Source organism: Rhodanobacter terrae, assembly GCF_042657005.1.
Lineage (GTDB): Bacteria > Pseudomonadota > Gammaproteobacteria > Xanthomonadales > Rhodanobacteraceae > Rhodanobacter > Rhodanobacter terrae.
In genome coordinates, this window is the sequence record NZ_JBHSNG010000012.1 from 56368 (window position 1) to 114038 (window position 57671).

General features: G+C 65.8%; 45 protein-coding genes and 1 tRNA gene (2 of these 46 only partly in view). 15 read left to right on the forward strand and 31 right to left on the reverse strand.

All coding sequences use genetic code 11. The features are described 5' to 3' along the window. Nucleotides 1-387, forward strand: partial view of a sensor histidine kinase gene (locus tag ACFPPB_RS12405; RefSeq protein WP_377327499.1) — the 3' end only. It extends 1062 nt beyond the left edge of the window; the window shows 387 of its 1449 coding nt (coding positions 1063-1449); its start codon lies beyond the left edge, outside the window; it ends in the stop codon at nt 385-387. Nucleotides 388-632: 245 nt separating this feature from the next. Here ACFPPB_RS12405 and ACFPPB_RS12410 read toward each other — a convergent pair. The 18 genes from ACFPPB_RS12410 to ACFPPB_RS12495 all read right to left on the reverse strand — a co-directional run bounded on the left by ACFPPB_RS12410 (nt 633) and on the right by ACFPPB_RS12495 (nt 15949). Then, a tRNA-Lys gene (locus ACFPPB_RS12410) sits at nt 633-708 on the reverse strand. 65 nt (nt 709-773) lie between these two features. Next, nucleotides 774-1460 carry a 7-cyano-7-deazaguanine synthase QueC gene (queC, locus tag ACFPPB_RS12415; protein WP_377327501.1) on the reverse strand — a complete coding sequence of 229 codons (687 nt, stop codon included), beginning with the start codon at nt 1458-1460 and terminating at the stop codon, nt 774-776. 159 nt (nt 1461-1619) lie between these two features. Next, the gene (gene queE, locus ACFPPB_RS12420; RefSeq protein WP_377327503.1) at nt 1620-2312 is read right to left on the reverse strand and encodes a 7-carboxy-7-deazaguanine synthase QueE; all 693 of its coding nucleotides are present in this window, start codon (nt 2310-2312) and stop codon (nt 1620-1622) included. Nucleotides 2313-2319: 7 nt separating this feature from the next. Further along, nucleotides 2320-3129 carry a tol-pal system protein YbgF gene (ybgF, locus tag ACFPPB_RS12425; RefSeq protein WP_377327505.1) on the reverse strand — a complete coding sequence of 270 codons (810 nt, stop codon included), beginning with the start codon at nt 3127-3129 and terminating at the stop codon, nt 2320-2322. 41 nt (nt 3130-3170) lie between these two features. Next, a complete protein-coding gene (gene pal / locus ACFPPB_RS12430) occupies nt 3171-3677 on the reverse strand; it encodes a peptidoglycan-associated lipoprotein Pal (RefSeq protein ID WP_377327507.1) in 507 nt (168 codons plus the stop codon). Between the two features lie 249 nt (nt 3678-3926). Continuing rightward, nucleotides 3927-5243, reverse strand: coding sequence for a Tol-Pal system beta propeller repeat protein TolB (gene tolB, locus ACFPPB_RS12435; protein WP_377327509.1), 1317 nt, complete (start codon nt 5241-5243; stop codon nt 3927-3929). Nucleotides 5244-5251: 8 nt separating this feature from the next. After that, nucleotides 5252-6196 carry a cell envelope integrity protein TolA gene (tolA, locus tag ACFPPB_RS12440; RefSeq protein WP_377327511.1) on the reverse strand — a complete coding sequence of 315 codons (945 nt, stop codon included), beginning with the start codon at nt 6194-6196 and terminating at the stop codon, nt 5252-5254. Continuing rightward, complete coding sequence (tolR, locus tag ACFPPB_RS12445) at nt 6183-6635, reverse strand: protein TolR (RefSeq protein WP_072758340.1); 453 nt, start codon at nt 6633-6635, stop codon at nt 6183-6185. Before tolR ends, tolA begins: the two co-directional genes overlap by 14 nt. Nucleotides 6636-6649: 14 nt before the next feature. Beyond that, nucleotides 6650-7336 (reverse strand): protein TolQ, encoded by a 687-nt coding sequence (gene tolQ, locus ACFPPB_RS12450; protein WP_377327513.1) that lies wholly within the window; start codon nt 7334-7336, stop codon nt 6650-6652. A gap of 33 nt (nt 7337-7369) precedes the next feature. Next, nucleotides 7370-7792 (reverse strand): tol-pal system-associated acyl-CoA thioesterase, encoded by a 423-nt coding sequence (gene ybgC, locus ACFPPB_RS12455; RefSeq protein WP_377327515.1) that lies wholly within the window; start codon nt 7790-7792, stop codon nt 7370-7372. Further along, a complete protein-coding gene (ruvB, locus tag ACFPPB_RS12460; RefSeq protein WP_377327517.1) occupies nt 7785-8831 on the reverse strand; it encodes a Holliday junction branch migration DNA helicase RuvB in 1047 nt (348 codons plus the stop codon). Before ruvB ends, ybgC begins: the two co-directional genes overlap by 8 nt. A 131-nt stretch (nt 8832-8962) precedes the next feature. Beyond that, the gene (locus ACFPPB_RS12465; protein ID WP_377327519.1) at nt 8963-10861 is read right to left on the reverse strand and encodes a potassium transporter Kup; all 1899 of its coding nucleotides are present in this window, start codon (nt 10859-10861) and stop codon (nt 8963-8965) included. A 38-nt stretch (nt 10862-10899) separates the two neighbouring features. Further along, nucleotides 10900-11493: a Holliday junction branch migration protein RuvA gene (gene ruvA / locus ACFPPB_RS12470; RefSeq protein ID WP_377327521.1), complete on the reverse strand. Its 594-nt coding sequence runs from the start codon at nt 11491-11493 to the stop codon at nt 10900-10902. Then, nucleotides 11490-12011 (reverse strand): crossover junction endodeoxyribonuclease RuvC, encoded by a 522-nt coding sequence (gene ruvC, locus ACFPPB_RS12475; RefSeq protein ID WP_377327523.1) that lies wholly within the window; start codon nt 12009-12011, stop codon nt 11490-11492. Before ruvC ends, ruvA begins: the two co-directional genes overlap by 4 nt. A 36-nt stretch (nt 12012-12047) precedes the next feature. Continuing rightward, nucleotides 12048-12782 (reverse strand): YebC/PmpR family DNA-binding transcriptional regulator, encoded by a 735-nt coding sequence (locus ACFPPB_RS12480; RefSeq protein WP_377327525.1) that lies wholly within the window; start codon nt 12780-12782, stop codon nt 12048-12050. Between the two features lie 102 nt (nt 12783-12884). After that, on the reverse strand, nt 12885-13514 hold the full coding sequence (locus ACFPPB_RS12485; protein ID WP_377327527.1) for an esterase/lipase family protein: 630 nt from the start codon (nt 13512-13514) through the stop codon (nt 12885-12887). A gap of 40 nt (nt 13515-13554) precedes the next feature. Then, on the reverse strand, nt 13555-15327 hold the full coding sequence (gene aspS, locus ACFPPB_RS12490) for an aspartate--tRNA ligase (RefSeq protein ID WP_377327529.1): 1773 nt from the start codon (nt 15325-15327) through the stop codon (nt 13555-13557). Nucleotides 15328-15613: 286 nt separating this feature from the next. Beyond that, entirely contained in the window at nt 15614-15949 is a 336-nt protein-coding gene (locus ACFPPB_RS12495; RefSeq protein ID WP_377327531.1) for an FmdB family zinc ribbon protein, read from the reverse strand. Between the two features lie 271 nt (nt 15950-16220). On the opposite strand from ACFPPB_RS12495, the gene ACFPPB_RS12500 reads away from it, so the two are divergent. Continuing rightward, on the forward strand, nt 16221-18704 hold the full coding sequence (locus ACFPPB_RS12500) for a TonB-dependent receptor plug domain-containing protein (RefSeq protein ID WP_377327533.1): 2484 nt from the start codon (nt 16221-16223) through the stop codon (nt 18702-18704). Between the two features lie 58 nt (nt 18705-18762). Here the strand turns inward: ACFPPB_RS12500 and clpB are convergent, their stop codons facing one another. After that, nucleotides 18763-21360, reverse strand: a complete 2598-nt coding sequence (gene clpB / locus ACFPPB_RS12505) for an ATP-dependent chaperone ClpB (RefSeq protein WP_377327535.1) — start codon at nt 21358-21360, stop codon at nt 18763-18765. 172 nt (nt 21361-21532) lie between these two features. Here clpB and otsB point away from each other — a divergent pair, with 172 nt between their 5' ends. From otsB to otsA, 3 genes are read left to right on the forward strand one after another with little or no spacing between them, the layout of a single operon-like run. Further along, nucleotides 21533-22390: a trehalose-phosphatase gene (gene otsB / locus ACFPPB_RS12510; protein ID WP_377327537.1), complete on the forward strand. Its 858-nt coding sequence runs from the start codon at nt 21533-21535 to the stop codon at nt 22388-22390. Next, entirely contained in the window at nt 22335-24158 is a 1824-nt protein-coding gene (locus ACFPPB_RS12515; RefSeq protein ID WP_377327539.1) for a glycoside hydrolase family 15 protein, read from the forward strand. Before otsB ends, ACFPPB_RS12515 begins: the two co-directional genes overlap by 56 nt. After that, complete coding sequence (gene otsA / locus ACFPPB_RS12520) at nt 24158-25540, forward strand: alpha,alpha-trehalose-phosphate synthase (UDP-forming) (RefSeq protein ID WP_377327601.1); 1383 nt, start codon at nt 24158-24160, stop codon at nt 25538-25540. Before ACFPPB_RS12515 ends, otsA begins: the two co-directional genes overlap by 1 nt. 290 nt (nt 25541-25830) lie before the next feature. Here the strand turns inward: otsA and pgeF are convergent, their stop codons facing one another. After that, nucleotides 25831-26574: a peptidoglycan editing factor PgeF gene (gene pgeF, locus ACFPPB_RS12525; RefSeq protein ID WP_377327541.1), complete on the reverse strand. Its 744-nt coding sequence runs from the start codon at nt 26572-26574 to the stop codon at nt 25831-25833. A gap of 75 nt (nt 26575-26649) precedes the next feature. Next, a complete protein-coding gene (rluD, locus tag ACFPPB_RS12530; protein WP_377327543.1) occupies nt 26650-27624 on the reverse strand; it encodes a 23S rRNA pseudouridine(1911/1915/1917) synthase RluD in 975 nt (324 codons plus the stop codon). A gap of 104 nt (nt 27625-27728) precedes the next feature. Between rluD and ACFPPB_RS12535 the strand changes: the two genes are divergently transcribed. Continuing rightward, nucleotides 27729-28562: an outer membrane protein assembly factor BamD gene (locus tag ACFPPB_RS12535; protein WP_377327603.1), complete on the forward strand. Its 834-nt coding sequence runs from the start codon at nt 27729-27731 to the stop codon at nt 28560-28562. 264 nt (nt 28563-28826) lie between these two features. On the opposite strand, the gene ACFPPB_RS12540 is transcribed toward ACFPPB_RS12535, so the two are convergent. Continuing rightward, nucleotides 28827-30518 carry an NAD+ synthase gene (locus tag ACFPPB_RS12540; RefSeq protein ID WP_377327545.1) on the reverse strand — a complete coding sequence of 564 codons (1692 nt, stop codon included), beginning with the start codon at nt 30516-30518 and terminating at the stop codon, nt 28827-28829. 69 nt (nt 30519-30587) lie between these two features. After that, a complete protein-coding gene (locus ACFPPB_RS12545; RefSeq protein WP_377327547.1) occupies nt 30588-31199 on the reverse strand; it encodes a LysE/ArgO family amino acid transporter in 612 nt (203 codons plus the stop codon). A gap of 258 nt (nt 31200-31457) precedes the next feature. Between ACFPPB_RS12545 and ACFPPB_RS12550 the strand changes: the two genes are divergently transcribed. Continuing rightward, a complete protein-coding gene (locus tag ACFPPB_RS12550) occupies nt 31458-32363 on the forward strand; it encodes a LysR family transcriptional regulator ArgP (RefSeq protein WP_377327549.1) in 906 nt (301 codons plus the stop codon). 73 nt (nt 32364-32436) lie between these two features. On the opposite strand, the gene sucD is transcribed toward ACFPPB_RS12550, so the two are convergent. Both sucD and sucC read right to left on the reverse strand, forming a co-directional pair. Next, a complete protein-coding gene (gene sucD / locus ACFPPB_RS12555; protein WP_072758375.1) occupies nt 32437-33312 on the reverse strand; it encodes a succinate--CoA ligase subunit alpha in 876 nt (291 codons plus the stop codon). Between the two features lie 11 nt (nt 33313-33323). Then, nucleotides 33324-34799, reverse strand: a complete 1476-nt coding sequence (sucC, locus tag ACFPPB_RS12560; protein WP_377327551.1) for an ADP-forming succinate--CoA ligase subunit beta — start codon at nt 34797-34799, stop codon at nt 33324-33326. Here sucC and ACFPPB_RS12565 point away from each other — a divergent pair. Beyond that, a complete protein-coding gene (locus tag ACFPPB_RS12565) occupies nt 34777-36429 on the forward strand; it encodes a sensor histidine kinase (RefSeq protein ID WP_377327553.1) in 1653 nt (550 codons plus the stop codon). The genes sucC and ACFPPB_RS12565 overlap by 23 nt on opposite strands. Before the next feature lie 5 nt (nt 36430-36434). Here ACFPPB_RS12565 and ACFPPB_RS12570 read toward each other — a convergent pair whose 3' ends face one another. Beyond that, the gene (locus ACFPPB_RS12570) at nt 36435-37439 is read right to left on the reverse strand and encodes a LacI family DNA-binding transcriptional regulator (protein WP_377327555.1); all 1005 of its coding nucleotides are present in this window, start codon (nt 37437-37439) and stop codon (nt 36435-36437) included. Nucleotides 37440-37774: 335 nt separating this feature from the next. On the opposite strand from ACFPPB_RS12570, the gene pgmB reads away from it, so the two are divergent. The 7 genes from pgmB to ACFPPB_RS12605 all read left to right on the forward strand — a co-directional run bounded on the left by pgmB (nt 37775) and on the right by ACFPPB_RS12605 (nt 52265). Continuing rightward, nucleotides 37775-40891, forward strand: coding sequence for a beta-phosphoglucomutase (gene pgmB, locus ACFPPB_RS12575; RefSeq protein WP_377327557.1), 3117 nt, complete (start codon nt 37775-37777; stop codon nt 40889-40891). Next, complete coding sequence (locus ACFPPB_RS12580; protein ID WP_377327559.1) at nt 40888-43431, forward strand: TonB-dependent receptor; 2544 nt, start codon at nt 40888-40890, stop codon at nt 43429-43431. The genes pgmB and ACFPPB_RS12580 overlap by 4 nt, the downstream gene beginning before the upstream one ends. A 293-nt stretch (nt 43432-43724) precedes the next feature. Further along, nucleotides 43725-44990, forward strand: a complete 1266-nt coding sequence (locus ACFPPB_RS12585; protein WP_377327561.1) for an MFS transporter — start codon at nt 43725-43727, stop codon at nt 44988-44990. 94 nt (nt 44991-45084) lie between these two features. Continuing rightward, nucleotides 45085-47334 (forward strand): glycosyl hydrolase family 95 catalytic domain-containing protein, encoded by a 2250-nt coding sequence (locus tag ACFPPB_RS12590; RefSeq protein ID WP_377327605.1) that lies wholly within the window; start codon nt 45085-45087, stop codon nt 47332-47334. 72 nt (nt 47335-47406) lie between these two features. Further along, the gene (locus tag ACFPPB_RS12595; protein ID WP_377327563.1) at nt 47407-49683 is read left to right on the forward strand and encodes a glycoside hydrolase family 65 protein; all 2277 of its coding nucleotides are present in this window, start codon (nt 47407-47409) and stop codon (nt 49681-49683) included. Between the two features lie 37 nt (nt 49684-49720). Next, a complete protein-coding gene (locus ACFPPB_RS12600) occupies nt 49721-50800 on the forward strand; it encodes an alpha/beta hydrolase (RefSeq protein ID WP_377327565.1) in 1080 nt (359 codons plus the stop codon). Between the two features lie 64 nt (nt 50801-50864). Beyond that, entirely contained in the window at nt 50865-52265 is a 1401-nt protein-coding gene (locus tag ACFPPB_RS12605; protein ID WP_377327567.1) for a sigma-54-dependent transcriptional regulator, read from the forward strand. A gap of 99 nt (nt 52266-52364) precedes the next feature. Here the strand turns inward: ACFPPB_RS12605 and ACFPPB_RS12610 are convergent, their stop codons facing one another. The 5 genes from ACFPPB_RS12610 to ACFPPB_RS12630 form a co-directional block, all read right to left on the reverse strand. After that, nucleotides 52365-53609: an ABC transporter permease gene (locus tag ACFPPB_RS12610; protein ID WP_377327569.1), complete on the reverse strand. Its 1245-nt coding sequence runs from the start codon at nt 53607-53609 to the stop codon at nt 52365-52367. A 10-nt stretch (nt 53610-53619) separates the two neighbouring features. Then, entirely contained in the window at nt 53620-54951 is a 1332-nt protein-coding gene (locus ACFPPB_RS12615) for an ABC transporter permease (RefSeq protein ID WP_377327571.1), read from the reverse strand. A gap of 47 nt (nt 54952-54998) precedes the next feature. Further along, nucleotides 54999-56561, reverse strand: coding sequence for a response regulator (locus tag ACFPPB_RS12620; protein ID WP_377327573.1), 1563 nt, complete (start codon nt 56559-56561; stop codon nt 54999-55001). A gap of 88 nt (nt 56562-56649) precedes the next feature. Then, nucleotides 56650-57096 (reverse strand): response regulator, encoded by a 447-nt coding sequence (locus tag ACFPPB_RS12625; protein WP_377327575.1) that lies wholly within the window; start codon nt 57094-57096, stop codon nt 56650-56652. Continuing rightward, on the reverse strand, nt 57093-57671 hold the final stretch of the coding sequence (locus ACFPPB_RS12630; RefSeq protein WP_377327577.1) for a sensor histidine kinase. It continues 1212 nt past the right edge of the window; only the last 579 of its 1791 coding nucleotides appear in the window; its start codon lies beyond the right edge, outside the window; the stop codon is at nt 57093-57095. The genes ACFPPB_RS12625 and ACFPPB_RS12630 overlap by 4 nt, the downstream gene beginning before the upstream one ends.

The window sequence follows — 57671 nt, forward strand, 5'->3', positions numbered from 1 at the left end:
ACCCGTGATTTGCTGCAGCAGCTGATTGCCAATGCCATTGCGCACACCGGTTCGCCCGGGCGCGTGCTGATCGCGGCGCGACGTCGAGCCGGAGGGGTAGGAATCGAAGTGCGCGACAACGGGCCGGGCATCCCGACGATCCATCAGCAACGCATTTTCGAGGAATTCGTGCAGCTGCATGACGATAGCGAACGCCATGAAGGTTATGGACTGGGACTGGCCATCGCCGCGCGGCTGGCCAAGTTGCTGGGTACGCAGATCGGGCTGTGCTCCCGACCGGGGCACGGCAGCACATTCTGGTTCGAGTTGCCGCGTGCGGTCATGCACGACAGTGACAGCCGGACGGATACCCCGGCCACATCATCGGCGATGCACCCCGTCAGCTGATCCCGACGGCAGATCGCCAATCGCACGTCGTCCACGAAAGGGCTGCGTTTTGGTGCCAAGGCGATTGCGAAACGACCGCTTTCGCCGAAGTCGCGCCGGTATTGCCGCGAAGGATCCAGACATGGCCGCAGCGAGCAGAGCACGCGCCTGCTGAAACGCCGCACCGCGCTCAGCCAGATCGCATGCCGCCTTTCCCGACAATGCGTGAAGAACCAAAAAAAGCGCCCGGTGGGCGCTCTGGAAACTGGTGGGTCGTCCGGGATTCGAACCCGGGACCAATAGATTAAAAGTCTACTGCTCTACCAACTGAGCTAACGACCCATCATTGAAAAACTCAAGCGAACAATTTTACGGGCTGGGCGGCAACGGCACAAGCAACTCCGCGCTCAGGCATACCGCGTGGGATCGGGCAGACCGGCTTCGCGAAATCCTTGCGCACGCAATCGGCACGCATCGCAGTGACCGCAGGCACGGCCTGCGTCGTCTGCCTTGTAGCAGCTCACCGTGGCCGAGAAATCCACGCCAAGGCGCTGACCCTCGCGCGCAATGTCGGCCTTGCTCATGCGCATCAGCGGTGCGTGGATACGAAGGCCGGCACCTTCGACGCCGGCCTTTGTGGCCACGTTCGCCAACGTTTCGAACGCCTCGATGAAAGCGGGCCGGCAATCCGGATAGCCCGAGTAATCGACTGCATTGACGCCACACCAGATCTCGCTGGAACCAAGCACCTCGGCCCAGCCCAGCGCCAGCGACAACATGATCGTATTGCGCGCCGGAACATAGGTCACCGGTATGTCGCTGCTGTCCACGGTATCCAGCGGCACGTCGATGTCGGCGGTGAGCGCGGAGCCGCCGATGCTGCGCAGATCGATGCTCACCGTCTTGTGCTCGACCGCTCCCAGCATTTTCGAAACGCGGTCGGAGGCGGCCAGCTCTGAGTTATGACGTTGACCATAGGCCACACTCAGCGCGTGTACCTGATAGCCCTGCTCGCGAGCCAGCGCGATGGTGACAGCCGAGTCCATGCCGCCGGAGACGAGCACGACGGCTTTGCGGGGAGAATTGTGGGACATAGTTTGGATCCACGCGGTTACGGCCAGTCACCGGCCGGGAAGCGCCGCCGGCGACACAGGCCGAAGCGCATAAAGCAGGAGTGAGTGGAGAGGAGTGAGAAACGAGTAAGTGCGGGAAAGCCGACTCGTTTCTCACTCCTCTCCACTCGTTTCTTGCCCTCAATGCCCGGCTGCGTCATTCCACAGCAGCTTGTGCAACTGCATCTGAAAGCGCACCGGCAGCTTGTCGGCGATGATCCATTCGGCCAGTTCGCGCGGTTCCACCGCGCCGTGCACCGGCGAGAACAGCACCATGCAACGGCCCGCCAGTGCATGCTCGGCCAGCATCGTGCGCGCCCATTCGTAGTCGCCGCGGCTGGCGATCACGACCTTGATCTGGTCGTGCGGCAGCAGGTGTTCGAGATTCGACCACAGGTTGCGCTTGCTTTCACCCGAATCGGGTGCCTTCAAATCCATCACCTTGCGCACCCGCGGGTCGACCGCGGAGACGTCCAGCGCACCTGAGGTTTCCAGCGACACTTCGTAGCCGGCGTCGCACAGCTTCCGCAACAGGATCAGGCAGCGCTTCTGCGCCAGCGGCTCGCCGCCGGTCACGCACACGTGCCTCGCATCGTGCGAAGCCACTTCGGCCAGGATGTCGTCGATCGCGCGCCAGTCGCCGCCGTAAAACGAATACTCGGTATCGCACCACACGCAACGCAATGGGCAACCGGTAAGCCGCACGAATACCGTGCGCCAGCCGATCGCGTCGGCCTCGCCCTGGATCGAGTGGAAGATCTCGGTGATCCGCAAGCGCTCGCCGACAGCCGCAGCCGGCGTGGTGGACGCCATGGATGCATCGTCGCCGCTCATTGCCGTACTACTGCTGCAGGCGCTGCAGGCGTTCCTGGGCCAGGCTGGCTGCCTTGGAACCCGGATACTGGGTAGTCACTTTCTTCAGCGTGGCCTTGGCCGCATCGACCTGCTTGAGCTCGAGCTGGCTGTAGCCCACCTTGAGCAGCGCATCGGGCGCCTTGTCGCTCTGTGGAAACTGGCTGAGCAGCCGCTGGAACGACTCCTGTGCGACCTGATAGTTGGTGGTGACGTAGTAGGACTCGCCCAGCCAGTACCAGGCATTGGGCGCTAGCGCATGATTCGGATATTGCTGGAGAAAAGCGCGAAATTCCCGCGATGCCTCCACATAATTGCCGGCGCGAATCGCCTGGAATGCCGTGTCGTAGGCGGCCTGGGCACCGGCCGAATCGGTGGCGCCGCCAGCCGCCGGCGCGGCCTGATTATTGCCGGCAGTTGCGGGAGCTGCGGCGGTGCCTGCCGGGACAGCCGGACCGGCTGGAGCCGGACTAGCGGCCTGCGCGCCGGCCAGGCCCTGCGGACGGTTGCCTGCGGCGGCGCCTTCGATACGTCCCAGGCGGGCATCGAGATCGCCGTACTGCGCCTTGTTCTTGTCGTCGAGCGTTTGCAGCTGATGCTGCAACTCCTCGACTTTACCCTGCAGCTGTCGCACCTGTGCCTGCAAGTCCTGCATCTGGTTGACCATGCCGATACCGGACTGGTCCTTGTTCTGTGCCTGCTGTTCCAGCCGCGCGACACGATCGGCGAGGCTCAGCCGCGAGTCCTGCGCGAATGCCGGGAACGCGAACAGCATGGCGGACGCGATAGCGCCCGCCATGCTGAACCTGGCTGCAAAGCTGGTAGCCAGTCGCTTCATCATTACTGCGCCGTGTAGACGATCTCGACGCGACGGTTCTTGCTCCAGCAATCCTCGTTGTGCTCACGGCACACCGGCTTCTCTTTGCCGTAGCTGATCACTTCGAGCTGGCTGGCCGAACCACCGGCTGCCTGCAGCGCGCTGGAGACGGCATTGCCACGACGCTCGCCGAGGCCCAGGTTGTACTCGCGCGTGCCACGCTCGTCGGTATTGCCTTCGAGGCGGATGTGCGACATCGGACGATCCTGCAGGTACTTGGCGTGGCACGCCATGATCTGCTGGAATTCCGGCTTGATTTCGGTCTTGTCGAAATCGAAGTAAACGACGCGCTGACGCAGGCAGGCATCGGTATCGAGATCGGCAGGGGTGTACTTGCCGTTGGAGACAGGAGCCTGGGTCTGGGTGTTCTGCTCCATGGGCGGCTGCGGCTTGACTTCAGCCTTCTTGGAGCAAGCGGCCGCGCCTACGCAGAGCAGGGCAACCAGGGCGACGCGAACGGTCTTATTCATGGTGACGTTCCTTAAACGAGTTGAGTTCCGACGAACGATGACGATTGGGTTACGGGGCAGCTCACGCCGGTTAACCGGCTGTTATTTTGACACTTGAAAGCCCGACTGTGCGAGGTATTGCACAATCGGTCTGACTGGCCATGGCGCCGCAAAGCGTCACAGCCGGAAACCGAAACGCGCCGGGAAGGCGCTGTCCGGGCCCAGTCCCTGGGCATCGCGCTGCCGCACTTGCGTGCGGCAGCGTTGAAATCAACGTTGCCGGTACGGACCCCAAGCCGGCTCGCGCACATCGCCATCGGTAAGTACCAGGCGCTGGCGAACCAGACCATCGGCCGAGACGGCATACAGTACGCCGCGACGTCCTTCGGTAGCGGCGTACAGCAGCATGCTGGCATTTGGTGCAAAACTCGGGGATTCGTCGATCGGACCCGGCGAAAGGGGTCGCACCTGGTCACCCAGACTGCGATCCATGACGACTATACGATACACGTTCCCGTTGGCCTGCACCATCGCGATCTGCTTGCCGTCGTAGCTTACCGAAGCATTATAGTTGCTGTCGCCCTGGAAGGTGATCCGCTGGGCATCGCCGCCGCTGGCTGGAATCTGGTAGATCTGCGGTCGGCCGGAACGATCGGAAGTGAAGTAGATGCTCTGGCCGTCCGGCGCCCAGACCGGCTCGGTATCGATCGCCAGGTTGTTGGTCAGCCGGGTTTCCTTGTGGCTGGCCAGGTCGAGCACGTACAGTTCCAGATTGCCCACGTAGGACAGCGCCACGGCCAGCTTGCTGCCGTCCGGCGACCACGCCGGCGCGCCGTTGATGCCCTTTCTATGCGACTCGACCAGCTGGCGCGAACCGGTGGTGATGTCCTGCACGTAGATATTCGAGTTGCCGCTCTCGAACGAGACGTAGGCGATCTTCTTGCCGTCCGGCGACCACGCCGGCGACAGCAGCGACTCCTTGGAGCGAGCCACCACCTGCGGGTTGAAGCCGTCAGAATCGGCTACCAGCAGGGAATACGTCGTGTTGTTACCCAGGCCCACGGCAGTGATGTAGGCAATCCGGGTCCAGAACGCGCCGCGCACGCCAGTGATCTTTTGGTAGATCTGATCCGCAATCTGGTGCGCCACGCCGCGCAGATCGCCGGCCGGCACGGTGAAGGCCTGCGCCAGCAGGCTCTGCTGCTTGTTGACGTCCCACAATTCATACTCGATCCGCAGCATGCCGCCGCCGGCGTCGCTGATGCGGCCGACGGTGATGTAGTCCTGCTTGAGCAGCCGCCAGGTGGCGAACTTGATGTCCGCGCCCTTGGACGGGAACTCCACGATATCGCTCTTGGCCAGCGAGCGGAATTTGCCGGAACGATTGAAATCGTTGCGTATCACGTCGGCCACGTCGGTGGACAGCGGCGCCCCGCCCGCCTGGGCGAATGGCACTACCACGATGGGGGTTGCGGTCTTGACGCCGCCGACGATGTCGACATTCAACGACTGGGCCGCAGCGGGGCCGGCGAACAGCGCCGCCAGGGCCAGCAGGACGACGGCGAAGCTTGAGCTGAGTTTGCGCATGGGCTTGATCATTGCGGCCTGAAGGTGAAGGTGAGGTTGCGCTGGAACACGCTTTCGAAACCCTTGTACGGCAAGGTCTTGGTTCGCAGCACCGCGTTTTCGACCGAGCGCCGGCCGGCATCATCGTAGGGACAGCTGGGATCGACGGTGGCACTCATCACGTCACCACCGGGTGATTGGACGATGTGAACCTGGCACGGAACCGCGGGTATGTTATCCGGCCGCAGCCAGTTCGGCGTGACCGCATTCTGAATGGCGGCCGTGTATTCGTCGGCCAAGCTGCTGTTCTGGCTGTTGTTGCCGGTCTGGCGCTGCGCCGCGGCAGGCAGGTCGGGCAGGCCGTTATCCTGCGCGTTCTTGAGGTCTTCCATCTGCTGCTTGGCCTGTCTGGCCTTGCTGTCCAGCTTCTTGGTCTGGGCCGAGGCCGCGTCCATCTGGGCGAACAGCGCGTCGAGCTTTTTCTTCTCTTCCTCTTTCTTCTTGGCCGCCTGCGCGTCCAGCTCGGACTGACGCTGGCGATCCTTTTCTTCCTGCAGTTTCTTGGCGTCCTCGGCCTTCAGCGCGGCATCCTCGACCACGCGTTCCTGATCCACCACGTCGACATGCTCGGGCGGCGGCGGCAGCGTCTTGATCACCGGCGTGTCGGGCTGCGGCGGTGTGGGCGGCGGCACGGTCGGCGGTGGCGGCACGGTGTTTGGCACCGGCTTGGCCTTCACGGCTTTCGGCGGCGGGCTGCCGGTGGGCCCGATCAGAGTCGCTTCGATGATCGGCCCCTGCAGCTCCAGAGGTTTCGAGCAGGTGATCGGATTCATCCACGCCGGCAGGTGCAGCGCCTCGAAGGCGTTTTCGTAGCTTGAGCACGGCAGGATCGCGAGGAACAGAAACCCCACGATGCCGATGTGCAGGATGGCGGAAAGTACGACCGCCTTCGGCGTCGCCTTACTTTCGTCCATCGGACGTGCTCTTGCCTTGCTCAGGCTGCCCCATCAAGCCCACCTTGGCGACGCCGGCCTGCTGCAGGTCGGCCAGCACCTTGAACACACCGCCGTAGGCGCCGCGCTCGTCGCCGCCGACCAGCACGCTGACTTCGGGGTTCTGGCGCACGAATGCACCCACCTTGAGCTTGAGCGTGTTCTCGTCGACCAGCTCCTTCTTGGCTCCGCTCAGGGTCAGGTAGAGCTGGCCGTCCTGCAGCACCGAGACCAGCACCGGGTCCTTCTTCTGCTGCAGCGACTTGGCGTTGGCCTGCGGCAGCTGCACGTCGACGCTGGAATTCATCATCGGCGTGGTGACCATGAAGATGATCAGCAGCACCAGCATCACGTCGATGTACGGCACCACGTTGATTTCGGATTTGAGCTTGTAGCGCCGCTGGCGCCCGGAGGTTCGCATGGCTGCTGCTCCGCTCAGGCTGCGTCGTCGGTTTGGATCTGCCGCTGCAGCACGGAGGAGAACTCCTCCTGGAACACGTCGTAGCGCGAGGCGATCCGCTCGACCTTGGTGGCGTAGCGGTTGTATGCCCACTGCGCCGGAATCGCCGCGAACAAGCCCATCGCGGTGGCGATGAGGGCTTCGGAGATGTGCGGCGCGACCACCGCGATGGTGACGTCCTTCATCTCACCCAGGCCCTGGAACGCGCCCATGATGCCCCACACGGTGCCGAACAGGCCGACATACGGGCTGATCGAGCCGACGTTGGCGAGAAACTCCAGGTTGCGCTCGAGCAGGCCGATTTCGCGCGTGCCGGTTACCTGCATGGCGCGTTCGGAACTCTCCATCACGCTGCGCACGTCATGCGTCTTGCGCTGGCGCTGGCGGGCGAATTCGCGAAAGCCCGATTCGAAGATGTTCTCGATACCGCCGTTGTCGGCACCGCGGCCGCTGACCTCGCGGAACAGCTGGGCCAGGTCGCCGCCGGACCAGAAACGCTCCTCGAACGCCTCGGCATCTTCCATCGCCGCCTTGGTCTGCGTGTACTTGCGGATGATGATCACCCAGGACAGGAACGAGAACACCAGCAGCACCAGCAGCACCAGCTGCACCGGCAGACTCGAGTCCGCGATCAGCGAAAAAATGTTCAGTCCACCGTTCATTGCTTGAAGGTTCTCCGCCAGTTGGCTTGTGGTCTAGGGTGCAGGTTCGGGAATCAGATCAGCTGGAATCAGATCAGCAGGAATCGGCGCCGGACGCATGCGCTGCAGATCCACGCAGGCCACCCGCACTTGCGCGCGAATCAGGCAGCTGCCGTCCGTCTTCGTGATCGTCTGGGTGAACAGGATACTGGCTGCGCGCCTTTCTTTGACTTCGACCGTTACCGACAGTTCATCATCCAGCAGGGCGGCCTTGAGGAAGTCGATCTGCATGTCGCGCACCATGAAAGCCAGCCCGGTAGCCTGCTTGAACGCCATCTGGTCGACGCCCAGCGCGCGCATCCACTCGCTGCGGGCACGCTCCATGAAACGCAGGTAGCCGGCGTGATAGACCACGCCGCCGGCGTCGGTATCCTCCCAGTACACCCGCACCGGCCAGCTGAAGGGAGACTCAGACATCGCCCGCCTCGGCATTGAACAAGTCGGCCGGCTGCACCTGGCGCGGCGGGGTCAGCCCCAGGTAGCGCCAGCCTTTGGCGCTGATCATGCGTCCGCGGGCGGTGCGTATCAGGTAACCCTGCTGTATCAGGTACGGCTCGACCACGTCCTCCAGCGTGCCGCGATCCTCGCTCAGTGCCGCGGCCAGCGATTCCACGCCGACCGGGCCGCCGTCGAAGTTCTCGACGATCAGGCCGAGCAGGCGCCGGTCCAGCTCGTCGAAACCTTCCGGGTCGATCTTCAGCATGTCCAGCGCGGCCTGCGCCACCGCCAGCGTGATCTCGCCGCCGGCACGTACCTCGGCATAATCGCGCACCCGGCGCAGCAGGCGGTTGGCGATGCGCGGCGTGCCGCGCGAACGGCGGGCGATTTCCTGAGCCCCTTCCGGCGCGCAGACGATGCCCAGGATGCGGGCGGCCCGCCGCACGATCGCGCCGAGTTCGTCGGCGGTATAGAACTCCAGCCGCTGCACGATGCCGAAGCGGTCGCGCAAGGGCGCGGTGAGCATGCCGGCGCGGGTGGTCGCGCCGATCAGGGTGAACGGCGGCAGATCCAGCTTGATCGAACGGGCGGCCGGACCCTCGCCGATCATGATGTCGATCTGGAAGTCCTCCATCGCCGGATACAGCACTTCCTCGACCACCGGCGACAGCCGATGGATCTCGTCCACGAACAGCACGTCGTTCGCTTCGAGATTGGTCAGCAGAGCGGCCAGATCGCCGGCACGTTCGAGCACCGGACCGGAGGTGGAGCGCAGGTTGACGCCCAGTTCGTTCGCCACGACATGGCTCAGCGTGGTCTTGCCCAGCCCGGGCGGCCCGAAGATCAGCACGTGATCGAGCGCACCGCCGCGCTTCCTGGCCGCCTCGATGTAGATCGACAGCTGTTCGCGCACCGCCTGCTGGCCCAGATATTCGGCCAACCGCTTCGGCCGGATGGTGGCCTCCAGCGCGTCGTCGTCGAGCTGGGCGGCAGCGGTGATGATGCGGTGGTCGGTCATATCCGCATTATGGCAGGCCTGCCCTACCACATGTAGGAGCCAGCTGGCGGGCGATGCTGTTGCTTTGATCTTTCCTATCCGACCATCAAAGCGAGAGCATCGCCCGCCAGCGGGCTCCTACCCGTTTTCTTTCAGATTTCGACTTGTGCGCCAAGTTCGATCAGACGGTTGCCGGGAATGTGGAAGAACGCGGTGGCCGGCAACGCATTGCGCGCCATGAAGACGAACAGCTTGTCTCGCCACAGCGCCATGCCGGGGCGATCGGTGGCGACGATGGTTTCGCGCGACAGAAAGAACGTGGTGTCCATCATGTCGAACGGCAGGTTCGCGCGCGCGCAACGTGTCAGCGCCTGCGGGATGTTCGGGTCTTCGGAGAATCCGAAGCGCAGCTCAAGACCGTAGAACTCGCCGTGCATCGGCGTGATCTCGATGCGTTCATCCTCTTCGGCAACCGGCATCTCCAGTATCGCCACCGTGAGCATCACGTTGCGCTCATGCAGCACCTTGTTGTGCTTGAGGTTGTGCAGCAGCGCATGCGGCACCGCCTGCACGTTGCCGGTGAGGAACACCGCCGTCCCCGGCACGCGCAGCGGCGGATGCTGGACGATGTTCTCGATGAACGGCGCCAACGCGAGGCCGCCTTGCTTGATCTCGCGCACCACCAGTTCGCGGCCGCGCCGCCAGGTGGTCATCATGATGAACACGGCCAGCCCCATCGCCAGCGGGAACCAGCCGCCATGCTCGACCTTGATCAGGTTGGCGCCGAAGAACGCTACATCGACGGTGAGGAACAGCAGGCCGGTACCTGCCACCTGCAGCAGATTCCATTTCCATTGATAGCGCGCGACGATCAGCGCAAGCATCGTGGTGATCACCATCGTGCCGGTCACCGCGATACCGTACGCCGCGGCCAGATTCGCCGACGAGCGGAACCCGAGCACTGCCCCCAGGATCAGCACCAGCAGCATGCGATTGATCCATGGCACGAAAATCTGCCCCGACATCTCGCGCGAGGTATGCACGATGCGCATGCGCGGCACATAACCGAGCTGCATGGCTTCGCGCGTCATCGAGAACGCGCCGGAGATCACTGCCTGCGAGGCGATCACCGTCGCCGCGGTGGCCAGCGCGATCATCGGGTACAGCAGCGGTTGCGGCACCAGCAGATAGAACGGATTGGCCGCCGCCTTGGGATCCCCGAGCACCAGTGCGCCCTGGCCGAAATAGTTGAGCAACAGCGCCGGCAGCACGAAGAAGGCCCAGGCGAGACGGATCGGCTTGCGCCCGAAATGTCCCATGTCCGCGTACAGCGCCTCGGTACCGGTCACCGCCAGCACCACCGCGCCGAGCGCGAAGAACCCTCGTGCATGATTGTGCAGGAAGAACTCGACGCCATACATCGGACTGAGCGCCCAAAGCACCTGCGGGTGATGCACGATGCCGTTGACACCCAGCGCCGCGATGCTCAGGAACCACACCACGCACACCGGGCCGAACACCACGCCGATCTTGTCGGTGCCGTGTTTCTGCAGCCAGAACAGGCCGAGGATCACCACGATGGTGATCGGCACCACCCAGCGCGCCAGTCCCGGCGCGGCGATTTCCAGGCCCTCCACCGCGGACAGCACCGAGATCGCCGGCGTGATCACGCCATCGCCATAGAACAGTGCCGCGCCGAAGATCGCCAGCACCGCGATGATCCAGCGGAGTCGCGGAATGTCCCGAACGCTGCGCTGCGCCAGCGCCATCAAAGCCATGATGCCGCCTTCGCCCTTGTTGTCGGCGCGCATGATGAACAGCACATACTTGATCGACACCACGATGACCAGCGCCCAGAAGATCAGGCTCAGTCCGCCGAGCACATTCACCGGCGCGGACGTCATGCCGCGCTCGCCCAGCACTGTCTGCAACGTGTACAGCGGGCTGGTGCCGATGTCGCCGTAGACCACGCCGACCGCGCCGACCGCGAGTGCGGCGAGACGCTTCTTCGAGTCCGGCGACGGATCGGTATGCAGGTTGTCGTGAATCAAGGGATCAACTCCATTGCAGAATGTCCGGCGGGGTCGTATCAACCTGCCAGTGCGGCGCGCAGCGCCTTGCGAATGATGGCTTCGGCGTTGTCGCCTTCGGCGGCAACCTTCTGAACCAGCCGGGTGACTTCCACAGGCTTGTAGCCCAGCTGCTGCAAGGCCACGGTGGCCTCGCCAGCCGCGTCCAGCGGTGCATCGCCGCGAACGGAGGTGCCCGGCAGACTGGACACGCCGTCGAGACGATCGCGCAGTTCCACCACGATGCGCTCGGCGGTCTTCTTGCCGATGCCGGGGATCTTGGTCAGCGCAACCACATCGCCTGCATGCACCAGCCGCGCGAAATGCTCGGCGGCGACACCGGACAGCACCGCGAGCGCAATCTTGCCGCCGATCCCGCTGACCTTGAGCAGGTTGCGGAACAGCGTGCGCTCGCTCTCATGCAGGAAGCCGTACAGCGTCACGCCGTCTTCCTTCACCGCATGATGGATGAGCAGGATCACTTCCTTGCCGATGCCCGGCAGGTCGTAGATCGTCGACATCGGCGCCTCGACTTCGTAACCGACGCCGGCGACCTCGACCAGCAGCGAGGGCGGCTGCTTGGAAATCAGGATGCCACGCAGACGTCCGATCATCGGCGACGTCTCCAGGCGGTGCGCGGGATGCCGACGCGGGCCAGGCTGGCGCGGGTGTGCGCATGGGTGACCGCGACCGCCAGTGCATCGGCGGCATCGGCTTGCACCGGACCCTTCAACCCGAGCAATACGCCGATCATGTGCTGCACCTGGGTCTTGTCGCTGCGGCCGCTGCCGACCACGGACTGCTTCACTTCGGTTGCTGCATATTCGTGCACCGCGATCCCCCGGCTGACCACCGCGCAAATCGCGGCGCCGCGCGCCTGGCCAAGCTTCAGCGCCGAATCCGGATTGCGCGCCATGAACACGCGCTCGATCCCGCACTCGGCGGGCTGATGCGCGGCGATGATGTCACACAGTTCGTCAAATATGCGTTTCAGGCGCAACGGAAACGTGGCCTCGCCGGCCACCACCAGCGCGGCATGAAAGACATGGGTGAGCTTGCCGGCATCGTCGACGTCGATGATGCCCACGCCGGTGCGCTGACTGCCCGGGTCGATGCCTAGAATTCGGGTCATCTCGGATGCGATGCGAAAGGCCGTCGGCCTTCCGACTTATTCGGCGGCCTCGATCGGCAGCACGGCGTTGTGATAGATCTCGTGCACGTCGTCGAGCTCTTCCAGCCAGTCGATCAGGTCGAGCAGCGTTTCCTGCGCCTCGGCGGGAATCGCCACCCGATTGGCCGGGCGCATCACCACTTCCGCATGCGTCGGCCTGAGGCCGGCGGCGACCAGCGCCTGCTGCACTGCCTCGAAGCTTTCCGGCGCACACAGCACGGTGCTCTCGCCGGCCTCGTTCACCACGTCGTCGGCGCCGGCCTCGAGTGCGGCTTCGAGGATCTTTTCCTCCAGGGCCGCATCGCCTGCTGTGACGAACACCAGCTCGCCGCAGCGATGAAACTGGAATGCCACCGAGCCGCTGGTACCGAGGTTTCCGCCATGCTTCGTCAGTCCGTGGCGCACGTCGGCGACGGTACGCACCGGATTGTCGGTGACGCAGTCGATGATCAGCGCGATGCCGGCGGGGCCGTAACCTTCATAGCGCATCTCGTGCATGTCGGCGCCGCCGTCGGCGCCGGAGCCGCGCTTGATCGCGCGGTCGATGGTGTCACGGGTCATGTTCGCCGACAGCGCCTTGTCCACCGCCGAACGCAACCGCGGATTGGCCGCCGGATCGGCGACACCGGCGCGCGTGGCGACGGTGATTTCGCGGATCAGCTTGGTGAATACCTTGGCGCGCTTGGCGTCCTCGGCATTCTTGCGACCTTCGATGGACGGACCTCTACCCATGACAATGCCTGCACTCGATCAGCTGAACGAACCGGGAATTTTACCTGATTTCGGATCGTGTGCCGGAATCCCCGGCATGAGGCAGAACAGCGCAGGGCGTGCTCAATCGGCCTCGAAACGGCCCTGATGCAGGAAACGGGCGACACGCTGTGCCACTTCGGCGGAAAACAGCAGGCCGGTATGGTTCGCCTCGACCACGCAATGCGCGGTCAGGCCGGCCAGGCGGGTCTCCTCGACCGCCACCGTACCGTCGTGCTCACCGGCAAAATGGCCCAGCATGGCGCCCAGACCCAGCGGCATGCGGCCGGCGATCATGCCGACTTCGCGCGGCCCGTCCCAGCGCTCGAAACCCTGCTCCAACAATTCGCGGTTGTGCCCCAGCAACACTTCGCCGCCGCGGCCCCAGGCGGCGAAACCGCGCGCAGCCGCACTGCCCTTCAGCGGCGAGCCCAGGCAGACGATGCGGCCGGGCGGCAGGTCGCCTTCGAGACAGGCACGCAAGGCCAGCAGGCCACCGAGGCTGTGGCCGACCAGATGCACGGCATCGCCCTCGGCTGCCAGCGAGACCATGCGCGCCTGCAACCGATCGAGAATGCGCTGCTGGGTCGCCGCCACGCTGAGGTAATCGAAGCGGTGCACACGAAAGCCGGCCTCGATCAACCGGCGATGCAGCATGGACAACGCGAAGCCTCGCATCCACAAGCCGTGCAACAGGATTACGTGGTCGCTCATGGCATGCCGCCTGAAGGTCGCGGGGGGCGCTGTCGGCGAATCAGCCGGCAGCCTCCTTGCCGGCCGCCACGCGCACATGCAGTTCCTTCAGCTGCGCGTCGCTCACCATCGACGGCGCGTCAGTCATCAGATCCTGCGCACTGGTGGTCTTGGGGAACGCGATAACGTCGCGGATCGACTCGGTGCCGGCCATCAGCGCCGCGATGCGGTCGATGCCGAACGCCAGCCCGCCATGCGGCGGCGCGCCGAATTTCAGCGCCTTCAGCAGGAAGCCGAACTTCCTCTCGGCCTCTTCGGCGCCGATGCCCAGCAGTTCGAATACCGTGCTCTGCATCTCCGGCCGGTGGATACGGATCGAGCCGCCGCCGATCTCGTTGCCGTTCAACACCATGTCGTAGCCGCGGCTCACCGCATTGTGCGGATCGGCGCGCAGTTGCGCGGCGTCGTCCACCTTCGGCGCGGTGAACGGGTGATGCAGGGCGACGAAGCGTTGCTCTTCGGCGTCGTACTCGAACATCGGAAAGTCGGTGACCCACAGCGGCTTCCAGCTGTTCTCGACCAGGCCGCGATCCTTGCCGACCTTCAGCCGCAGCGCGCCCATGAAGTCGGTGACGGCCTTCCAGCTGCCGGCGCCGATGAACACGATGTCGCCGCTCTGCGCGCCGGTAGCCTGGAGCACGGCGTCCAGCGCCGCGTCGTCGAGGAATTTCGCCACCGGCGAGTTGATCCCGTCGCGGCCCTTCGCCAGATCCTCGACCTTGAGCCAGGCCAGGCCCTTCGCACCGTAGCGCGACACATATTCGGTGAGGCCGTCGATGTCCTTGCGCGACAGCGTGCTGCCACCGGGTACGCGCAGCGCGGCGACACGGCCATCCGCGGCGTTGGCCGGCTCGGCGAGCACCTTGAACTCGACATGCTTCACCGCATCGGCGACGTCGGCCAGTTCCAGCGCGATGCGCAGGTCGGGCTTGTCCGAACCGAAGCGGCGCATCGCCTCGGCCCAGGTCATGCGCGGGAAGGACGCGTCGAGTTCCACCTCCTGCACTTCGCGGAATACGTGGCGAATGAGCTCCTCCACGAAATCCTGCACGTCCTTTTCCTCGACGAACGCGAACTCGAGGTCGAGCTGGGTGAATTCCGGCTGGCGATCGGCGCGCAGGTCCTCGTCGCGGAAGCAGCGCGCGATCTGGTAGTAACGGTCGAAGCCGGCCACCATCAGTATCTGCTTGAACAGCTGCGGCGACTGCGGCAGCGCGTAGAACTGGCCCGGATGCACGCGGCTGGGCACCAGGTAGTCGCGAGCCCCCTCGGGGGTGGCCTTGGTCAGAATCGGCGTCTCGACATCCTGGAAGCCGCGCTCGTCGAGATAACGGCGCAGCGCCTGCACCAGCCGGATGCGCTTGCGCATCATCGCCTGCATTTCGGGACGGCGCAGGTCGAGGTAGCGATAGGTCATCCGCATGTCCTCGTTCGGGTTCTCGTGCATCGCGAACGGCAGATCCTTCGCGGCGTTGAGGATCTCCACCGTGTCGGCCACGAGTTCGACCGTGCCGGTTTTCAGCTTGTCGTTGACCGATACCCGCTGACGTATGGTGCCGGTGACGCGCAGGCAGTACTCGTTGCCGATCTCGTTGGCCTGGGCAAAGGCTGCCTCGTTGTCGCGGTCGATCACCACCTGGGCCAGCCCTTCGTGGTCACGCAGGTCGACGAAGGCGACATGGGCCTGCAGCCGGATCTTGTTGACCCAGCCGCACAAGGTGACGGTCCGGCCGATCAGCGACTCATCGATGAGGCCGCAGTAATGCGTGCGCATGCGCTTGAAACTCCGGGCAAGCCGCAATGCGGCTGAAGCAGATGGAAAAGACCGCGAATATTAGCACCGCGAGGCCTGCCGGCGGGTTTCCTGCCAGCTGGCGGCTGCGTGGCTGAGCGCCCGCGCAATCGCCGGCCGGGAACCAACCATGCGCCGGCGCGATTCCGGCCGGACCCGGCTCTGGCGACCGACATCGAAGCTGGTAGCGCTTCTTGTTGCTGTCGTACCGCGGTGGATCTGGCGGTCCGCCCTTCCTTGAATACCTCGTGCACCCCGCCCGCGGTGATCAGTCGGGACTCTTGCCGCTCGATGCGGCCGGGGCTGCCGCCGGTGCGGGTGCCGGCGAAGCTGCAGGCGGTGTCGTCGTGGCGCCCGCACCGGCGGCGGGCCGAGTTTCGCCGCCGCCCGAGGCCTCGGCCAGATTGCGCTTCTTGTCGCCGTCCTTCTTGAAATCGGTTTCGTACCAGCCGCTGCCGGCCAGCCGGAACGACGGCGCGCTGACCATCCGCCGCAGATGCGGCGCATCGCAGGCTGGACAGACCGAGGGATCGGTGTCGGACAACTTCTGCAGGCGATCGAAACGGTGGCCGCAATGGCTGCATTCAAATTCGTAGATGGGCATGAAAACTCCGGACAGTCCAGCCAACGAGGGGCTGGCAGTTGGCCATTATCGGCGCGTTCGCGAGGAATTCAATGTCCCAACCGGCGCGTGGCGCCGGCCATACCCCGGGAGTAGTCTGAAGCCAGGGGCAAAAGTGTTCCAGGTACACACGGACCCCGACAATGCCGGCGAATTGGACGTATAGACGTCTATACGTCTATTGACGAAATAACGATGCGCCACTAATCTGCAATTGTTGCGACGCAGCAACCCACGAAGACGGAGAGTTCCGATGAGCAAACGTTCCAAACCGATCGCACTGGCGTGGCTGCCTGCCGCCGTGCTTCTGGCGCTGTCCGGCAACGCCGCCGCGCAGGATGCCGGCACGCCACCGGCGACCAAGAAGGCCAAGGAGCTGAGCGCCGTGATCGTCACCGGCACCCGTTCCGACAGCCGCACCGAAAGCAGCTCGCTGACCCCGATCGACGTCGTCTCGGCCAAGGTGCTGCAGCAAACCGGCACCAACGACCTGCCGACGGCGCTGGCACGCATCATCCCCTCGCTGAACTTTCCGCGCCCGGCGGCGGCCGACACCGCCGACACCCAGCGCCCGGCGCAGCTGCGTGGCCTGTCGCCCGACCAAGTGCTGGTGCTGGTGAACGGCAAGCGCTGGCACCCCGGTGCCATCCTGCTCAACAACGGCGTGATCGGCCGCGGCTCGCAGCCGGTGGATCTCAACACCATCCCGATCTCGGCCATCGACCACATCGAGGTGCTGCGCGACGGCGCGTCGGCGCAATACGGCTCCGACGCGATCGCCGGCGTGATCAACGTGATCCTCAAGAAGGGCGCCAAGGGGGGTGACGTGGAAGTGAGCGGCGGCCAGTATTCGGCCGGTGATGGGCGCCAGTGGCTGGGCTCGGCCGACTTCGGCATCCCGCTGAGCGGCGACCGCGGCTGGCTGCGCGTCGCGCTGGAAAGCGGCAACGAGGACCACACCAACCGCGCCGGCCCGGACAACCGCTCGCCGGCGTGGGCCGCGCTGGGCGTGAACTTCCGCCAGGGCGATCCCTCGGTGCACAGCAGCAACGTGCTGCTCAACGCGCAGTACGACATCACGCCCAATGTGGAGTTCTACGCGTTCGGCCACTTCAGCCACCGCGACAGCGTCTCGCCGGCGTTCTTCCGCTACGGCCTCAACAGCCCCAAGCCCAACAACCCGCTGATGGCCTCGGTGTATCCGGACGGCTTCCTGCCGCTGGAGAACGCCGACTCCAACGACCAGTCGCTGGTGGCCGGGCTGCGCGGCACCGTCGACGGCTGGCGCTGGGACGTGAGCGGCAACTACGGCGGCAACCGCGTGCGCTACGAGACGCGCAATAGCCTCAACTACGCCTACCTGCACGACTTTGGTACCACACCGACGGTGTTCCACGACGGCATCCTGAAGGCTACCCAGCAGTCCTTCGACATCGACATCGCCAAGGACTTAAGGCCCGGCTGGCTGCCCAATCCCGTCACCATGGCCTTCGGTACCGAGTACCTTCGCCAGACCTACGCCATTCGGGCGGGCGACCTGCCCTCCTGGTACGTGGGCACCTCCGGTGTCTCCGGCGGTGCGCAGGGCTTCGCCGGCTGGCAGCCCGCCAATGCCGTGAACGCCTCGCGCCACGACGTGGCCGAGTACCTCGACTTCGAGACCAACCTCACCGACAAGCTCGGCACCTCGCTGGCCGTGCGTCACGAGGACTACTCCGATTTCGGCAACACCACGTCGGGCGCGCTGGCCGCGCGCTACGATTTCACCGACAGCTTCGCCCTGCGCGGCAGCGCATCCACCGGCTTCCGCGCGCCTTCGCTGGGACAGGAATATTTCTCGCAGATCGGCTCGCTGTTCTACGGCAACGGGGCCCTGCCCGGGCTTCCCGCAGGTATCTACAACCGCGGACTGGTCCCGGTGGGCAGCCAGATCGCCACCCTCCTGGGTGCCGAGCCGCTGAAGCCGGAAAAGTCGAAGAACTTCACGCTGGGCGCAGTGTGGAACCCCACCGACGCACTCAACCTGAGCGTGGACGTCTACCAGATCGACATCACGAACCGCATCGCGCTGTCCGGTGCGATCTCCACCACCACCCCGGCGGTGGTCAGCTACCTGGCCGCCAACGGCGTCACCAACCTCAACTACAGCAGCGTCAACTACTTCACCAACGCGGGCGACACGCGCACCCGCGGCGTCGATTTCGTAGGCACCTACCTGGCGGACTTCGGCAGCGCCGGCACGCTGACCACGACGCTCAGCGCCAACTACAACCAGAACAAGGTCACCAGCATCAAGCCCAACCCAGCGGTACTGAGCAGCCTGGGCAACACAGGCTTTGTGCGCCTCAACCGCCAGGACATCAAGGGCTACCTCGGCAACTCCTCGCCGCGCAGCAAGCTGATCCTCAACGAGCAATACGGGATCGGTCGGTGGAGCTTCACCGGCACGCTCACCCGCTACGGCAGCTACACCAGCTACGTGAGCAGCCTCGCAACCTACAACCCGGCAAAGGGCATCGTCGACCAGACCTTCAGCCCCAAGTGGGTCCTGGACCTGGCAGGCAACTACCACTGGCAGAACTGGGCTTTCACGCTGGGCGTGGACAATGCGCTGAACATCCACCCCGACAAGAACATCGCCAACAACAGCAACAACGGCACCTTGCCGTATTCGACCTTCTCGCCGTTCGGCTACAACGGCGCCTACGTGTACGGCAAGGTGCGCTACAGCTGGTGAAGCCCGCCATCCGGACAACCAGAAAAATCCCGGCTCGCGCCGGGATTTTTGCGCGGCCTCAGGCTTGCTTGAACACCAGATGGCCGCCGGCGGCATCCACCGCGACGGTGCTGCCGGACGGGTAGCGGCCTTCGAGAATCTCCCGCGCCAGCGGGTTCTCCAGCTGTTGCTGGATCGCCCGCTTCAAGGGCCGCGCACCGTAGACCGGATCGAAACCCGTATTGCCAAGCAACGCCAGCGCGGCGTCGCTTATCTCCAGTTTCACCTGGCGCTCGGCCAGGCGCTTCTCCAGGTACGCCAGCTGGATCCGCGCGATCGCGCGGATCTGCGCCTTGTCTAGCGGACGGAACACCACGATCTCGTCGAGCCGGTTGATGAACTCCGGACGGAAGTGGGCCTGAACCACGCCCATCACCGACGCCTTCATCTGCGTGTATTGCTCCTCGGCATCGCCGCCCACGCTGTTCTCGGAGGCGTCCTGGATCATCTGCGAACCCAGGTTCGAGGTCATCACGATCACGGTATTGCGGAAGTCGACCGTGCGGCCCTGGCCATCGGTGAGCCGGCCGTCGTCGAGCACCTGCAGCAGGATGTTGAACACGTCCGGGTGCGCCTTCTCCACCTCGTCGAGCAGGATCACGCTGTAAGGCCGCCGGCGCACCGCCTCGGTGAGATAGCCGCCCTCCTCGTAGCCGACGTAACCCGGCGGCGCACCGACCAGCCGGCTCACCGAATGCTTCTCCATGAACTCGCTCATGTCGATGCGCACCATCGCGTCGGTGGTATCGAACATGAACTCGGCCAGCGCCTTGCACAACTCGGTCTTGCCCACGCCGGTGGGGCCGAGGAACAGGAATGAACCGTTCGGCCGGTTCGGATCGGACAGGCCGGCGCGGGAACGGCGGATCGCATCGGACACCGCGTGCACCGCCTCGTCCTGGCCGACCACGCGCTTGTGCAGCTGATCCTCCATGTGCAGCAGCTTGTCCCGCTCGCCCTCGAGCATCTTGCTGACCGGAATGCCGGTCCAGCGGCTCACCACCTCGGCGATTTCCTCGGCGGTGACCTTGTCCTGCAGCAGCTTGAAGTCCTGCGTCTCGGCCGCCTGCGCGGCAGCGAGCTGCTTCTCCAGCTCCGGCAACCGGCCGTACTGGATCTCGCTCATCTTCGCGTAGTCCTGCCGGCGCTGGGCTGCGTCGAGTTCCTGCCGGGCCTGCTCGATCTGCTCCTTCACCTTGGTCGCGCCCTGCAGCGCGGCCTTCTCGGACTTCCATATCTCATTGAGGTCGGAGAACTCGCGCTCCAGTTTCTCGATGTCGGTTTCGAGGTCGGCCAGACGCTGCTTCGACTCGCTGTCCTTTTCCTTCTTCAGCATCTCGCGCTGGATCTTCAGCTGGATCAGCCGCCGCTCCAGCCGGTCGAGTTCTTCTGGCTTGGAGTCGATCTCCATGCGGATGCGCGAAGCGGCTTCGTCCATCAGGTCGATCGCCTTGTCCGGCAACTGACGGTCGGCGATGTAGCGGTGCGACAGCGTGGCGGCGGCAACGATCGCCGGATCGGTGATCTCGACGCCGTGGTGCACCGCGTAGCGCTCTTTCAGCCCGCGCAGGATCGCGATGGTGTCTTCGACACTCGGCTCGCCCACGAAGATTTTCTGGAAGCGGCGCTCCAGCGCGGCGTCCTTCTCGATGTACTTGCGGTATTCGTCCAGCGTGGTGGCGCCGATGCAGTGCAGCTCGCCGCGCGCCAGCGCCGGCTTGAGCATGTTGCCCGCATCCATCGCGCCCTCGGCCTTGCCGGCACCGACCATGGTGTGCAGTTCGTCGATGAACAGGATGATCTGGCCTTCGTTCTTGGCCAGATCGTTGAGCACGGCCTTCAGGCGCTCCTCGAACTCGCCGCGGAATTTCGCACCGGCGATCAGCGCGCCCATGTCCAGCGCCAGCACCCGCCGATCACGCAGCCCTTCGGGTACTTCGCCCTTGATGATGCGCTGGGCCAGCCCTTCGACGATGGCGGTCTTGCCCACGCCGGGCTCGCCGATCAACACCGGGTTGTTCTTGGTGCGCCGCTGCAGCACCTGGATGGTGCGGCGGATCTCTTCGTCGCGGCCGATCACCGGATCGAGCTTGCCGGATTCGGCACGCGCGGTGAGGTCGATGCAGTATTTTTCCAGTGCCTGGCGCTGCTCTTCGGCATTCTCGCTCTGCACTTTCTCGCCGCCGCGGAGCTTTTCGATCGCCGCTTCGAGATTAGGCTTGGTGACACCGGCCGCCTTCAGCGCGGCGCCCAGCTCGCCCTTGTCCTCCAGCGCCGCCAGCACGAACAACTCGCTGGCGATGAACTGGTCGCCGCGCTGCTGCGCCAGCTTGTCGGTGAGGTTGAGCAGCCGGTTCAGATCGTTGCCCAGGTTGACGTTGCCTTCCTGCCCGCTGACCCTGGGCAGGCGTTCCAGCAGATCATTGACGCGCTGCTGCAGCGCCGGCACGTTGACCTGCGCCTGGGTCAGCATCGGCGCGGTCGAGCCGCCCTGCTGGTTGAGCAGCGCCGCCATCACGTGCACCGGCTCGAGCATGTTGTGGTCGCGGCCCACGGCCAGCGACTGGGCGTCGGCCAGTGCCTGCTGGAAACGCGAAGTGAGTTTGTCCGTGCGCATATCGATGATCCCGTCTGGTGATTTGCGTCCGAGGAATTGACGGCCGTCCCGTCACTGCCTGCAAGGTGCGGGCGCTGAGCAACGAATCAAGATCGCCGCACGCCAATGTATCCGCATCGCGCACGGGCCGCACACAGGCGATTTTCACATTCGGTTTGTTAGGGTAACAACGATGTCACCGGCCACTCCCGCTATCGCCATCGCGCCCCGCGACCCGCTGCCGCCGCCCCCGTTGCCCGACGCCACCGCGCGCTGGGCGATCTTCCTCGACGTCGACGGCACCTTGCTCGACTTTGCCGACGACCCGCTGGCGGTTCAACCCGACGCTCCGCTGCTGGCATTGCTGCATGCCCTGCGCCAGGTCCTCGACGGCGCGCTGGCCCTGGTCAGCGGCCGCGAGCTGGCCGACCTTGACCGCCTGTTCGCCTCTTCGCACTGGGCCGCTGCCGGCTTGCACGGTTTGCAGTTGCGCCACGCCGACGGCAGCTGCCGGCATTTCACGGTCGCTGCCGCAGCGCAAGCACATATCCGCGACGTCGCGCGCACGCTGGCCGCACGCTTCGACGGCGTGCAGGTGGAAGACAAGCACGCCGCGGTGGCCTTGCATTGCCGCCGCGCACCGGCGCAGCTGCCGGCCCTGCACGAGGCGGCCATCGCCTTGATGGCGCAGCTGCCAGGCTACGAACTGCAGCCGGGCAACCTGGTGCTGGAACTCAAGCCATCCGGCATGGACAAGGGTCGCGCGGTGCTGGAATTGCTGCGGCGCGCGCCGTTTGCCGGTCGCCGCCCGGTCTACCTGGGTGACGACCTTACCGACGAACATGCGTTCGCCAGCGTCAACGCTCGACACGGGCTCAGCGTACGGATCGGCGCGCGCGAACCGAGCCTGGCCGCATTCACCCTGGCTGGCCCCGTCGCAGCGGAAGCCTGGCTGACCCGCGTCCTGGACGCCCTCACGCACGGAGCCTCCACCCATGTCCGAATCCCCGAAGGAGATCCCCCGGAAGGAGATCCGGCGCGCCAGCCTTGAGCTTGGCGTGATCGGCAACGGCAGTGTCGCCGCGCTGATCGACAGCCAGGCGCGCATCGCCTGGTGCTGCCTGCCGCGTTTCGATGCCGACGCCAGTTTCTGTGCCCTGCTTTCGCCGACGACCGAAGGCGGCGACTGGGCGATCGAGCTGGAGGATTTCGAACGCGCCGAACAGTTCTATCTGGCCAATACGGCGGTGCTGGTGACGCGCTTGTTCGACCACCACGGGGGCGCTGTCGAGGTCACCGACTTCGCGCCGCGCTATCGCTCGAATGGGCGCTTCTACCATCCGGAAATGCTGACGCGCCGGGTGACTCCGATCAGCGGATCGCCACGCATTCGCATCCGGATGCGCCCATTGTGCGACTACGGCGCACGCGCCGCGCAGACCACCTCGGGCAGCAATCACATCCGCTACCTGCTCAGCGATGTAGTGCAGCGGCTGACCAGCGACGTGGCCACGCCGATGATCGAGCGCGGCCTGCCGTTCGGACTCGACCGGCCCGCGCATTTCGTGTTTGGCCCGGACGAGACACTCAACGACAACGTGGCCGATTTCGTGCACCTGGCGCTGGAACGCACGCTGGACTACTGGCGCGAATGGGTGCGCTACCTCTCCATTCCATACGAATGGCAGGCCGCGGTGATCCGCGCGGCCATCACGTTGAAGCTGTGCCAGTACGAAGCCACCGGCGCGATCGTGGCCGCGCTGACCACGTCGATCCCGGAATCGGAAGGCAGCGCACGCAACTGGGATTACCGTTATTGCTGGCTGCGCGACGCCGCCTTCACCGTGCGAGCGCTCAACCGGCTGGGCGCCACGCGCACCATGGAGGAGTACATCAGCTTCGCCTTCAACCTGGTCGCCAACAACAACGACTCCACTGAGCTTGGCCCGGTGTTCGGCATCACCTTCGAAGACGAACTTCCCGAGCGCCAGGTGGACACGCTCAGGGGTTATCGGGGGATGGGCCCGGTGCGGGTGGGCAACGATGCGTGGCGGCAGCGCCAGAACGATGTCTACGGTTCGGTGGTCCTCGCCTCGGCACAATTGTTCTTCGACGTCCGGCTCGAACATCGCGGCGACGAGGTGATGTTTCGGCGGCTCGAGCGGATGGGCACGATGGCGCTGCGCATGGCCGAGCAGACCGATGCCGGGCTGTGGGAATACCGCGGCCGCTCCGCCGTGCATACCTATTCCGCCGCGATGTGCTGGGCCGCCTGCGACCGGCTTGCGCACATCGCCACCGAGCTTGGGCTGGGCGACCGTGCTCGGTACTGGCACGAGGAAGCCGTGCAGCTGCATGACCGGATCGAGGCGCGCGCATGGAACGAACGGCTCGGCTACTTCGTCGATGCCTACGATGGCGAACACCTGGACGCCAGCCTGCTGCTGCTGGCCGACATCGGCTTCATCGACGCGACCGATCCGCGCTTCGTGGCCACCGTCGACGCGATCGGCGCGGCCCTGGGCCGTGGCGATTACCTATTCCGCTATATCGCGCCGGACGACTTCGGCGCGCCCGAGAGCAGCTTCAACATCTGCACGTTCTGGTACATCGAGGCGCTCGCCGCCACCGGCCGAAAGGAGCGGGCGCGAATGATGTTCGAGCACATGCTGAAACAGCGCAACGCGCTGGGCCTGCTGTCCGAGGACATCGCGCCGAGCAGCGGCGAGCACTGGGGCAACTACCCGCAGACCTATTCGCTGGTCGGCCTGATCCAGGCGGCGATGCGGCTGTCGCGGCGCTGGGAGGACGCGCTGTGATCACGCCGCGTCCATCCGGCGGCCGCCTGGTGGTGGTGTCCAATCGCGTCGCCCTGCCGCGCCAGAGCGCACCCGGCGGGCTTGCCTCGGCACTGCAGGCCGCGCTGCGCGAACGCGGCGGCCTTTGGTTCGGCTGGAGCGGCAAGCTTGCCGCCGAAACCGGCGCCGAACTGCACCGGTTGCACGACGCGAAAATCGACTACGCGACCATCGACCTGTCGCGCGCCGACCACGACAGCTTCTATGCCGGCTTCGCCAACGGCACGCTATGGCCGATGCTGCATTACCGGCCTGACCTGGTGAATTACCAGCGCGACCATCTGCACGGCTACCTGCGGGTCAACGAACTGTTCGCCGATCGGCTGCGCCAGCTCATCGCGCGCGACGACATCATCTGGGTGCACGACTACCACCTGATTCCGCTGGCCGCGATGCTGCGCCGGCGCGGCGTGAAAAACCGCATCGGCTTCTTCCTGCACACCCCGCTTCCGGCCGCCGGATTGCTAATCGCACTGCCCAACCACCGCGAGCTGCTGGAGACGCTGGCCAGCTACGACCTGATCGGCGTGCATACCGCCCGCGACCTGCGCGCGCTGGAAGACTATTTTCTGCACGAGACCGGCGCCACGATGCGCCGCGACGGGCGCTTGCGCAGCGCGAACGGCCGCTTGTTCCGCGCCGCCGCGTTCCCGATCAGCATCGACACTGCGGGCCTGGCCGGAATGGCGCGCACCGCCATGTCGAACAAGGAAATCGGCCAGCTGCGCGACAGTCTGGAAGGCCGCCTGCTGATCATCGGCGTCGATCGCCTGGACTATTCCAAGGGTCTGCCGCAACGCTTCCAGGCATACGCGCGGCTGCTGGAGCGAGCGCCCGAACTGCATCGACGCATCACTTTCCTGCAGATCGCGCCGCCCTCGCGCGGCGCGGTGCTGGAATACCGGGAGATCCGCCGCGAACTGGAACGCAGCGCCGGCCACATCAACGGCAAGTACGCCGCACCGGACTGGGCGCCGGTCCGCTACATCAACAAGTCGTTCCCGCACCGGCTGCTGACCGGTTACTACCGCACCGCGCGGGTCGGCCTGGTGACCCCGTTGCGCGACGGCATGAACCTGGTAGCCAAGGAGTACGTGGCCTCCCAGGACCCGGACGATCCCGGGGTGCTGGTGCTGTCACGCTTCGCGGGCGCGGCACAGGAACTTACCGACGCGCTGCTGGTGAACCCTGCCGATGCCGAGGAAGTCGCCGATGCGCTGGAACGCGCGATCAACATGCCGCTGGCCGAACGGCGCGAGCGCTGGAACGCGATGATGGCGGTGCTGCAGAAAAACGACATCACGGCCTGGCGCGTTGCGTACCTGCAGGCCTTGTGCCGCTAGGAACGTCTGGACAAGTTTCTGCTCGTCGCCGATGTGGGAGCGGCTTCAGTCGCGACTGCGCCGCCCGGTTGTGCATCGAGCCGCTGCAACCCCGAGATGCTGCAGGCCGCTGCCGCAGCCATCGCGACTGAAGTCGCTCCCACAAGGCAGGCCTGGGCCGGTGTGCATCTTTCTATCGACCGCCGCGGACTTCGTTCCTTGGGGGAGTAGCTTGAACAAGTCCGAATTTTCCAGTGCTTGTCACCGCAAATCATCGAGATAAGCGGCTCTCGATTCTTGCGTTCCCGCGCTTACGCCAGCCAGATGAGACTGGCGAAACGGCCGCTGTGCGCGCCATCGCGGCGATAGGAATAGAACCTCGGGTCGGCGTACGTATCGAAACCGCCGCCGTGGATCCGCGTGACACCTGCCGACGCCAGGCGCTGTCGCGCCAGTCCCGCCAGATCGCACTGCCAGTGACCGGGCCGGCTCGGCACGAAACGGTCCGCTGCTGTCGCGTCGTGCGCCACGAATGCGGCGCGGACCTCCTCGCCCACTTCGTACGAAGCCGCCCCGATGCACGGTCCCAGCCATGCCAGCAATCGCGCCGGCGACGTCTGCAACTGCTGCACCGTCGCTTCCAGCACGCCGCCGGCCACGCCGCGCCAGCCCGCGTGCGCGGCGCCAATCTCGCTGCCATCGTCGGCGCACAACAGCACCGGCAGGCAGTCGGCGGTGAGGATCGAAAGCACCGTGCCGGGGATATGGGATACCGCAGCATCCGCCTGCGGCTCGTCCGGGCTGGGCAGCGGCCCCAGCTCGGCCACCGTGACCCCATGTACCTGATGCAGCCAGCGTGGCGACGCCGGCAACGCCAGCGCCTGCTGCAGCGCGCTGCGATTGGAATGCACCGCATCGGGCGAATCGCCGCTGCGCAGGCCGAGATTGAAACGTTCGAACGGACCCGCCGACAGGCCCGGCCCCAGCCGGGTAGTGACGGCTGCATGCACCCGTGATGGCGCCGGCCAGTCGGGAAATATCCAGGTGTCGGTCATGATCCGGGGAAAATCGGTGGACGGGGATGGCACAGCTTAAACGAAGCCTGCCGCACGGCGGCACCTCCGCCTGACTCAATAATGATCCGGGCCGTATTCGAGCAGATCCCCGCGCAGCGCTTCGATCAGCGCCCATTGATCGGCCGGCCGCTCGGCACCGAACGATAATGCTTCGCCGGTGGCCGGATGGACGAACGACAGCTTCTCCGCGTGCAATGCCTGGCGGCGGAACCCGCGCAGCATGGCGATCAGCTCCGCACCGGCACCCTTGGGCAGCTTCAGGCCGCCGCCGTACAACGGGTCGCCGATCAGGGGATGGCCGATATGCGCCATGTGCACGCGGATCTGATGGGTGCGGCCGGTCTCTAGCTGGCATTGCAGCAAGCTGTGCGCCCGAAAACGTTCGCGCAGCCGGTAATGGGTCACCGCGCGCTTGCCGTCCTCTTCGTCGCGCACCGCCTGGCGCAGGCGGTCGCCCATGCTGCGGCCGATCGGCTCGTCGACCGTGCCGCCGGCCACCATCGTGCCCAGCACCACCGCCTCGTACTGCCGCTCCACCTCGTGCCGCGACAGCAGGTCGACCAGCGCGGTATACGTCGGCAGTGTCCTCGCTACCACCATCAGGCCCGAGGTGTCCTTGTCCAGCCGATGCACGATGCCGGCACGCGGCAACTCGGCCAGCTTCGGATCGTGATGCAGCAACGCGTTGAGCAAGGTGCCCGCCGGGTTGCCGGCACCCGGATGCACCACCAGTCCGGCCGGCTTGTTCAACACCAGCAGGTGCGCGTCCTCATGCACGATGTCCAGCGCGATGTCTTCCGGCGCACTGGTCACCTCGTTTTCCAGCTCGACCTGCAGCCGCACCTGTTCGCCGCCGCGCAGCAGCTGCCGCGGCGGCGCCTGTGTCCCGTCCAGCGTCACCGCGCCGGACTTGATCCAGCCGCTGAGCCGCGAACGTGAATAATCCGGGAACATCTCGGCCAGAGCCTGGTCGAACCTGCGTCCAGCTGCGGTCAGCGGTACCTCCGCCTCGTGCCGGATCGTGGTCATGCCGCGCTCCGCGGGCTGCAGCCGGTTTCGGCTATCATGCCTTTTCGTTCAAACATACTGAATTCATTCCTATGCGCCTATCAATGGGCTTGTCCAAGCTGCCGATGTTCAAATTGCCTGCCCTGAAAATGCTAGCGGTGCTCGCGCTCATGGTGTCGATGAGCGCCTGTTCGATATTCGGATCGAAGCGCGACACCATCGACAACATGCCGCTGGAAGCGCTGTACAACAAGGCGCACGCCTCGCTTGAGAATGCCGACTACTCGGCGGCCACCAAGGCCTACCAGCGCCTGATCGCACGCTTCCCGTCTGGCGAGTACAACGAACAGGCCCAGCTCGATCTGGCCTACTCGCAGTACAAGGACAACCAGCCGGATGATGCGTTGTCGACCGTGAACCGGTTCATCAAGACCTATCCGACCCACAAACACGTTGATTATGCCTATTACCTGCGCGGTCTGATCAATTTTGATCGCACCAGCGGCGTAATCGAGCGCTATGTCGGCTTGGGAGGTTCGCAGACCCGTCGCGATCAGGGCTACAACTTGCAGGCGTTCGACGACTTCTCCGAGCTGTCGCGGCGCTTTCCTGACAGCGCCTATACCGCCGACGCGCGCCAGCGCATGATCTACCTGCGCAACGTGCTGGCGCAGTACGAGATCAACGTGGCCGAGTTCTATCTGCGCAACAAGGCCTATGTCGCCGCAGCCGATCGTTCGCAATACGTGGTCGAGCATTACCAGCAGGCGCCGCAGACCGGCGACGCGCTGGCCATCCTCACCCGCAGCTATCTGGCGCTGGACCAGAAGACCCTCGCCGACCAGACCCGCCAGGTGCTGGCACTGAACTACCCGAACCATCCCTACCTGACCGACGCCAAGTGGCCGCATGCGCCGTCCACCTTGCGCAAGATGGTGCCGTTCTCGGCGCATCATTGATCGGTGTTTACCTCCTCTTCCCTTGGGGAGACGACTGCATGGACGCAGGAGGTAGAGCAATGCAAGGAGCAATTGCCGAGGACTGAGGTGAGGGACTGGTGCTTGCTCTGATGCATACCAGGGCCGGCTTTATCGCCGGCTTTTTTTGTGGCGCCACGCAAGCCCGACACCCTCACCCCAACCCTCTTCCCGGTGGGGAGAGGGAGCAGTTGTGCCCTGCGGGTTCGGCTCCGGCTACTTCGATGAAATCGTCTGCGTCGAGGGTCAACGCCATCCGGAAGTGATGGGATAGCGGCGCTCGCGACCGAACGCCCGCGTGGTCACGCGCGGCCCCGGGGCCGACTGCCGGCGCTTGAACTCGTTGAGCAGCACCAGCCGCACCACGCGGCGCACGGTGTCGGCATGAAAACCCTGCGCGGCGATCTCGGCCTGCGATTGTTCGCCTTCGATGAAACGGGCGAGTATCGCGTCCAGTTCGTCGTATGGCGGCAGCGAATCCTGGTCGGTCTGGTTGTCGCGCAGTTCGGCGGAGGGCGGGCGGTCGATGACTTCGTTAGGGATTGGAGATTGGAGATTCGGGAATCGCGAAAAGCCGCTGTCTTGCGAGGGTACGCTCTGTCGAATCCCCAATCCCGTACCCCGAATCGCGGCTCCATTGCGCCAGCGCGCCAAGCGATAGACCACGGTCTTGTAGACATCCTTCAGTGGTGCGTAGGCGCCGCACATGTCGCCATACAGAGTGGCGTAGCCCACCGCCATCTCGCTCTTGTTGCCGGTGGCCAGCAGCAGGCGGCCGTGCTTGTTGGAGAGCGCCATCAACGTCACGCCGCGCGTGCGCGACTGCAGGTTCTCCTCGGTGGTATCGGCCGGCTTGCCGGCGAACGCGGGCGCCAGTGCGCCGAGGAAGGCATCGACCATCGGCTCGATGTCGATGATGTGATACTCCACGCCCAACTGCTCGGCCTGCGCGCGGGCGCCGTCCAGCGACAGCTGCGAGGTGTAGCGCGTGGGCATCATCACCGCCGTCACGCGCTGGGGGCCCAGCGCATCCACCGCCAGCGCCAGCGTCAGCGCCGAATCGATGCCGCCGGAAAGGCCCAGCAGCACGCCCGGAAAACCGTTCTTGTCGATGTAGTCGCGGATGCCGCGCACCAGTGCGGCATACAGCGTGGCCTCGGGCGACGCATCGGGCACGCTGGGCCAGCCGTCGGCATGCAAGCTGCGCGTCTCGCTGTCGAACTCCGCCCACAGCATCGCGTCGACGAAGTTGGGCGCGCGCGCCGCGATGCTGGCGTCGCCGTTCACCAGCAGCGAACCGCCGTCGTAGACCACCTCGTCCTGGCCGCCGATCAGGTTGAGATAGATGATGGCGCAACCGGTTTCCTGCGCGCGTGCCGTCAGCACCTGTTCGCGCTCGCGCTGCTTGGCGTCATCCCATGGCGAGGCATTGATCACCACGATCAGCTCGGCGCCGGCGGCAGCCGCCTTCGCAGCGGGCCCAGGTTCCCAGATGTCTTCGCAGATCAGCACGCCAACGCGTACGCCGTGGATCAGCGCAACGGCACTGTCGCTGCCGGGGCGGAAGTAGCGCTTGTCGTCGAACACGCCGTAGTTGGGCAGCGCCTGCTTGTGCGTGGTGAACTCAATGCGTCCGCCACGCAGCAGGCTGGCGGCGTTGTAGACCTCGCCCTCGCCGTGCGGATGACCCACCAGCACCGCCACGCCATCGGTGGCGCCGGCCAGCTCATCGAGCTCGCACTGGCAGGCGGCGAGGAAACTCGGACGCAGCAGCAGGTCCTCCGGCGGGTAACCGCTCAATGTCAGCTCGGGAAACACCGCCAGCGCCGCGCCGCCTGCGCGCGCCCGGGCCATCAGGTCGCCCACTTTCGCCGCATTGGCCGCGACCGCGCCGACCGGGAAATCGAGCTGCGCAAGCGCGAGGCGTAGGGAGGGCATGCCGGTGGATCCGCGTTTCGGGGTAGCTCCCTATGATACCCGAGGCGCCCACGGATCCCGGGTATCCACCTACCGATGGACCAGCAACAGCAGCGCCAGCGTAAGCATGAAGGCCGCCACAGCCACATCGAACGCCCGCCACGCCACGGGGCTGCGAAAGACCGGCAGCAGCACCCGCGCACCATAGCCCAGCGATAGAAACCACAGCACGCTGGCCGTGGATGCACCGGCGGCGAACGCCCAGTGCCCGTCACCGTCGTATTGGGTGGACAGGCTGCCCAGCAGCACCACCGTGTCCAGGTACACGTGAGGGTTGAGCAAGGTGAAGCCCAGGCAGGCCAGCACGACCCGTCCCCGGCTCCCGGCCCCGTCGTCGACCGGCTGCAGGCCGCTCTCGCCTCGCCACGCGCGCCATAGCGCCAGTACCGCGTAGGCGGCCAGAAACATCGCGCCGGCATAGCACAGCCACTGCAGCAGGCCGGGATGCTGCTGCACCGCCAGGCCCATGCCGGTCACCCCCAGCAGTATCAGGCAGATGTCCGCCAGGATGCAGACCAGCACCACCGCACCGACGTGGTTGCGCTGCAGTCCCTGCCGCAGCACGAAGGCATTCTGCGCGCCGATGGCGACGATCAGGCCCGCGCCGGTACCAAGCCCGGCCAGGTAAGCCGAAGAAAACATGCGGATATCTCTCGGGAAAGAGCCGCCACCCTGGGGCACGTGCGCTATTTAGTAAAACTAAATATTCTTAAGCATGTTCAGTTCTGCTAATCCACCAAGGAAGCGTACCCAGTGCGCGACCAGATTCGACCGAGCCGGCGCCGCCATCTTGTAGGAGCCCGCTGGCGGGCGATGCCCTTGTTTTGATGGTCGGTTGGGAGATTCAAAACAAGAGCATCGCCCGCCAGCGGGCTCCTACCAAAATGCGGATACCCGAATATGAGTCTTCTCAATCCGCAGCTCGCCGCCTTCGCCGCCGTGCTCGAAGAGGGCAGCTTCGACGGCGCGGCGCAGCGGCTGTCGCTGACGCCATCGGCCATCTCGCAACGGATCAAGGCGCTGGAGGATCGGCTGGGCCAGGTGTTGATCCTGCGCCGCGCGCCCTGCACGGCCACTCCTGCCGGCGAACGGCTGCTGCGCAGCGTGCGGCAGATGCGGCTGCTGGAAACGGAAACGCTGGAAGCCTTCCATGTGGAGTCGGCAGGCACAGGACCGGCCTCTGTGGCGATCGCCGTCAACGCCGATTCGCTCGCCACCTGGTTTGTGTCCGCGCTGGCCGACCTGCATGCGCAGCACGAGATGCTGTTCGACGTGCGCGTGGAAGACCAGGACCATTCCACCGACCTGTTGCGCGACGGCTCGGTGCTCGGCGCCGTCACCGCCGTCGCGCGGCCGGTGCAGGGCTGCAGCGCGCAGAAGCTGGGCGTGATGCGCTACCTGCCGGTGGCGTCCCCCGCCTTCGTCGGGCGTCACTTCGCCCGCGGCGTCGACGCCGCCTCGCTGGGCCGGGCGCCGATGCTGGTGTTCAACCGCAAGGACGCGCTGCAGTGGCGCTTCATCCATAGCGTGACGCGCGCCCGGCTGGCGCCGCCGATGCACTACCTGCCCTCGTCCACGGCCTTCGTGGAGGGCGCAGCGCTGGGCATGGGCTGGGCGATGGCGCCCGAGAGCATGCTTGAACAACCGTTCGCCGAAGGAACGCTCCAGGCGATCGCTCCCGGCCGCTGGCTGGACGTGCCGCTGTACTGGCAGCACTGGTCGATCCGATCCGCCACGCTGTCGACGGTGACGGCGGTGTTGCTGCTGGCCGCCCGCCGGGGCCTGCGAAACCCACAGCGCGCTTGACCGCCGGATTGCCCCAAAAAAGAAAAAGGGCCGCGTCACCGCGGCCCTCCTCTTGCCGTTCGTGCCGACCCGGTTACTTCTTCATCAGGCCCGCCAGGGTCTTGCCGAGGTCGGCCGGCGACTTCACCGTGGTGACACCCGCCTTCTCCAGCGCGGCGAACTTCGCCGCGGCGGTGCCCTTGCCGCCAGAGATGATCGCGCCGGCATGGCCCATGCGCTTGCCGGCCGGAGCCGAGGCGCCGGCGATGAACGAGACCACCGGCTTCTTGACGTATTCGCCGATGAACTCGGCGGCGTCTTCCTCGGCGCTGCCGCCGATCTCGCCGACCATGATGATGCCTTCGGTCTGCGGGTCGTCCTGGAACAGCTTCAGGCAGTCGATGAAGCTGAGGCCGTTGATCGGGTCGCCGCCGATGCCGATGCAGGTGGACTGGCCCAGGCCTTCGTTGGTGGTCTGGAACACGGCTTCATAGGTCAGCGTACCGGAGCGCGAGACGATGCCGACCTTGCCCGGCATGTGGATGTGGCCCGGCATGATGCCGATCTTGCACTCGCCCGGGGTGATGATGCCGGGGCAGTTGGGCCCGATCAGCACGATCTCCGGATGCTGCTGCAGCACGTTCTTCACGCGCAGCATGTCGAGCACCGGGATGCCTTCGGTGATCGCCACGATGACCTTGATGCCGGCATCGATCGCTTCGAGGATCGAATCGGCCGCGTACGGCGGCGGTACGAAGATCACCGACGCATCGGCGCCGGTTTCGAGCACGGCCTCATCGACCGAATTGAAGACCGGCAGTCCGATGTGTTCGGAACCACCCTTGCCCGGGGTCACGCCGCCGACCACCTTGGTGCCGTAGTCGAGGCACTGTTGCGCATGGAAGGTGCCCTGCTGGCCGGTGAAGCCCTGCACGATCACCTTGGTGTTCTTGTTGACCAAAACGCTCATTCGTTTGCTCCTCAGCCCTTGGCCGCAGCCACGGCTTTCTGGGCCGCGTCGTTGAGATCATCGGCCGGCGTGATCGCCAGGCCGGAATTGGCCAGCAGTTCGCGGCCCTGATCGACATTGGTGCCCTGCAGGCGCACCACCACGGGAATCTTCAGGCCCACTTCCTTGACCGCGGCGATGATGCCTTCGGCAATCAGGTCGCAGCGCACGATGCCGCCGAAGATGTTGACCAGGATGCAGTTGACCTTGTCCGAGGACAGGATCAGCTTGAACGCCTCGGTGACGCGCTCCTTGGTGGCGCCGCCGCCGACGTCGAGAAAGTTGGCCGGCTCGCCGCCCGCCAGCTTGATCACGTCCATGGTGGCCATCGCCAGACCGGCGCCGTTGACCATGCAGCCGATGGTGCCGTCCATCGTCACGTAGTTGAGGTTGTTCTGCAGCGCGGCCGCTTCGGCGGCGTCTTCCTGGGTCAGGTCGCGCATTGCGGCCAGGTTCGGGTGACGGAACTCGGCGTTGTCGTCGGAGTTGACCTTGCCGTCGAGCGCGGCGAGATTGCCGTCTTCCAGCACGGCGAGCGGGTTCAGCTCGACCAGCGCCAGGTCCTGTTCGTTGAACAGCTTGTACAGGCCCAGCATGATTTTCGTCAGCTGGTTGACCTGCTTGCCGGTCAGGTCCATCGCGAACCCGAGCTGGCGGCACTGGTACGGCTGCAGGCCCTCGACGAAGTCGATCACGATGGTGTGGATGTCTTCCGGAGTCTCCTTGGCGACCTGCTCGATGTCGACGCCGCCGTGCTTGGAGGCGATGAACGAGATCGCCTTGCTGTCGCGGTCGACCAGGATCGAGAGGTACAGCTCCTTGGCGATATCGGTGGCGTCGGTCACCAGCACCAGGTTCACCGGCAGCGCGCGGCCGGCCGACTGGTAGGTTTCCATGTGGGTGCCGAGCATGCCCTTGGCGGCGGCGCGCACATCGTCGAAGCTGCGGCAGAACTTGACGCCGCCTGACTTGCCGCGGCCGCCGGCATGAATCTGCGCCTTGACCATCCACTGGGTACCGCCCAGCGCCTTGGCGGCGTCGACGGCAGCATCGGGAGAGTTGGCGATCTTGCCCGGCGGCACGGCGATGCCGTACTGCGCAAACAGTTCTTTGGCCTGGTATTCGTGGAAATTCATTCGATACCTCGAGCGAACGGAGAAACAATGGCGACTGCACGCGTGCAAAAACCGCGTGGGTGAGTAGGTCGGACGGCGGATTGGTGCATGGCCCGGAGGTCGTGCGCCTGCCGCGCGAACTGGCAGAAACCGCGCAATACGGCCGCTCATTTTCGCGGAAGCGGGCGGCAATGGAAAGAGCGGGCTGTTATGACGCCCGCGCAGGCCGGTTTCATGCGGTTTCACGCACGGCACGGCGCCGGCCAGCCCGTCTATACTCGGCTGGAACCGCCACAGAGTGCCCAGCCACGTGTCCAGCACACCGCCTTTCATTGCCTCGTCCGCAAACCCGGCAACGATTCGCCACGAGCTGTCGTTCCTCAACGTGTTCCGGCTGGTGCAGGCCCTGGTGTATTGCGGGCTGGCGTTCGGTCCGTCCGGGCTGGGTTGGCCGCAGCTGGCGGAACCCGGCTTTGCCCGCACCGTCACCACGCTGTACCTGATCTTCGCGCTGTTGGCGCTGTTGCTGAACCGGCGCAGCATGCCGTATGCCCGCACGGCCGTGGCGACCGCCCTGGTGGTCGACATTGCGGCCGCCGTGCTGACGATCACCGCGATGAACGATGCGCGCATCGGTATCGCGATGATGCTGGCGGTAAACCTCAGCGCCGGTGCGCTGATCCTGCCGCTGAGGCTGTCCAGCTTCTTCGCCGCGCTGGCCACGCTGGGCATGCTCGGGCACACCTTCTTCGACACCTCGGCGAACAGCCGCGGCGACCGCGACCTGCTCGAGGCGGCGTTGTTCGGCCTCGCCTACTTCGCCACCACCACCTTGTGCCATGTGCTGGGCCGGCAACTGCGCGCCACCGAAGCGCTGGCCGAGCAACGCAGCACCGACCTGGCCAACCTGGCCCAGGTCAACGAGCTGATCATTCGGCGCATGAAGACCGGCGTGCTGCTGGTCGACGACGCCAACCGCATCCACCAGATCAACGAGTCGGCATGGATGCTGATGGGCAACCCGGGCGCCGACCAGCGCGACCTGGGCCAGCTGGCGCCGGAACTGTCGCGCCGGCTCTACCATTGGATGACGTCCGGCAAGCTGGACGAGACCGCCACCCAGCTCGCCGACGGCGTGCCCGAAGTGGTGCCGCGCTTCACCCGGCTGGCACCGAACGACGACTCGCACGTGTTGATCTTCCTGGACGACACCTCGCTGCTGTCGCGCCGCGCCGAAGAACTCACGCTGACCTCGCTGGGCCGGCTGTCCGCCTCGATCGCGCACGAGATCCGCAATCCGCTGGCGGCGATCCGCTACTCGGCGCAGTTGCTGGCCGAGTCGAAAAGCATGGACTCCACCGACCAGCGCATGGTCGAAATCATCAACAACCACTGCATCCGGCTCAACGAGATCATCGAGAACATCCTGCAGCTGTCGCGGCGCGAGCGCTCGCGGCCGGAAACGCTGGATCTCGGCCACTGGGCGCAGGTCTTCGTCGAGGAGTACAGCCAGGGCAACGACCTCGGCGCCGATTCGCTGCGGGCGATCGCCGGCAGCGGCGCTCCGGTAGCGGCGGTGGCCGATCCGCAACAGTTGCAGCAGGTGGTATGGAACCTGGTGCAGAACGCGCTGCGCTACGGCCGCCTGCCCGGCGAGCCGGCACGGGTGATGGTGGTGACCCGGCAAGGCGAGCACGGCCTGCCGATCCTGGAAGTGATCGACCGCGGCCCCGGCATCGCGCCGAAAGTGGCCGCGCAGATTTTCGAACCGTTCTACACCACCCACGAATACGGCACCGGCCTGGGCTTGTACCTGGCCCGGCAGATGAGCGACGCCAACCAGGCGGCGCTGGAATACGTGCGCGTGGCCGGCGGCGGCAGCTGTTTCCGGCTGGTGCTGACGCCGCCGGCGCGCAGCCCCTCCGATCCCGCCGAAACCACCCAGACCACCGCCGCGCGCTGAACCGGTCAGGTCGAGCGCACTATCAGGCTCACCGGCAGGCTTTCCGAACTGGCCCGCTCGCCGTCTATCAACGCCAGCACCTTGCGCGCCAGCAGCATGCCGCCTTCCTGCCAATCCTGCCGCACCGAACTCAGCGGCGGCAGGAAGCTGGCGCCCAGCGGCATGTCGTCGTAGCCGACCACCGAGACATCGGCCGGCACCGAGCGCCCCAGGTCCAGCGTGGCCCGGATCGCACCCATGGCCAGCAGATCGTTGCAGGCGAAGATCGCGTCGAACCCCACCTTGCGCGCATGCAGCGAACGCACCGCGTCCATGCCCGAGTCCAGGGTGAACTCGTCGCGCCGCATCAGCAGCGGCTTGATGCCGTGCACCGCCAACGCGTCGACGAAGCCATTCAGGCGCGCGAAGATCTCCGGATGGCTGGGATTGCCGATGAACACCGGACGGCGCCGCCCCAGCGCGATGAAGTGCCGGGCCACCACCGTGCCGCCCAGGCGGTTGTCGCTGCCCACCACCACGTGAGTATCGCTGGCCGATTGCGCGCCCCACACCACCATCGGCAGGTGCAGCTTGTCGAATCGACGCACCGCGTCCTGATGCACGCCCTGGCCCAGCAGGATCAACCCGTCGGCGGCCTGCACCGCCGCCGCGCTGGCGCCCTGCCGGGTGGTCAGCAGCACGCTGTAGCCGGCTGCGGTCAGCTCCTGAGAGATGCCGCCCAGCAGCACCAGCGGGTAAGGATCGAGCATGGTGCGATCGGTGGACGGCTTCATCTCCACGATCACCGCCACCGTATGGCTGCGGCGCAGGCGCAGGTTGCGCGCGCTGATGTTGAGCTTGTAGCCGTGCTCTCGCGCCAGCGCCTGGATCCGCTCGCTGGTCTCCGGGTTGACCAGCGGACTGTCGCCCAGCGCCCGCGAGACCGTGATCTTGGATACTCCAGCCAGCTGCGCCAGGTCGGCCATGGTCAGGCTGCCCGACGCATGCTTGCGCGCGCCTTTCTTGCTCAACTATCCGACCCCTGCTGGCTGACCCGATGGGTGCGGTGCCGCGGCGCTGCCGAACTGCAGCGCTGACCGAACCGACGCCGGCAGTGTGTCGACATTCGCCCCATCGATGCAACCTCGCCCTGCGCGGCCGTGACACGCGCCGCCAAAGCGGGCCGAAACCGTCCGAATCGGTGAATTCACTTCGCTCGACTCCCGGAAAACGGCTTTTCCCAAGCCCGCCTAACAAAATGTTATCGATATCTTGATACCGATAACATTTAATGCCAAGCTCGCCGCCAGCCGCAACCTTGCGGGCCGACCGGCCTGATGCGTCAGGCGGAAAGAGAGACCGGATCGTGGATCACTATGCAGCGGTGCCGTTCGACGTTCAGGCGCCGACAATCGGGGGCAAGGCAGCGCCCGACCCCTGGCTGCTGACCCGTCACGGCACCGATCCGGCCGGCTTCGCGCAGGACGAAAGCCTGTTCGCGCTGGCCAACGGCACCCTGGGCGTCCGCGGCAACCTGGAAGAAAGCGACAGCGACAGCCAGGCCACCTTGCTGTCCGCGGTATGGGAACGCACGCCGATCGAGTACCACGAACGGTTTCCGGGCTTCGCCAGCCACACCGACACGCGCATCCCGATCGCCGATGCCGCACGCATCCATCTGCGCCTGGGCGATACGCCGGTGCGGCTCGACCAGGGCGAGTGGCTGCATTTCGAGCGCACGCTCGACCTGCGCAGCGGATGCTACCGGCGCCGGCTGTGCTGGCGGTCGCCGGAAGGCGCCACGCTGGAGATCGAGGCCGAGCGCATCGTGAGCCTGGAGGACGCCGGGCTGCTGGTGATCCACTACCGCGTGCGCTCGCTGGACTACAGCGGCCCGATCACGCTGGAATCGTCGATCAGCACTGCGCGCGAAGCCGCTGAACAAGGCTCCGATCCGCGCATCGGCAGCCACATCGACGGTGGTCTGAGCACTTATGACGCGCGCGCCGAAGAGGACCTCGCCTGGGTCGGCCAGCAGACCACCCACAGCGGCATCCGGCTGATCTGCGCGCAGCGGCATCAGTACGCCGGCGAGTTGCAATTCCGCTACGCGAATCTGGCGCCGCACGGCGTCACCCAGGTCTACGAGGGCGTCCTCGCACCCGGCCAGACGGTGACCCTGGACAAATACGTCGCCTACGCATTCACCGCCCCGTTCGCCAGCGCCCAGGGCGGGGATCAGTCAAGCCACCTGCTCGGGCGCGCGCAGATCTCGCTGGACACGGCCATCGCATTCGGCTACCCGACACTGCTGGCGCGGCAGGCTCAGGTGCTGTCGGCGTTCTGGGCGCAGGCCGATCTGGCCATCGAAGGCGACCCGGCGACCGAACAGGCGCTGCGCTTCAACCTGTTCCATGTGTTCCAGTCGAGCACCCGCGACAGCCACGGCACCACCGCCGCCAAAGGCCTCACCGGCGAAGGCTACGAAGGCCATTATTTCTGGGACGCCGAGGTGTTCATGCTGCCGGTGCTGGCCACCCTGGCGCCGGAGCTGGTGCGCGCGATGCTGACCTATCGCCATCGCACGCTGGACAACGCGCGCCGCCACGCGCGCGAGCTCAACCACCCGCGCGGCGCGCTCTATGCGTGGCGCACGATCAGCGGCGACGAGTGCTCCTCCTACTTCCCCAGCGGCTCGGCGCAATACCACATCAATGCCGCCGTGGCTTGGGCGATCCGCCTCTACGTCGACGCCAGCGGCGACGAGGCGTTCCTGCGCGAACGCGGCGCCGAGATGATCATCGAGACCGCGCGCATCTGGCTGGAAATCGGACATTTCAGCACGCGCCGCAGCGGCGCGTTCTGCATCCATGAAGTGACCGGACCGGACGAATACTCCGCGCTGGTCGACAACAACCACTACACCAACCGGCTGGCGCAGCGGCACCTGCAGGATGCCGCCAACGTCGCCGACTGGATGGCGCTGACGTATCCGGCCGAACATGCCGCCCTCTGCGCACGGATCGCCCTGCATGCCGATGAGCCAGCCCAGTGGCGCCGCGCCGCCCAGGCGATGCATCTGCCGGTCGACGGCGCGCTCGGCATCTTCCCGCAGGACGACGGCTTCCTCGACAAGCCGCTCCTGCCGGCCGAGCTCGCCACCCCGTCGAACCGGCAGCCGCTGCTGCTGCGGCTGCATCCGCTCACCATCTACCGGCACCAGGTCTGCAAGCAGGCCGACACGCTGCTCGCCCTGGTACTGGCGGGCGAACAGGTCGATGTCGCCGCCAAGCGCCGCAACTTCGATTACTACGAAGGCGTCACCGTCCACGACTCCACTTTGTCGGCGTCCACTTTTGCGGTGCTCGCCGCCGAGGTCGGCCACGCCGACAAGGCCCATCGCTATTTCCTGGACACCTTGCGCGTCGACCTGGACGACCTGCACGGCAATGCGGCGCACGGCCTGCACATGGCGGCGATGGCCGGCAGCTGGCTGGCACTGACCTGGGGCTTCGGCGGCCTGCGCGTGCATGGCGGCCTGCCCGCGCTGGCGCCCAGGTTGCCGGCGGCATGGAAGGGCTATCGCTTCGGCCTGCGCTGGCGCGATGCGCATCTGCGCATCGAGGTCGATCGCGACGGCGCGCTGTACACGCTGACCGACGGCAGCGCACTCACCTTCCTGCACGACGGGCTGCCGCAACGCCTGCACGCGGGCCAGCCCCTGCGGCTGAAGTGCGCCGGCTTCGCCGAGGCGACGACGGCGCCCCTGAAAGCGGTGATCTTCGACCTAGACGGCGTGATCGCCGATACCGCGGTGGTCCACCACGCCGCCTGGAAAAGGCTGGCCGGCGAGATCGGCGTGCCGTTCGACGACGCCACCGGCGAACGCATGAAAGGCGTCGACCGCCTCGGCTCGCTGGACATCCTGCTGCAGGCTGCGACGCGTACCTACACGGAAACCGAGAAACATACGCTGGCTGCACATAAAAACGACTATTACCGGGAACAAATCGAGCATTTCGGACCGCGCGACCTGTTGCCGGGCGCGCGCATGGCGATCGAACAGGTGCGCCGGGCCGGGCTCAAGGTGGCGCTGGCTTCGGCGAGCCGCAACGCCAGCTTGCTGCTGGAGCGGCTGGGCATCGCCGACCTTTTCGACGTGATCGTCGACGCCAGCCGGATCAGCCGCTCAAAGCCCGATCCGGAAATTTTCCTCGCCGCGGCAAGCGCTCTGGGCGTGGCGACGGACGAGTGCATCGGCGTCGAGGACGCCGCGGCTGGCATCGCCAGCATTCGCGCCGCGGGGATGGCGGCGGTGGGAATTGGCCAAAGCCAGGTATTGGCCGAGGCGGATCTGGTGTTACCGAGTATCGCGGCATTCGATATGGACATTTTTACGGCAACCCGAACGACGAACTGGCGTGGACCTGTCGTGAGACAGGCCACGACCCAAACTGAAACTGATGGGGAGGAAGTGGCATGAACAACAACAAGCAAATGACCCGATTGATGCTGTCGGCAGCCATCGCAGGCATCCTGATGTCCGCGACGGCCATGGCGCAGGACAACACGCAGGACACCTCGACGGCCCCCGCGCCAGCGGCCGCCAAGAAGGTCCCGCCGCGGCAGGCCAACACCAAGACCACCACGACCCTGCAACAGGTCGTGGTAACCGGTTCGGCCACCGGCGTGAAGAAGATCGACGCCAGCTATACGCTGACCACCGCCAGTGCCGAACAGATCAAGCAGGCCAATCCCAAGAGCACGGCCGATCTGCTGAAGATCGCCCCCGGCCTGTGGCCTGAATCCACCGGCGGCCAGACCGGCGCCAACATCGAGATCGCCGGCTTTCCGGGCGGCGGCGACGCGCCGTTCAACACGGTGCAGCTGATGGGCTCGGCGCTGTACGGCATGCCGACCCTGTCGTTCTTCGAGCAGACCTCGATCTTCCGCCTCGACGACACCATCGAACGCGTCGAGATTCTGCAGGGCGGCCCGTCGGTGGTCTTCGCGGATGGCCAGATCGGCGCCACCGAGAACTTCATCCTGAAACAGGGCACCGAGGTGCCGTCCGGCAGCATCGGCGTCACCTACGGCTCGGAAAACCTGAAGCGCGTCGACGGCTTCTACGGCTTCCAGCTCGCCCCGAACTGGTACAGCAGCGTAGGCGGCTTCTACCGCGACTCGAAGGGTGTACGCGACCCGCAGTTCCCGGCCGACAAGGGCGGCCAGTTCACCGCCACGCTGACCCACGATTCCGACAACGGCACGATGACGCTGTATGCGCGTGCACTGAACGACAAGAACCAGTTCATCACGCCGATCCCGCTGATCCAGAACGGCACCGACAAGTTCAGCGCCTACCCCGGTTTCGATCCGCTCACGGGTACCTACAACAGCAAGTACATCCAGCACGTGTTCCTGGCCGGCTATCCGGGCGGCGGCACCCACGCCGACCTCGCCAACGGCCGCGGCGCGAAGATGAATTTCTTCGGCGGCAACTTCGACTACGACCTGGGCAGCTGGACGATCAGCGACAAGTTCCTCATCGACGCGGGCGATGTCGACACCAACGCGCTGTTCTCAGGTTCGAACCCGGCGTCGTTGAACGACGAGCTGTACAACACCCCGACCGGCCAGGGCGGTTTCGCGCTGCCGGCCGGTTCGGCGACGGCGACCTACGCCGGCCCGGGCGGCGGCGGCGCGGTCGATCCGAACCAGAGCGTGATCCACCAGGGCTGGTGGTACATCCACAAGCACCTGAAGAACATCAACAACGACTTCCGCGTCAGCAAGGAGATCTTCGACGGCAATACGCTGACCGCGGGCTTGTACCTGGCGCACTACACCGACGACGACAAATGGGCACTCGGCAACCAGATGCTGATGACCAATGCGCCGAACGCGCGGCCGATCGCGGTGAGCTATGTCGACGGCGGCCAGACCAAGCAGTTGACCGACAGCCAGGGCTTCCTCGACAACGGCGGCTACAACATCACCGAGAGCGGCAAGGCCACCAACAAGGCGTTCTACCTGTCCGATTCGTGGCACCTCGGCAAGTGGCTGTTCGACGCGTCGGCCCGCCTGGAGAACCAGGATGCCTCCAACACCGTCTGCAACCTGACCAATGTCGATCTGGATCACAACCCGCTCACGCTCTACAACAACAATGTTCCGGTCTGCAACGGCACCTACTCGCGCACCGACTACAACAAGACCCACACCTCCTGGACCGTCGGTGCGAACTACGAGCTGGCCGACAACATGAGCGTCTACGTGCGCGGCAACAAGGGCGTGCACTTCGGCGACTTCGACAACGCGCTGCGCGGCAATACCACCGGCAATACGGCGCCGGTGCAGAAGATCCAGAACATCGAAGCGGGCTTCAAGTACCAGTCGGAACTGGTCTATGCCGACATCAGCATCTATCACAAGCAATTCAACGGCCTCGCCTTCACGCCCACCAACGGCGCCGGCGTCCAGAACGGCAGCCAGCGGCTGTACGGTTCGGACTCCAAGGGCATCAATGTCAGCGGTGCGCTCACCCCGGTCGAGAACCTGAAACTGTCGCTGGTGGCGAACTACCTGGACGGCCACTACACGCACAACAGCTCGTGCTTCCCCTACACCAACGTGGTCACCGGCGTGAATGGCTGCGCGCCGATCAACGGGGTGCAGCTGCAGCGCCAGCCGAAGGTCCGCTACATGTTCACGCCGAGCTACCGGATCCCGTTCGCATGGGGCGACGTGACCGCCTTCGTGACCTATACACATGTCGGCCCGCACACCCAGGACCAGTCCGGCCTGCAGCAGCTGGGCACGTATCACACCTACGACTTCGGTGTGATCGCCAACATCGAGAAGAACTGGCAGCTGCGCCTGCAAGGCACCAACATCACCAACGAACTGGGCCTGACCGAGAGCAATTCGCGCATCTTCGGTACCGCTGTTGCCGGCGGCGTGATCCTGGCCCGGCCGCTGGAAGGCCGCGAGGTCAATTTCCAGGTGAAGTACCTGTTCTAGCAAGCTGTTGAGTCGCGGGGCCATGGATGGCCCACCGCCGATCAGGCAGGAGCCCGATCGGCGCAGCGGGCAGCGACGGACCGATCTGGAACCCGTTTGTACAATCCAGGCCGGCCCCGGGTTTGTTCGATGGAAAGAACGGACCCGCGGGCCGGACCTGGCGTCTTGTTGAGCACAGAACCACCCGCGACAACCATCCGACGGCTCGGCGGCACACGCAGTCCGGGTCATGCCTAAGAAGGTGCGGATCGCGTTCTTACCGAAACCGCACAGGCCGTACCATTGGGGATGACATGAACCGAATCCGCATGATTGTCGCGCTGGCGCTGATCTACATGATCTTCGCGACCCTGCTCAACAGCGTCGGCACGGTGATCCTGCAGTCGATCGCCACATTCGGCATCGACAAGCCCGAGGCCAGCGCGCTGGAGCGCTACAAAGATCTCACGATCGCGTTCACCTCGTTCCTGGTCGCCTCGTTCCTGCCGATGTTCGGCTACCGGCGTTCGATGATGCTGGCCCTGGCCATCGTCGGCGGCGCCTGCGTGCTCATGCCGCTCTATCCCGGTTTCCTGACCACCCGGCTGTTGTTCGCCTGCGTGGGCGTCGGCTTTGCGATGGCCAAGGTCAGCGTGTATTCCTCCATCGGCCTGCTCACCACCGACCGGGTGGGCCACTCGCGGCTGACCAACACCATCGAAGGCCTGTTCATGGTCGGCGTGCTCGGCGGCAACTGGATATTCAGTGCGTTCGTCGACTCGACGCATCCGGGCAATCCGGTGTGGTTCAACGTGTACTGGCTGATCGCCGGCGCGTGCGCGCTGGTGATCGTACTGCTGGCCGGCAGCCGGCTCGACGAGAGCGCGGCGCATGCGCACGGACACAACAATTCCTTCGCCGACTCGTTGATGGAGATGCTGCGGCTGTTCGTGCGGCCGCTGGTATATGTGTTCCTTGCCTCGGCGTTCCTCTACGTACTGATCGAACAGAGCTTCGGCACCTGGCTGCCCACCTTCAACAGCGAGATCCTGAAGCTGCCCAACGCCATGAGCATCCAGTTCGCGAGCATCCTCGCCGGCATGACCGCACTGGGCCGCATCGGTGCCGGCGTCGTGCTCAAGCGCGTGCGCTGGCACGTGCTTCTCAACGTGTGCGTGGTGGCGATGGGCGTGCTGGTCGTGCTGGTGCTGCCGTTGGCCCGCGGCGTCGAGGCACGGCCGGACGTCGGCTGGTTCAACGCGCCGGCCGCCGCCTATCTGATCCCGCTGCTCGGCCTGCTGATGGCACCGATCTACCCGGTGATCAATTCGGTCGCCCTGAGCTCGCTGCCCAAGCCGATGCACGCGGCGATGACCGGATTGATCGTGGTGTTCTCCGCGCTCGGCGGCACCATGGGCTCGTACATCACGGCGCGTGTGTTCGCCAGCTTCGACGGCATCCACGCGTTCTATTTCTCGCTGCTGCCGATGAGCCTGATCCTGGTCACGCTGTTCTTCTTCAAGCGCGAGACCGACCGCGCCGCCGTGCTGGCCGTCGCGCCGACGGAAGCGTTGCCATGAGCCCCGGCCACCGCGAGTCCCTCGCCATCGGTGCGACTCGCACGGCGTGCCGACGACTGCACCACACCTTGCCCCGAGGAGCCACGCCGAGATGATTTCGCCACGCCACCACCTGCTTCCCGGCATTGCGCTGGCCTTGCTGCTGGCCAGCACGGGTACTCGCGCGGCCGCCACCGACCCCAGCTTCCTGCTCACCGGCACCGCGGAGAATTTCGGCACATATTTCCCCAGCTACCTGGCCAACGGCTATTTCTCCACGATGACCTCGGTGCGCGGCACCGAGGGCAACCGCGCGTACATGGTCGCGTTCATGGACTACAAGCCCGGCGACATCGCGCGTCCTGCCGCGATTCCCGGCTGGAGCGAGATCGACTACAACCCCGGCGGCGGCTGGCTCAATTCGACCCGGCTGGGAGCGAACATCTTCACCGGCTACAAGCAGACGCTGGACATGCACGACGGCACGCTGTCGACCCGCTACCGCTTCGAGTATGCGAACAAGGCTACCGATGTCGAAGTCACCACCTTCGTCAGCCAGGCCTCGCCGCACCTGGCGGCGACCCGGCTCACGATCACGCCGCAGTTCGACGGCAGCGTGCAGCTGACCTTCCCGATCCGGTTGTGGTCGGAGCACCAGCCGCGCTTTCCGATCGCCAGCATGAGCGGCGACGAGATGATCGCGGCGGTGATCGCCAGCGGCCAGACGCTGGACAACAAGCCGGTGCCCACGCCCGACCGCGCCGCCGTGTGGTACCCCGGCTACACCCGCGTGGCGGCCAGCGACGGCGATGCCAAGGAGCTGACGCTGTGGCTGGACGGCCAGGCCGAACACGGCCTGACGATGGCCGAAGCCGCGGCGATCGGCCTGCCGCCGGGCCTGGTGGTCGAGGACGCGAAGCTGGAAAAAAGCCTGTACAAGCTGTCGCTGAACCTCGTCGTCAAGGTGCAGAAAGGCAAGACCTATACCTTCACCAAGTACATCGCCGCCTCCCGCCAGGACTGGGGCGGCAAGGCCAGCGACGACGTGGCGCTGGCCACGGCAGCGCGCCGGAAGGGCTTCGACCGGCTGCTGGCTGAACACCGGGCCGCCTGGCACGGGCTGTGGAAGTCCGACATCGTGGTCGACGGCGATCCGCAAGTGCAGCGCGCCGTGCATTCGGACCTGTACTACCTGCTGTCCAACTCCACGGTGGATACGGCCTGGCCGATGGGTGCCTGTGCGCTGACCCCGGGCTACGCCGGCCACGCGTTCTGGGACAGTGATTCGTGGGTGTTCCCCGCCCTGCTCCTGCTGCATCCGGAGCGCGCCAAACCGATCGTGATGTTCCGCGCGCGCACGATGCAGCCCGCGCGCGAGCGCGCGAAGCAGTACGGCGTGAAGGGCACGATGTATCCGTGGGAGGCCGACCCGGAAACCGGCGTGGACTACACCCCGCACTTCGCCTACGGCGTGTTCCGCGAGATCCACGTCAACGCCGACATCGCGATCGCGCAGTGGCAGTACTACCTCGCCAGCGGCGACGACGCATGGCTCAAGCAGCGTGGCTGGCCGGTGATCCGCGGGATCGCGCAGTTCTGGGCCAGCCGGGTGACGTACGACAAGGGCCACGACCGCTACGAGATCGAGCACGTCACCTCGCCCGACGAGGCCTACGACGACGTGCCGAACGACTCGTTCACCAACGCCGCGGCACGCAAGGCGCTGCGGATCGCGGTGAAGGCCGCGGCGAAGGTGGGCGCCAAGGCCGACCCGCAGTGGTCGGTCATCGCGGACAAGATGTACATCCCGTTCGACGAGAAGGCACAGCGCCATCTCGACTTCGACGCCTCGGTGCCGCACGACAAGATCACCTGGATGGGTTCGTCGCTGGCCTGGCTGATGTATCCCAACCTCGACCTGCCGATGTCGCCGCAGGTGCGCCGCAACGACTTCGCGTTCCAGCTGCACGAACTGAAAGTGCACGGCGACGATCCCAACGAGATGATGATGGTGATGCTCGCGGTGGGCGCGGCCGAGCTGGGCGACGGCAAAACCGCCGGCGAATGGATCCAGCGCAACCTGGTCGGCTTCCTGAAGCCGCCGTTCAACGTGCGCACGGAAACCGTCGCCAACAACGCCGGCTACATTCTGGCGACTTCGGCCGGATTCGTGCAGAGCTTCGTCTACGGCCTCAGCGGCCTGCGCATCGAGGACGATGGCCTGGCCGAGGCCTATGCGCCAGTGCTGCCGCCGGGCTGGAAATCGCTGACGCTGAAGAACATCACCTTCCGCGGCCGGCACTACGACATCACTATCGATCGCGGTGCCGACGGCAAGGCCAAGCTGACCCGCACGGCGATCTGAAACTTCGCAACCCGGCCGCACCCGGACTGACCGGGTGCGGCCGGTAACGACCGGCAACACCGGGAGGTCGAGATGAAGCGCGCATCCCGTCGGCGGTGGCACCTCGCGGCGCTGGCCGTCATCGGCCTCTGCGGTGCCGTCGACGCACGGGCCGCCACCGATCCCGGCTTTCTGCTGACGGCCACCGCGAAGGACCTCGCCAGCTACTTTCCCGGCCAGCTCGCCAACGGTTATCTGTCGACGCTGACCGCACCGCGCGGTACCGAGGGCAATCTGGCCTACCTGGTCGCGTTCATGGACTATGCGAAGGGCGATATCGCGCGTCCCGCCGCGGTGCCCGGCTGGAGCGAGATCGACTACAGCACGGGCAACTCGCCGGCCGGCCACTTCTGGCTCAACCAGGCCGCGCTGAGTCCGGCCGTGTTCCAGGACTACCGGCAGCAGCTGAATCTGCACGACGGCACGCTCACCACGCGCTACCGCTACCTCGACCATGGCCGGGCAACGCGTATCGAGGTACTCAGCCTGGTCAGCCAGGCGTCGCCGCATCTCGCCGCGACCCGGTTGTCGATCACGCCGGAGTTCGACGGCGAGGTGGAATTGTCGTTTGCGCTGAATCTGTGGGCGCCGCATCAGCCGCGTTTCCCGCTGACGCGCCTGAGCGGCGATGAAATGCAGGAGGCGATGGCGGCGAACAACCTGAAGCTCGAACCCGTCGCACCGGCCACGCCCGACCGCGCGGCGCTCTGGTACCACGGCGACACGCACGTCACCACCGCCGATGGCGACACGGGCGACCGCACGCTGTGGCTGGACGGCCACGCCGAGCAAGGCCTGGCCATGGCCGAGGCGGCCGCGATCGATCTGCCCGCGGGCCTGCAGCCCACCGCCCTGCGGGTGTATCGGAGCGCCTATCGGCTGGCGCTGAACCTCACCGTGAAAGTGCGCAAGGGACAGACCTACGCCTTCGCCAAATTCGTCGCGCTGTCGCGCGCAGGCTGGGGCGACGACGCGAAGCAGGATCGCGCGCTGGCCGTGGCTGCACGCACGGCCGGCTTCCAGCATCTGCTCGACGCGCATCTCCACGCCTGGAGCAAACTGTGGGCATCGGATATCCGCATCGACGGCGATCCGCAGGCGCAGCAGGTCGTCCACTCCGACCTCTACTACCTGTTGTCCAACACTGCCCCTGACACCGCCTGGCCGGCCGGTGCCTGCGGCATGACGCCCGGCTACGCCGGCCACGTGTTCTGGGACAGCGACACCTGGGTCTTTCCCGCGCTGCTGCTGCTGCATCCGCAGCGGGCGAAATCGCTGGTGATGTTCCGCTCACGCACCTTGCCCGCGGCCGAAGCCCGCGCGCAGGCACGCGGCCTGCGCGGCGCGATGTTCCCGTGGGAGGCCGATCCGCAGGACGGCAGCGAGCAGACGCCGCACATGGCCTACGTACTCGGCGAGCGCGAGATCCACGTCAACGCCGACGTCGCCATCGCCCAGTGGCAGTATTACCTGGCCAGCGGCGATCGCCAGTGGCTGGCCCGCCACGGCTGGCCGGTGATACGCGACGTGGCGGATTTCTGGGCCAGCCGCGCGACCTGGGCGGCAAGCCGGCACCGCTACGAGATCCAGCACGTCACCTCTGTGCTTGAGGCCTACAACGACGTCCCGAACGACACGTTCACCAACGCCTCGGCGCGCAAGGCGCTGAACATCGCCGTCGCCGCCGCGTCCGTCGTCGGCGTGAAGCCGGACCCGCACTGGTCGGATGTCGCCGCGCAACTGCACATCCCGTTCTCCGCGAAGGACGGGCACCATCTCGATTTCGACGAAAGCGTGGCGCACGACATCGATGCCTGGGGCGACACCGCGTTGCCGGCGCTCGCCTATCCCTCGCTGGATATGCCGATGAGCGCCGACGTGCGTCGCCACGATTTCAACTACGCGATGGGGCTGATCGAACGGTCGCGGCAGGAGCCGAACAGCATGGGGCTTTCGCCGGTGTCGATCGCCGCCGCCGCGCTGGGCGACGCGAAGACGGCCGGCGCGTGGTTCCAGCGCAACCTCACCACCCACGTGCTGAAGCCGCCGTTCAACGTGCGCACCGAGACCGCCACCAACAACACCGGCTATTTCCTGACCGCCTCGGGCGGCCTGCTGCAGAGCCTCATCTACGGCTTCACCGGCCTGCGCATCGAACAGGACGGGCTGGTCCAGGCGTACGCGCCGGTGCTGCCGCCGCCGTGGAAGTCGTTCAGGCTGAAGCACGTCAGCTTGCGCGGCCGCTACTACGACATCACGGTCCGGCGTGCAGCGGACGGCAAGCCGGAACTGGTACGCCACGCACTCTGAACCGCCATCGCCACCCGCATCGACGAGGAGAAAGGTCATGCCCGCAGCACGCCCCCGACAGCTGACACGGGTCATCCTGTGCTGTGCCGGATTGCTCGGTGCCGCCGCGGTCGCCGCGCAGACGACGCAGCGGCCCCCTGTCGACCGCGACGGCAACGTGAGCGTGCCGTCTTTCGTCGTGCCCTACTCGGCGTACGCCTCGCCCGAGGCGCGCAGGCAGTTCCAGATCATGCTCGAACAAGGCCGGCATGCACCGGGCATCGGATCTATCGCTGCCAGCCGCACTTACTACGACAGGATCAACACCGACCGCGCCGATCGCATGCGAAAAATTTATCCGGTGAGCATCCGCGCCCAGACCCTCGGCGGCGTGCCCACCAACGTGGTGCTGCCGGCGCGGGGCATCGCCGCCTCGCAGCGACACCGCGTGCTGATCAACCTGCACGGCGGCGCGTTCCTTTGGGGCGCGCGCAGCGGCGGGCTGGTGGAGTCGATCCCGCTGGCCAGCCTGGGCCGGATCAAGGTCGTCAGCGTCGACTACCGGCAAGGGCCGGAGCATGTCTTCCCGGCCGCCAGCGAGGACGTCGAGGCGGTTTATCGTGCCCTGCTCAAGCAGTATCCGGCCAGGAACATCGGCATTTACGGCTGCTCCGCCGGCGGCGTGCTCACCGGCGAGGCGGTGGCGCGCATCATCACCAGCAAGTTGCCGGTGCCGGGGGCGATCGGCACCTTTTGCGGCTCGATCAGCGACCTCGGCGGCGATTCCGCCTACGTGGCGCCCGTGCTGAGCGGCGATCCCCCGCCGGGCCGGCCGCTGCAGCTGGCCGACCTGCCGTACTTCAACGGCGCCAAGGCCAGCGATCCCCTGGTGTTTCCCGCCAACTCGCCCGCGCTGCTGGCGAAATTCCCGCCGACCCTGCTGATCGCCGGCACGCGCGACTTCACCATGAGCTCGGTCGTGCACAGCCAGGCATTGCTGGCCGCGGCCGGGGTGGACACCGAGCTGCATGTCTGGGCCGGCATGTGGCATTCGTTCTTCTCGGACCCGGAAATGCCCGAATCCCGCCAGGCCTATGCCGTGATGGTGAAGTTCTTCGACCGCAGGCTGGGACGCTGACAGTCTTTGCCTCGCAGCGCGGGGCCGGGTATTCTCCATCGCATCGATAGCCACGCGCCGTGCCATGAACCCACAGACCGTCCTGGTCATTGATGACGAACGTGATATCCGCGAACTGCTGACCATCACGCTGGGCCGGATGGACCTTCAGGTCGATGCCGTGGGCACCGTGACCGAAGCGCGTCGCGCGCTGGCCGAACGCAGCTACGACCTCTGCTTCACCGATATGAGGCTGCCGGACGGCAACGGCCACGAGGTGATCGAGCTGATCGCGGCGAACCATCCGGACATGCCGGTGGCGATGATCACCGCCTACGGCAACGTCGACGCCGCCGTGAACGCACTGAAGGCCGGCGCATTCGACTTCGTCTCCAAGCCGGTCGACATCCAGATGCTGCGCGGACTGGTGCGCACCGCATTGCGGCTGGCCGAAGAGAAGCGCAGCGGCGTCGCCGCCGCGAAGACCGGCGATTCCAGCGAGCGCCTGATCGGCGACTCGGCGGCGATGCAGCAGGTGCGCGCCACCATCCGCAAACTGTCGCGCAACCAGGCGCCGGTCTATATTGCCGGCGAATCGGGCGTGGGCAAGGAGCTGGTGGCCCGGCTGATCCACGAACAAGGTCCGCGCGCCAGCGGGCCGTTCGTGCCGGTCAACTGCGGGGCGATTCCGTCCGAGCTGATGGAAAGCGAATTCTTCGGCCATCGCAAAGGCAGCTTCACCGGCGCCGGCACCGACAAGGAAGGCCTGTTCCAGGCTGCCCAGGGCGGTACGCTGTTCCTCGACGAAGTGGCCGAGCTGCCGCTGCACATGCAGGTGAAACTGCTGCGCGCCATCCAGGAAAAAGCGGTGCGCCCGATCGGCGGCCGCGACGAGATTCCGGTGGATGTGCGCATCCTGTCGGCCACCCACAAGAACCTCGGCCAGCTGGTCGAACAAGGCCAGTTCCGCCAGGACCTGTTCTACCGCATCAACGTGATCGAGCTGCGCGTGCCGCCGCTGCGCGAGCGCCGCGGCGACGTGCCGCTGCTGTCCGCCTTCATCCTCAAGGCGCTGGCCGGCAAGAGCGGCGAGAGCATCGGCCAGCTGTCGCCGGCGGCGCGCGACGCGCTGGAGTCGTACGATTTCCCCGGCAACGTTCGCGAGCTGGAAAACATCCTCGAACGCGCCATGGCGATGTGCGACGGTGCGATCATCGACGCGTTCGATCTGATGCTGCCGCAGCGCAGTGCGCGCGCCGGCCATGACGCGCTGGCGGCGGCCGCAGGCCACGATGCTTCGGCGACGCCGGCGCCGGCTGCCGCCAGCGCCAACGGCGGTCTCGACGACTACATCAGCAATCTCGAACGCACGGCCATCGTCAAGGCGCTGGAAGAATCCCGCTACAACAAGACCGCCGCCGCCCGCAAACTCGGCATCACCTTCCGCGCCCTGCGCTACAAGCTCAAGAAGCTCGGCATCGACTGAGCCCCGCTTCCCGCAGGAGCCCACCCTGTGGGCGATGCTCTTCAATCTGGCGAAAAGGCATCGCGACTGAAGTCGCTCCCACAAGGTGCAAATGACCGCTCACACCGAGCGAGTCGCCTCCACCGGCGGCACGGCGGCCGCGCGCTGCGCCGGGCCGAGCACGGCCAGCTGCCCAAGCAGCCACAGCAACGCCGCGCCGACTGCGAGCACCCACAGCGGCATCCGCGGCAGTTCGTAATGCGTCATCAACGACAGATTCGCGGCCACCCCGAGCATCGCGCCCAGCACCACGCCGATGCCCACGATCAAGGCGTTCTCGGCCTGGAAATAACGCAGGATGTCGCCACGCGTCGCGCCCAGCGCGCGCCGCACGCCGATGGATCGACGCCGCTGGCCGACCCAGAAACTGCTCAGACCCACGATGCCGCCGGCCGTCGCCAGCAGCAACAGCGCACAGATCGCCGCCATCATGATCGCCACGCCACGATCGGTGGCGTAGCCCTGCGCACGCGCACGGGCGAGGGTGATCACGCCATCCTGCGGACTGATCAGGCGCATGCGATTCTGTGCCACCAGCGCGGCCGGCGCCGCGTGCAGTACCGTGGCCAGTTCGCCCGGTTGCGTACGCACCAGATAGACCACGCCGTCGGGATTCGCGTAACGCGCCGGCACCAGCACCGTGTCCTCGTCGATCGAGCGCGTGGTGCTGCCGACGTAAGCACCTTCCAGGCGATCGACCACGCCGATGATCGTGCTCGGGCCAGTGTCGGCCAGATAGACGCGCCTGCCCACGGCCGCGCTGTCCGGAAAGAGCTTGCGGGCCAGGTCGCGCGTGATGATGACCACCGCCGGCATCGACTTGTCGTACGGTCCGAGGCTGCCGATCTCGTCGGCGCGGAAGTTGCGGCCCGCCACCAGCGCGATGCCGAACGTGTCGAGTGCATGCTGATCGGCAAAATAAGTGATCGCAAACTGCGGCTTTTCCGTTTGATCGACCTGACGCTTGATGCGGGCCAGTCCGCCCCAGCCGCCGAATGGGTAGGCCTGGCTGGCGAACGCGTCGCGCACGCCCGACAGGTTGCGCAGCGTCGTCAGGTCGGCGCGCATCTGCGCATCGATATGCGGCACGTCCGGCTGGCCGATCCATTCGTTCCTGATCACGAACAGATGCGCCTCGTCAGTGCCCGTCGGCCGCGACAGATGCAGCACGCGCGTCTTGACGATGAACAGCGCGTTGCTGACCACCGCCAGGGTCAGCGCGATCTGCAGCACGATGAGCAGCGTGGCCATCTTGTGCCGGCGCAGCGCCGCGAGGATCGGCCCAATCTGTCGAAATGGATTCATCCGGATGTGCTCATCCGTTCGACTTCAGCTGCCATGCCGGCTGCACCTGGGCAGCACGCCAGGTGGGATAAAGCGCCGCAGTCAGCGTGGTGAGCACCGCGACCAGCACCGTCAACAGCAACAGTGACGCGTCCAGCCGCGCCAGCCGGGCAACCTCCGGTTCGAACACCTGGCCGATGCCGGCCATGCCCAGCGCCGTCAGCAGCAGTCCCAGCAGGCCGCCAGCCATTCCTATCGCCGCCGCCTCGGTCAGAAACTGGCGATAGATCGCGCCGCGCGACGCACCCAGCGCGCGGCGCACGCCGATCTCCGGCGCACGGCGCATGAAGCGGGCCAGCATCAACCCCACCACGTTGACCAGGCAGATCAGCAGAAAACTGACTGAGACGACCACTGACAATGCCGAGGCCTTCGGCACCACATGATTGAGATACAGGTCCAGCCATTGCCTGACATTGGACAGGCGTACGTTGGCCGGCCACGCAAAGCGTCCCAGGCGCTGCTGCTCGGCCGCATAGTTGTGCAGATAGTCGCGGTAATGCTCGACGTCGGTACGCGTGGGCAGTTCCACCCATGCGGCTATCCACGCGCATTCGCTGTGCAAGATGCTGTCCCAGTTCGGCAGGTCGGGATTGACGGTGTCCGCACTGCAATAGAAGTTGCCGCTGGTGGCTTTCTGCAGATCGATGGCGCGATTGAACGGGATATAGAGCTGGCGGGGATGGCTGAAGGGATAGAACGTGCTGCTCACGTCGAAGAAGCGCGGGCGGGGATTCCAGTCGTCCAGCACGCCGACGATGCGATAAGCGTGCGCGTCCAGGTTGATCTCGCGGCCCACGCTGTCGGCGCCGCCGAACAGCTTCCGATTGAGTGCACGGCTGATCACCACCACCGCCGCGCGTCGATCATCGTCATTGACCGACCAGTCACTGCCGTAACGAAACGGCGCATCGAACATCGTGAAAAAATCGCGGCTGACCGCATCGCCTTCCTGCGAGAACGGCTGCCGCCGCGCATCGTCCGGCAGCACCGTCCACTTGCTGCCGTAGATCAGCGTCTGCCGCCGCGCCTGCCGCGCGTGCAGGAACGCCTCGGCATCCGTATAGCTCAGCAGGATCGGCGGCTCGCCCTTCCAATCGTGCACCGGCCCGAAGTTGTCGATCTGCGGTACGAACAGCTGGTCCGATTTCCACGGGATCGGGTCGGCCGCAGTGGCGCGGAACACCGCGTAGGTGACCATGCAGGTGGCCACGCCACAACCCATCAACACCACCACGAGCGCCGTCAAGGCCTTGCTGCGCCGGCAACTGCGCAGGGCCAGATCGAAGTAATACGTCAACACGGGCACCCCCTGAGTGGCCATACTGCGCGCGAAATGAGACGGCCGGGCTAGCTGCCGTTGTCGGCCGCCTGCAGTGCCTTGCGCAGCGTGCGCAGCAATACCTGGGTGGTGACCGGCTTGTCGATCACGTAGAGGTGCTCCAGCGGCGGCAATTCCTGCAGATCCGGCGTTGCGCCGGGGCGCGCCAGCAGGATCACCGCACCGCCATAGCCCTGCTCGATCAGCGCAGCCAGCGTGCGCACCCCGGTGAACAGGTTCATGTCCGCATCCAGCACCACCAGGTCGGGCGGTCCGCCGGCCTCGATCCATAGCAGCGCTGCGGTACCGCTCTGGCTGGCATGCGCCTGGTAGCCGTAGGCGTCAAGCGTATCGGCCAGCAGAGACAGCTGGCCGGCCTCTTCCGCCACCACCAGCACGCGCTCGGCGGCGCCTTCCAGACCGTCCTGGTCGTCCTTCTGGTCGCTGTCCGCTACCGTTTCCTCCAGCGGGATATACAGGTCGAAGCGGGTGCCGCGGCCCGGTTCGCTATCGACCCGCATCACGCCGCCATGGCTGCCGACGATGCGCTGGCACGACACCAGGCCCAGTCCGGTACCGGTTTCCTTGGTGGTGAAGAACGGCTCGAACAGGTGGTCCAGCACTTTCTGATCCATGCCGGGACCGTCGTCGATCACGCTGATCTGCAGGTAGCGGCACGACCGCGACGGTTCTTCAGGCAGGAAGAAATCCTCCGCCAGCTCCTTCTGCGCTGTCTCGATGCGCAGGTTGCCGCCGTCCGGCATGGCCTGGATCGCATTCAGGCACAGGTTGAGCAGGCACTGCTGCAGTTCGGTGTGGTTGCCCTCGAACGACAGCTCGGGGTCGTCGATGACAAGTTCCATGGATACCGTGCGCGGCACGCTGCCCTGCATCAGCAGATCGAACGCACTGAGCAGAGCGCCCAGTTTCACCTGCTCGGCGCGTCGCGCCCCCCGCGCGAACGACAGCATCGAGTGCACCATGTCCAGGCCGCGCTTGCCGCAATCGCGCACCAGCTTGCCTAGCCGCGCAAGGCGTGGATCGTGCTGATAGTCCTGCAGACTGTCGCCGGCCAGCAGCAGCGGCTGCAGCAGGTTGCGCAAGTCGTGGCTCAGGCCGCCGGCGAGCATCGCCAGGCTTTCGAAACGCTGTGCGCGGATCAGCTCGGACTCCGCCCTGCGACTGGCCCGCCGCGCCTCGGCTTCGCTCAGGGCGCGGCGCACCGCGCTGGCCAGCCGGGCCGGGTTCTGCTTGAGGATGTAGTCGGTGGCGCCGTTGCGCAACGCCTCGATCGCCGCCTCTTCACCCAGCGTGGCGGAGACGAAGATGAAGGGAAGGTCTTCGTCGCGCGTCCGCAGCAGGTCGAGTGCATGCTGGCCGGAAAAACCGGGCATGCTGAGATCGGACAACACGATGTGCGGTTTGAACTCGTCCAGCGCGGCCATGAAGCGCGCCTTGTCGTCGACCCGCCGCGCTTCATAGGCAATGCTGTCAGCGTCGAGCTCGGCCAGCACCAGCTCGGCATCGAGTTCGTTGTCCTCGAGCTGCAGCACGCGGATGGTCGGCATTGCCCGAAGTTGCCGGTTTGGCATGTTGATTCCTGCGACTACCTATTAAGAAGCTTTGCCGACGTTCGCACGCCCGTCGCGAGCCGCGCTCCCTCTCTTTGTCGTCGCCCGGTCAATCCTTTTCGGGCGCCTGGTTCAATACGGCCCAGAACTGTCCCAGCGTGCGCACCGCATCGAAAAACTGATCCACATCGACCGGCTTGATCACATAGGCGTTGGCGCCGAGATCCCAGCTGCGCGCCAGGTCGCTTTCCTCGCGCGAGGAAGACAGGATCACCACCGGAATCCGCCGCAACCGCTCATCGCTGCGCATCTGGGTCAGCACGTCCAGCCCGTTCATGCGCGGCATCTTGATGTCCAGCAGCACCACCGCCGGGTCGCCCGGCTCGCGCGAGACCCACGCACCCCGCGCATAAAGATAGTCCAGGCACTCCACACCATCTTCCACGTGCACCACCGGATTGACCAGGTGGGCCTCGCCCAGCGCGTCCATCGCCATCTCGGCATCGGCGGTGCTGTCTTCGACCAGCAGGATGGTGCGCAGGTCCTTCTTGTTCATGCTCGACTCTCGATAGGTGCGCCGGCCGCGTCGGTGGCCGGCAATGAAAAATGGAAGCGGGCCCCCTGACCCGGTTCGGCTTCGGCCCAGACCCGCCCGCCATGGCGGGCCACGATCCGCCGCACGTTCGCCAGTCCGATACCGTTGCCCGGAAAGTCCGAAGCGCGGTGCAGGCGCTGGAACACGCCGAACAGCTTGTCCGCATATTGCATGTCGAAGCCGGCGCCATTGTCGGCCACGGTGAATTCGTAGTCGCCACGTCGTCCCTGCTGCACGCTCACTTCAATCCGCGCCACCTCGCAGTGGCCGGTGTACTTGACCGCGTTGCCGAGCAGATTCTGCCATACCGTCCGCAGCATGTTCTCGTCCCCGATTACCATCGGCAACGGCGCGATCTTCCATACGATACGCCGATCCTGAGCCTCCGATTCGGCCAGCGAACGGGCCTCGTCGACCACCGACTGCATGTCGATCGCCTGCAGCCGCAGGGGACCGCGGCCAAGCCGCGAGAACACCAGCAGATCGTCGATCAGCTGGGCCATGCGCTGGGCCGAACCGGCAATGATCTCGATGTA

Bases quoted from the DNA above. Each gene is read 5' to 3' on its own strand.
- ruvB (WP_377327517.1), bottom strand. From the start codon at position 8,831: ATGACCGACCACCGCATCATCACCGCTGCCGCCCAGCTCGACGACGAC.
- pal (WP_377327507.1), bottom strand. From the start codon at position 3,677: ATGAATAAGACCGTTCGCGTCGCCCTGGTTGCCCTGCTCTGCGTAGGC.
- sucD (WP_072758375.1), bottom strand. From the start codon at position 33,312: ATGAGCGTTTTGGTCAACAAGAACACCAAGGTGATCGTGCAGGGCTTC.
- tolB (WP_377327509.1), bottom strand. From the start codon at position 5,243: ATGCGCAAACTCAGCTCAAGCTTCGCCGTCGTCCTGCTGGCCCTGGCG.
- ACFPPB_RS12605 (WP_377327567.1), top strand. From the start codon at position 50,865: ATGAACCCACAGACCGTCCTGGTCATTGATGACGAACGTGATATCCGC.
- ACFPPB_RS12580 (WP_377327559.1), top strand. From the start codon at position 40,888: ATGAACAACAACAAGCAAATGACCCGATTGATGCTGTCGGCAGCCATC.
- ybgC (WP_377327515.1), bottom strand. From the start codon at position 7,792: ATGTCTGAGTCTCCCTTCAGCTGGCCGGTGCGGGTGTACTGGGAGGAT.
- ACFPPB_RS12515 (WP_377327539.1), top strand. From the start codon at position 22,335: ATGTCCGAATCCCCGAAGGAGATCCCCCGGAAGGAGATCCGGCGCGCC.
- ACFPPB_RS12485 (WP_377327527.1), bottom strand. From the start codon at position 13,514: ATGAGCGACCACGTAATCCTGTTGCACGGCTTGTGGATGCGAGGCTTC.
- ACFPPB_RS12625 (WP_377327575.1), bottom strand. From the start codon at position 57,096: ATGAACAAGAAGGACCTGCGCACCATCCTGCTGGTCGAAGACAGCACC.
- pgeF (WP_377327541.1), bottom strand. From the start codon at position 26,574: ATGACCGACACCTGGATATTTCCCGACTGGCCGGCGCCATCACGGGTG.
- ybgF (WP_377327505.1), bottom strand. From the start codon at position 3,129: ATGGCGGGCGCTATCGCGTCCGCCATGCTGTTCGCGTTCCCGGCATTC.
- ACFPPB_RS12500 (WP_377327533.1), top strand. From the start codon at position 16,221: ATGAGCAAACGTTCCAAACCGATCGCACTGGCGTGGCTGCCTGCCGCC.
- ACFPPB_RS12480 (WP_377327525.1), bottom strand. From the start codon at position 12,782: ATGGGTAGAGGTCCGTCCATCGAAGGTCGCAAGAATGCCGAGGACGCC.
- queC (WP_377327501.1), bottom strand. From the start codon at position 1,460: ATGTCCCACAATTCTCCCCGCAAAGCCGTCGTGCTCGTCTCCGGCGGC.
- tolQ (WP_377327513.1), bottom strand. From the start codon at position 7,336: ATGAACGGTGGACTGAACATTTTTTCGCTGATCGCGGACTCGAGTCTG.
- queE (WP_377327503.1), bottom strand. From the start codon at position 2,312: ATGAGCGGCGACGATGCATCCATGGCGTCCACCACGCCGGCTGCGGCT.
- clpB (WP_377327535.1), bottom strand. From the start codon at position 21,360: ATGCGCACGGACAAACTCACTTCGCGTTTCCAGCAGGCACTGGCCGAC.
- tolR (WP_072758340.1), bottom strand. From the start codon at position 6,635: ATGCGAACCTCCGGGCGCCAGCGGCGCTACAAGCTCAAATCCGAAATC.
- ruvA (WP_377327521.1), bottom strand. From the start codon at position 11,493: ATGATCGGACGTCTGCGTGGCATCCTGATTTCCAAGCAGCCGCCCTCG.
- ACFPPB_RS12620 (WP_377327573.1), bottom strand. From the start codon at position 56,561: ATGCCAAACCGGCAACTTCGGGCAATGCCGACCATCCGCGTGCTGCAG.
- ACFPPB_RS12545 (WP_377327547.1), bottom strand. From the start codon at position 31,199: ATGTTTTCTTCGGCTTACCTGGCCGGGCTTGGTACCGGCGCGGGCCTG.
- ACFPPB_RS12540 (WP_377327545.1), bottom strand. From the start codon at position 30,518: ATGCCCTCCCTACGCCTCGCGCTTGCGCAGCTCGATTTCCCGGTCGGC.
- otsB (WP_377327537.1), top strand. From the start codon at position 21,533: ATGTCACCGGCCACTCCCGCTATCGCCATCGCGCCCCGCGACCCGCTG.
- ACFPPB_RS12535 (WP_377327603.1), top strand. From the start codon at position 27,729: ATGTTCAAATTGCCTGCCCTGAAAATGCTAGCGGTGCTCGCGCTCATG.
- aspS (WP_377327529.1), bottom strand. From the start codon at position 15,327: ATGCGCACGCATTACTGCGGCCTCATCGATGAGTCGCTGATCGGCCGG.
- ACFPPB_RS12610 (WP_377327569.1), bottom strand. From the start codon at position 53,609: ATGAATCCATTTCGACAGATTGGGCCGATCCTCGCGGCGCTGCGCCGG.
- ACFPPB_RS12550 (WP_377327549.1), top strand. From the start codon at position 31,458: ATGAGTCTTCTCAATCCGCAGCTCGCCGCCTTCGCCGCCGTGCTCGAA.
- tolA (WP_377327511.1), bottom strand. From the start codon at position 6,196: ATGGACGAAAGTAAGGCGACGCCGAAGGCGGTCGTACTTTCCGCCATC.
- ACFPPB_RS12600 (WP_377327565.1), top strand. From the start codon at position 49,721: ATGCCCGCAGCACGCCCCCGACAGCTGACACGGGTCATCCTGTGCTGT.
- ACFPPB_RS12495 (WP_377327531.1), bottom strand. From the start codon at position 15,949: ATGCCCATCTACGAATTTGAATGCAGCCATTGCGGCCACCGTTTCGAT.
- rluD (WP_377327543.1), bottom strand. From the start codon at position 27,624: ATGACCACGATCCGGCACGAGGCGGAGGTACCGCTGACCGCAGCTGGA.
- ACFPPB_RS12595 (WP_377327563.1), top strand. From the start codon at position 47,407: ATGAAGCGCGCATCCCGTCGGCGGTGGCACCTCGCGGCGCTGGCCGTC.
- ruvC (WP_377327523.1), bottom strand. From the start codon at position 12,011: ATGACCCGAATTCTAGGCATCGACCCGGGCAGTCAGCGCACCGGCGTG.
- ACFPPB_RS12585 (WP_377327561.1), top strand. From the start codon at position 43,725: ATGAACCGAATCCGCATGATTGTCGCGCTGGCGCTGATCTACATGATC.
- sucC (WP_377327551.1), bottom strand. From the start codon at position 34,799: ATGAAAGGCGGTGTGCTGGACACGTGGCTGGGCACTCTGTGGCGGTTC.